Genomic DNA, 55,229 nt, shown 5'->3' on the forward strand with positions numbered 1-55,229 from the left:
CGAATACCCGACCATCGGGGACTTCCTTGCCTATCAGTTTGTCACCGATGTCAATTACAGCGAGGTGACCGACTTTTCGGAAATGGACTTCGTGATCCCGGGGCCCGGCGCCCGCGACGGGCTTCGCAAATGTTTCGCCGATACTGGCGGGCTGAGCGATGCTGAGCTCATCCGTTTGATGGCTGACCGACAGGAGCAGGAATGCGCACGGCTGGGCCTGGAATTCCCTTCGCTCTGGGGACGGCCGTTGCAGCTGATCGACTGCCAGAACCTGTTCTGCGAAGTCGATAAATATGCCCGGGTGGCCCATCCAGAAGCGGCAGGTCTGACGGGCCGCACCCGCATCAAGCAGAAATTTGCAGCACAGGCACAGCCCATCGAATTCTGGTATCCTCCGAAATGGGGCATCAATGACCGTATTGCAGCAGGTGCGGTGCCTAACGAAGCTTTTGAGGCGTCTCGGCCTGGCGCTGCGAATGCACAAGATGATAGCGCCTAGGCCGGGAGCGTATCGATGGATCTAAATACATATCAGACGCAGGCGTTACTCACCGATCAGGTGCCGGGAACGAGCGATGATGAAACCGCCGCTGCCTTGATTGTACCTATGCTTGGTCTGGCTGGCGAAACCGGGCAACTTCTTAGCGAATACAAGAAACATCTGCGCGACGGCGCGGCCCACCGGCTGTTCAAGGATCGCGTCAGTGAAGAGCTTGGTGATCTCCTGTGGTACATCGCCAATGTCGCGAGCAAGTTCGGGCTAGATCTCGACCAGGTCGCCGAGCAGAATCTCTACAAGGTGCGTGCGCGCTTTGCGCCGACAAGTGCACAGGCGCCGGAAAGGGATTCCGAGTTTCCGGATGTGGAAAGATTACCGCGGCAGATGACAATTCGATTGGCCGAAGAGCCTGGGTCAGGCCCGCGGCCAAAGGTCCGGATGACGATCAATGGCGAAGGTATTGGGGCGCTTCTTGGCGACAATGCCTATGATCCGGACGGATATCGTTTTCATGACGTGTTCCACTTGGCCTATGCGGCGATCCTCGGCTGGTCGCCGAACCTGCGCGCGTTCTTGAAGCGCAAGCGCAAGAGTCGGCCGCTGCTTGATGAGGTCGAGGATGGCGGTCGTGCCCGGATCATCGAAGAGGGCGTATCGGCATTGGCATTCGACTATGCGCGTAAGCATAGCTTCCTCGAAGGCATCAGTGAGGTTGACTATGGGCTGTTGCGGACGATCCAAAGCATGACCTCGCACCTCGAGGTCGGCGAAGCCACCGCCGCAGATTGGGAGCGCGCAATCCTCGAAGGTTTCGCGGTCTGGCGTCAGGTTCTCGCCAACGGCGGCGGCGAGATCTTGGTGGATCTCGACGCGCGGGCGATCAGCTATCTCGGGGCACCCTGATCGGCGAGGCCGATCACGCTGGCGATTGCCATATTCCCTTCATGGGATGTACTGATCAGCCAGGAACTGATGCCGAGCGCTTCGGCACGCATTTGCGCTTCGCCATGCAAAATGATCGTCGGTGCGCCCGACGGCAGCGTGACAATCTCGATGCTGAGAAACCCGATGCCAGCTGAAAAGCCCGTGCCAAGCGCCTTCATGACCGCCTCCTTGGCAGCGAGGCGGCCAGACAGCCGCGCTGCGCGATCGGTGCCGGTCCGGACCGCTTCCTGTTCTTGCAGCGTGAAGCATCGGTTCAGGAGTTGATCGGTCGGGTCGGCAAGTAACCGTGCGGTGTGGGCGATATCGACCAGATCTATGCCGTGCGCGATGATCACGCTGCGGGCTCGTTCAACGCGCGCTGGAGTGCGTCGACAGTTTCAAGGACAGCGTTGAAATCTGGCACATTGCCGAAGATCATGCCAGCCATGGCGCCGTAGTCGCGGCGGAGGTCCGCAATCATCGCATCGGTTGGCATCAGAGAGAAGCCACCAGGCTCAGCATGGGCAAGATCGAGGTCGCGGCTATTGAAGAACATTCGGGCATGCGCGACGCAATCCTTGCCGAGCGCGGGATTGGCGAGAGCGGCGGCGCCTGTTCCGGCGGTCATCAGTTGGTGCACGTCATAATAGTGGCGTGAAACGCGCTGGCCTCCGGCGCGCAGAACCTCGCGCGCGTCGAACCATCGCCGCAGGCCGTGCAGAATAACAACCTTATCCCAGAAGGTCCGTTCCGCATCGACGATGGTCACATTTGGGACTGTCAGATCGAGGTCGGGCAGGTCGTCGGCGAGATAAGGAGTGACGCTGTGGCGAGCGTGGGGATCGAGGGCTGATTTTGCTCCGGATTCGATTTTAACGGCTTTGCGGATGTAGCCATCGGATTGGGCGGTCACGCTTGGATACCAGAGAAGAAGGCTTTGTGCGCTTTCATCGTCCGGATCGTGTTCGACCTTTGCGCCGCGCATGTCTTCGCCCGCAGCGCTTGCGAGTGTCGCTGAGAGCTGAGCCAGCAGTTCTCCGCCTATAAAGGTCTGGCATGCCGCTTTGATGGCATCGAGCTTGGCTTGCCGCTTCTTGCCCGACATTTCTTCCAGCGCCTCGACGCTTGCGTCTTCACCGATGTCTTCTCGAAATACGGTAATGTCGATGTCTTCGGAGAAGCGCTGTATCAGGCCGAAGCCCTTTGACAGGGACGTGCCGCCTTTGAAAAGGAAGCGTGGGCCATGGGACGCCGGGCCATTGAATAGCGCGTCGAGCGTCCAGCAGACCCAGAAATCCTTCTCGATATTCTGGGGCGCTGTGCCGAGCCGTTGGCTGGCACCGATAAACACGTCCCTTCGATCGGCCGCATTGGCCGCCAGAACCTGAGAATAGGCGGGGTTCATTGTCATGCTCGCTTGGCTTTTTGGCCGTCGGCCGCCGGCGCCGGTGGCATCGTATTGCGCAGGATATGCTGCATCCAGAGTGGAAGCGTCAGCATGTCGGCGCGAAGGTCATCGACTATGTCGGCACCATGATCGGGATCGGCGAAGATGGTGCGCAGGCGTTTGGCGACGGCCGGATCAGTATCGCCCCCGGCGTCATGCAACCAATGCAGGGCCTGGACGACCCGCATGGCTGGTCGTCCGGCCCAATGAAGCCGGCTTGGCGCAGTGGTTTTGAAATCGATCTGCAGGTTCCCGAGCGTGACAGGCTTCAGCCTTGCATCGGTATGGACGATGATGCGGGCCGGCACGGCATCGGAGAGCCCCAGATCATTGGCGGCGGTCCCGCCATCGACGAGGATGCGGGCTTGATCGCGCCGCGCCAGCGCGTCGACGACGGCGCGCGGGTCGGGGTTGGTGGGTTTTCCCGTAAGGCGGTTCAAAGTCGGCTTGTCGTATAAACCTCGGGTGATGCGACGGATGTGTCCGTTGCGCGTAAGGCGATGGAGCACCTGATCGACGGCATCGCGAGAGCCGAGGTCGAGAAAGTCCTGCGGCGTCCAGACGGATGGCACGCTTCCGGAAGCCAGTCGGTCCGATATGGCGCCTTTGAGATCGAGGCCGGGTCCGCGCATGCTGGTTCCTTTGTCAGAAGCGTGTATACGTATTTCTGACAACCGTAAAGCGACTTTGTCAGATTAGTGCAGCATATTTCTGACAAATCAAATGGGGGAAAGCATAGTGTCGGCAGGATTCTGGAGCGGAGAAACCCTCAAGGACCGCCTCAAGACGCTGATCACGCCGTTCGATCCCGATCGCGTCGATTGCTCAGCCTATACGCTCACAATGGGGCGCGAAATTTACGTGTCGCCCAATGACGCGATGCAGGACCCGCTGAACGTCACGATCCGCCAGCTCAGCGACGGTGAGGGCTTCACGATCCCGCCGGGACAATTCGCCTTCCTCCTGACCGAGGAGAAGATCGAGGTTCCCAACGACGCGCTCGCGCTGATCTCGATCAAGGCGAAAATCAAATGGCGCGGCCTCATCAATGTCTCCGCTTTCATGTCGATCCGGGCTTCCGCGGCCGGTTCATTTTCTCTGTATACAATGCCGGTCCGGTGACGGTGCACCTTCGTCAGGGGCAACCGATGTTCCTGATCTGGTTTGCCAACCTCGACAAACCAACGGCGCTCGCGCGCAATCAGCCCGTGCAAGAGTCTTTCCCGCCTGATCTAATTTCCGGGATCTCGGGCGAACTGCAGTCGTTCGCCGGCATCAACAAGAAAATCAAGGACCTCGACAAGAACCTCACTGACCGCGTTCATTCGCTTGAGCGGGAGCAAACCTACTATCGATTGATCGGGGCCATCGCCCTGGCGGTCTTAATCGCCATGACCGTCTCATGGATCCGTGATGGAGGGCCGAGCCGCCTTGTCTCACCACCCGCAGCACTTTCGCCGTCGGTGGCAACGCCCGCGTCCATGGCTGCGCCTCACAAACCTGCAAAGGCGGCGCACCAGAAGGCTGCAGGCGGATCACCCCCGCATCCCTAGCGGCATGGCTGCACTCTCTAAGGGCTGCAGACGCCAGGTAAAGGATCGCCCAGTTCATCGCGTTGAATGATATCGGCGTTGATGAACGGCCCTGCAAACAGGGGGGCCACACGAGTTGCATAAAGGGTCGATTTGTCGGCGCCGTTCGGTCCTGCAAGGACAATCAAGGTCAGCGTCACGCCTCGCCTGTGAGCTTCTCGCGCACGAGGTTCCCGGCGGCATCGAGACCGACACCGACATCAAGCTGTCGCCGACGGGCGAACCAAGCTTCCTCATCAGGACCGGGCTGCCCCATCCTCTCGACGAAGCGGTGGAGCCAGATTTCTTTCTCCCCGGTGGCGAGTTCGGTGGTCTCTATTGGCCCGGCAAGGGCCGCCGTAATCCGGGCATGGTCGAAATATCCGGATTTCTCGACTGCGTGGCCGATGCATATCCAATGGGCGACCTGTCCCGCAACCGAACGGCTCTGCAGTACGGCTTCCCGCCGCACGACCATCATGATGTCGTCGGCGAGCTTGACGGATTGGACCATGTGTCACCTCTGCATTGAGAGGTAAGCATTTTGTCACCCGCGCTTCAAGCGCGCTACGAAATTCCAGAACTTCTGCCACCTCATGACGGCGGCGTTTTTCGAGTAGAATTGGTAGCTAAAGTCAGAAGTCCCAAGGTACGATATCTGAGGATTATCGGTGGAGTCGAACGTCGTCTAACTCGCAACGCTCCGTCCCAAAAACGCCAACTGGGACCAAAAAATTCCCACGGAACATTGTTGCCTGGGGCGTTGGTATCAAAAAATCATCGATCACATTATCTATTTATATCAGATATATACTAGTCGATTCATGTTCCTCTTCTGGCACCATTTCCTTTCTAAGTTGTTGAAAACTTAGAATAGTGCTGAAAAACAACAACTTGCAGACGCTTCGACGGTACAAGAGCCGGTACAAAGGGGCGCGGCATGGGAGCAAGTGTGGACTACCTCCAGAAGGACCCGAAGACGGGCCGTCTGAGCTATCGCCGGGCGTATCCGCCTGATCTGCGGCCCTATATTCCCGGCAAAACGGCATCGGCCCCCGCGAATTGAAGCGGTCGCTGGGGCTCCCACCCTCACGGCGGGCGCATGGGCCAAGTTTCGCTCGGCTGAAGCGGAGTTCGAGCTTATCGAGCGCCGAGCCCGCCAGTTGGCTTCAGGTGCCTTTCACCCCATCGATGCTGTCCTGAGAGGGCCTGGCTTGGTCCATCCGGCGGGCGGGACCATCATGTTTCCGCCCGCCGGAAGCCGAAAATCAGTTCTTTCAGGCCATCAGGCCTCGCGCGGCATATGCAGCCCTTGCAGCGCGTCGCCCAGCATGTCTGCGCGGGCGATTCCGGCTGCTGTCAGCAGCGGGCGTGGCAGGGCGAAATAGGCGCTGGGGTTCATCCCCATGTGCGCCCTGAACTCGCGCACGAAGTGGGATTGATCCGTGTAGCGCCCGTCCATGCTGGAGGTGAAGTTCTGCCCCGGGTTGCGTTGCAGCGTGTCCAGCGAGCGCAGGAAGCGTTGTCGGCGCAGCAATTGTTTGGGTGGGAAGCCGAACAGGCGCGGGCACAGCCGTTCGAGCGTGCGTTCGGAGACGCAGAGCTCGGATGCAAAGGCAGGCACGGTGGAGATATTGCCGGTGACCAGCGCGCGTTGCAGACGTTCGACGATGGGGGCGGCTGGCTTCACCCCCACCAGCCCGGCCAGAAGCCAGCGCTCCAGCATTGCCAGCTGGCTGTCCGGATCGGTTGCGCCTGCCAGTTGGGCGCACAGATCATCGGTGCCCGCCATATGGCTCGCCAGCGGCACGGCCTTGTTCGCCAGCGTTCTGGCCGGTTGCCGCACCAGTTGCGCCCAGCCCAGCGGCGTGAGCCCGATGCCGATCACGCGGCTGTGGGCGGAGCCGGTGAAGCGGGCCGCCCGCGCAGTGGGGCCGAACAGCGTGGCGGCGGGTGTAATCTGTTCCGCTCCGGCAAGGCCATCGGGGGACCATGTCCAGTCCCCGGCAAGCGCGAAGCGGATGTTCCCCCATTCGGGGTGCAGCCAGTCATCCACGCCCTCCTCGCCGCAATCGACGAAGTAAACGGATGTCACATGCCCCGCGAGGGCCACTTGCGGAATGCGGAAGCGGATGGACAGAGACTGCTGCATGACCCCAAGCCCAATCTAGGACGAAGATGTCCTTTTCAACCAGCTAAAGCGCTGAAAAAGGGGTAAACGGGCCCGGAACGGAGCATTCATCATGAAACTGATCATCACCAACCGCCGTTATTCCAGCTGGTCGCTGAGGGGCTGGCTCGCCGCGAAGCAATCGGGCCTTCCCTTCGATGAGGAATATGTGGACATCTACGCCCCGGATTGGGCCGGGTTGCGCGCCACCGGGGCTTTCGCCGAAGCAAACGGCAAGGTGCCGATCCTGATCGACGGCGACTCGGTGATCTGGAACGCGCTTGGGATCATCGATTGGCTGGACCGCAAATCCGGCGGCACCCGCTTCTGGCCGCAGACCGGCCGCCCTCGCGCCTTCGCCGTTTCCGCCGCCGTCGAAATGCAGGCCGGGTTCAACGCCCTGCGCCAGCATTGCCCCATGAACTGCATGCGCCACTACCCAGGCTGGGCCATCGACACGCAAGCGTTGCCCGATATCGCCCGCGTGGATCAGCTGTGGTCCATCGGCCTTTCCCGCTTTGGCGGCCCCTGGCTGGCCGGTGAGCAATGGAGCGGCGCGGACATCCTGTTCGCCCCCGTCGCCAGCCGTCTGACCACCTATGACGCGCCACTCAGCCCGGAAGCAGACGCCTATCGCCAGCGCGTGATGGCCCACCCGCATGTGGCGGAATGGGTGGCGGAAGCGGCAAAGGAGACGGTGTTGCGGGAGGCTTATGAGCATTGAGCTGAGGGAAGAACCGCAGCATTCACTCCCTCCCGCTACTTATACAGCGCGTCCAGCCGCTTGCCGTACACCTTGCGCAGCACGTGGCGGCGGATTTTCAGGCTGGGGGTCATCTGTTCATTCTCCACCGTGAAGGGCTCGTCGGCGAGGATGACGCGGCGGACTTTTTCGATGACGGAAAGCTGGGTGCTCACCCTGTCTACGGCGGACTGGATGGCGCGTTGGAAGGCAGGGTTTTCTTTTAGCGTTTTCGGGTCTGCGCCATGTTCGGCGGCCCATTCCATCTGGAACTCGGCGTCTGGCACCACCACGCCGACGAGGTAGGGGCGTTGATCCCCCTGCACCATCGCCTGCGCGATTTCCGGTTGCAGGGTGAGCAGTCCTTCCACCCGTTGCGGGGCGATATTGTCGCCCTTGTCGTTGACGATGATATCTTTCTTGCGATCGGTGATGACGATGTGGCCGTCTTCATCGATCAGGCCGATGTCGCCTGTCATCAGCCAGCCGTCTTCCGTCAGGACTTTGGCGGTGTCGGCCGGGTTGTTCCAATAGCCCTTCATCACCAGTTCGCCGCCGACCAGGATTTCGCCGTCTTCGGCGATCATCACTTCGGTATCGCGGAGGGCGGGGCCGACGGAGTGCATCTTGATCTTCGCCGCCGGGCGGTTGCAGCTGATGATGGGGCCGGTTTCCGTCTGCCCATAGCCCTGCAGCAGGTTCAGGCCGATGGCGTCGAAGAAGAAGCCGACTTCCGGGCTGAGCGGCGCGCCGCCCGACACCAACGCCTTCAGCCGCCCGCCGAAGCGTTGGCGCACCTTTTTCCGCAGCGTGCGGTCGATCAGGAAATCCAGTGGCTTGTCCAGCAGGCCGATCTTGCCGCTGTCATAGCGTTTGCGGCCGATGCGTTCGGCCTGCGCCAGCAGGCGCGGGGCGAGGCCGCCTTCCTTCTGCACCGTTTTCAGCATGCGGGCGCGCAGCACTTCGAACAGGCGCGGCACGACGATGATGATGGAGGGGTGGGTTTCCTCGATATTGGCGGCGAGCTTTTCCAGCCCTTCAGCGTAATAGATTTCGCCGCCCAGCCCGATGGGGAAGAATTGCCCGGCGGTATGTTCATAGGCGTGCGAGGTGGGCAGGAATGACAGGAAGGTTTCCCGGCGGCCGTCCTGCGGAAAATCGCCGCGGATGATATCGGTGCATCCCGCCACATTGTGCAGGATCGCGCCATGGTGCTGCATCACCCCGCGCGGCGTGCCGCCTGTGCCAGAGGTGTAGATCAGGCAGGCGGTTTCCGAACGGCCGATGCGCAGCGCGGCGGTTGAGGCGGCGCCGACATCGCCGGGCTGTCCGGCCGTCAGGTCCGCCATGTCGTGCAGGTCCAGCTTGCCGGAGGCCTGGCCCAGCTTCAGCGGCTCGATGCCGATGATGAAGCGGCAGTCCGCCGCCTGATAGGCCGCCTCCATCAACGTGCGCGCCAGTTTGGGGGTGGAGACGATGGCACCGATGGCGCCGGAGTTTTCAAGGATGTGCAGATGATCGCGCGCAGTGTTGGTGGTGTAGGTGGGCACGGTGACGGCCCCGGCCGACATGATGGCGAGATCCCACAGGCAGAATTCGGGGCGGTTTTCCGACACGAGGACGACCCGGTCGCCCTTGTTGATGCCAAGCCCTTTCAGCGCCTCTGCCAGCCGGGCGACCTGCTTCGCCGCCTCCCCCCAGCTGATCGCCTGCCAGTTGCCCTCTGTCTTGCGCCAGAGGAAGGCGGCGTCTTTCAGCCGCTCGGCCTGCCCGAAGAACATGTGGACGAGGTTTTTCCACTGCTCCACGCCGGTTTCGGCGACGGCGCGTTCGGCTTCGCGCAGGCGTTCGGCGCGTTCGATGTCGGCGCGACTCATGGTTGTTCATTCCCCCCGGTGGCTATTGCCTGACCCTCGCTTCGCGGGTCCGCCGCGCCGCGCCAGCCGCCGGGCACGCGGGCAAGCCCGTTCCCTTTCAGCGGCAGCATGGCGGCACGGACATTCTGATGCCCCAGCGCCTTCAGGCCTGCGGCCTGTTCCTCCAGCCGGGTGCCGGCTTCGTAGCGCAGGCCTGAACGGTCCGCGATGATCTGCGGCGCGGCCAGCGCATCCTCCACGCTGAGGCCCCAATCCAGATGCGCGATCACCGCCTTGGCGACCTGCGCGATGATGGTGGCCCCGCCGGCCGCCCCGAAGGCGGCCAGCGGCTTGCCCCGGCGATCAAAAACGATCACGGGCGCCATGGAGCTGCGCGGGCGCTTGCCCGGTTGCACGGCGTTGAAGGCGGGCTCGCCATCGGCCCGCACCGGCGCGAAATCGAAATCCGTCAGCTGATTGTTCAGCACGATCCCGGCCGCCACCAGCCCCGAGCCATAGGGGCCTTCGATGGTGGAGGTGAGCGTCGCCACATTCCCCGCCCGATCCGCCGCCGCCAGATGGCTGGTGGACGGCACGTCCGCCAGCCGCTGCGGCTTGCGCTTGGGCAGGCCCTTCGGCGTGCCCGCCGGAGCCTCCGCCATGGCGCGTTCGATGTGGATCAGCGCGCTGCGCGCCTTGATATAGCCGGGGGACAGCAGCCCCTCCACCGGCACCGGCGCGAAATCGGCATCCGCGCCATAAGCCTCCCGATCCGCATAGGCGAGGCGCTGGCTTTCGGCGAACAGATGCTGAGACAACAGATTGTCTGCGCCCAGTGATTTCAGATCGAACCGCTCCAGCTGGAGCAGAATCTGCAGCACCGCGATCCCGCCGGAGGATGGCGGCCCCATGGTGCACACCCGCCACTGCCGATAGGGGCGGCAGAGCGGCTTGCGATCCCCCACCCGATAGGCCGCCAAGTCCGCCGCCGTCAGCGCGGCCGGGTTGGAGAAGGCGTTGCCGACAGCAGTGGTCACAGCCGCGCCGACAGGCCCCTTGTAGAAGGCGTCCGGCCCTTGCGCTGCCAGCAGCTCCAGCGTTTCGGCAAGTTCCGGCTGGCGCAGGATATGCCCGGCGGGCCATGGCTCGCCCGCGGGATCGAGGAAAATGCGCGCCGCCGCCGGGTCTGCCCGCAGCATCGCTTTGCGGCTCTCCGTGAAGCGGTTCAGCCGGGGCGACACCACAAACCCCTCCCGCGCGGCCTTGATGGCGGGCGCGAACAGCTCTGCCCATGGCCGCTGGCCCCAGCGCTTGTGGGTTTCCGCGATCAGCGCGATCGCGCCCGGCACGCCGACCGAATAACCGCCGGGCACCGCCTGCATGAATGACATCGGCGTGCCATCCGGCTTTAAGAAGCGTGTCGGGCCAGCCGCCGCCGGGGCTTTCTCCCGCCCGTCCAGCGTGAAGGTGCGGCCCGTTGCGGCATCATACCAGACGAGAAAGCCGCCGCCGCCCAGACCCGAAGACTGAGGCTCCACCACGCCGAGCGTGATCACCATCGCCGCCGCCGCATCCGCCGCGGAGCCGCCCGCATCCAGCAGAGCCCGCCCCGCCGCCGCCGCCAGCGGATCCGCCGCCGTGACCACCGCCGGTCCAGTCGCCGCCGTGCTGGCAGGCGCGCGGCGGTTGTCCTCCGCGCCGGAGAGGTAAAAACCCGACGTCGCCGCAGCAGGCGGCGCAGCGGTCTGAACAGACTGCGCGTGAGCAGCCGCAGACAAAGGCGGCAAGGCGATCAGCAAGGCTGCCGTCAGTGACGTGCGAAACATTGCCTACCCCTACGGAAGGGGCGGCGCATGCTCAACCCTTCTCAACACGTGGGTGGGGGTTTTCGGTGGGCGGGGTGTGTTGGCCGCGGGGAGAGGCTTTTGGGGGAGAGGCTTTTGCCTCCGGCGGGCAGGGAAATGATTTCCCTGCACCCTCGAAATTGGCGTTGTGGTCCCACTTCAACGCCGTAGACGTAATCAGATTCGATTGCCTGCGGCGCAACGGAGGCTCTCTCTCCCCGCTGGGGAGAGAGGTGGAGAGAGGGGAGCAACGCCGGGCCTAACCCACCAGCCCTTCCACCCGCTCAGCCTGAGCCTGTCGAAGGCCCCTGAACAAACCCACCAACCTCCCCATCCCCACAACCGTCACCCCGGACTTGATCCGGGGTCCAGCTGGTCTTCGGCAAAGTTGTGAGTGGAAAGCTGGACCCCGGATCAAGTCCGGGGTGACGTGTGGAGAGGCGGGTTGGCAGCCCTCAAAGCGCCGCAGGCAATAATTTCCACCCTCGCGCCAAGCGGATGGCCCCCACCCCGACCCCTCCCCTGCAGGGGAGGGGCTACACAAAAGTCTGGGGGTGCAGGGGCAGAGCCCCTTCAGTCTTCCCCATCAGCGCTTCACATCCACCCCAACCGCCTCGCCAACGGAACGGAAGCCATCGCGGCGGAGCAGGATGGAAAGCCCCGCGGCGATGCGGGCCGGGAGGCGGGGGCCTTGATAGACCATGGCGGTGTAGAGTTGCACGGCCGACGCCCCCGCGCGGATTTTGGCATAGGCCTGTTCGGCGCTGCCGACGCCGCCTGCGCCGATCAGCGGCAGCCTGCCCCTGAGGCGGGTGGCGAATTCGCGCAGCACCGCCGTGGAGGGCTCGAACAGTGGCTGGCCGGAAAGGCCGCCGGTTTCACCGCTGTGGGGACCATGCAGGCCGGGCGGGCGGGCGATGGTGGTGTTGGAGACGATCAGCCCGGACAGGCGGCTGGCGAGGGCTGCGTCGACGATGGCGTCGATCTGTTGCGCGTCGAGATCGGGCGCGACTTTCAGGAACAGCGGCGGCCCGCCTTTTCCCCCAGCCTCGGCAGCGGCTGCGAGCAGTTCGGGCAGGGCATCGCCCTGCAGGCCGCGCAGGCCCGGCGTGTTGGGGGAGGAGATGTTAAGGGTGATCCACGCGGCGCTGTCGCGCACGGCGCGCACGCCGGCGGCGTAATCGGCGATTCGATCGGGCGAATCCTTGTTGGCGCCCACGTTGACGCCGAGGCGTCCGTGCTGGGCGAGGCGGGGGAGCGCCGCTTCCAGCCCGCCATTGTTGAAGCCCAGCCGGTTGATGACGGCTTCGTCTTGCGCGATGCGGAAGATGCGGGGGCGCGGGTTGCCTGCCTGCGGCTTGGGGGTGATGGTGCCGACTTCCACGAAGCCGAAGCCCAGCGCCAGCATCTGCCGCCAGACGCGGGCATCCTTGTCGAATCCGGCGGCGAGGCCGACGGGATTTGGGAAGGCCAGCCCGGCGAATCGGGTTTCCAGCAGCGGATCGTTGGACGGCCCGGGACCGGACGGCATCCAGTCCAGCGCTTTCAGCGTGACGCTGTGCGCGGTCTCTGCATCCAGCCGGAACAGCAGCGGGCGGAAGGCCTTGAACATAGGGCTTGTTTAACCGTCCACCCGGCAAGCGCAAGCGGTCGGATGGCCTGTTTCCGGGCATCCATTTTTATGTCGCATCTGTCCAAGACAGCCCGCGCGAAGGACGGATATCAACAAGCTGCGACCCAAAGGATGGTCATTCCCGCACAGGCGGCTGGGGCAGAGTTTATTCCGAGCCCCCGTTTTTCTGTGTGGCCACCATCCTCACTTTTCCACCCTGGGGCCTTGTGCCCCAGGGTGCCTTTTGCCTTGAAAAGGGTGAGGGTTGATTTTGACAGTGATTCGCGAGACAATTAATCGTTTCCCGGCCGGCCCGGGCGGCGCTCGTATGCCTGCGTTGGCATGCATTGCCCGCAATTCGGGTTGCTGCATCATCGGGTTGACGTTTGATCGCTTCGTTTCGTGATCGGGCGGCTTCAGGATCTTGGCAGGCGCGTCTGGCGGGGTTTGGCTCTATCCCGGGCCTGATCGGAACAGGTGGTCGCATGCGGTTTGCACAATCGGTATTGCCTGTGCCGGGGCGTTTGGCCCGGTGAGGGCGCCGCATTTCTCGTTGCGCTATTTTTCCCCCGCGGCACCGCTGCGGGCATGGGTTTCCAGCTATTATGTGTTCGAAGCGGATGTGCCGGCGCTGACCGATACACTGCGCGCTGAACTGCCGCAGGTGCGCTTCATGTATGCCGGGTCCGGCACGTTCAATTATGGCGACGGCCCGACGGTGCAGATGCCGCAGGCGGCGCTGTGCGGGCCGACGAACATCGCCGTGCACTTCCGCGCCAACGGGCCGCTCAGGATCTTCGGCGCGGGGCTGCTGCCTGCCGGCTGGGCGGCGCTGGTGGGCGCGGGGGCGAGCGAGTTTTCCGACCAGTTGATCGATCTGGAAGATGTCGCAGGCTCCGTGGCGCGCCGCGCGCTGCATCGCATGGGCGAAGCGCGCAGCCACCGGGAAGTGGTGGCTGCGGCCGATGCCTTCTTCCTGCTGCTTTCGATGCAGGCGAAGCCGCCGCCCATCTGGTTCACCCGCGCGGCGGATGAGTGGCTGGCGAATTCCATCAACCCGGATGTGAATGATCTGGTGAAGATGACGGGCATGTCCTCCCGCCAGATCGAGCGGCTGGCACTGCGGGTGTATGGGGCCAGCCCGAAGATGCTGTCGCGCAAATACAGGGCGCTGCAGGCGGCTGTGCGGCTGGGGCTGGACCCGGAGGCCGGGTGGGAGCAGGCGGCTGCCGGGGCCTTTTATGATCAATCGCATTTCATCCGCGATTTCAAGACGTTCGTGGGGATGACGCCCAACCAGTTCGCAGACAAGGACAGCCCGTGGATCACCCGGCTGACGATTGCGAAGCGGCAGAATCTGGTGACGATGCCGAAGCTTAACCTCGTGAGTTGAGGCTGAAGCCGGCTGCGATTAAGGCCAAGCCTTAATTCGCAGACTCGGCGCAAGCCCGGCCGGCTGAGACGGCGATCTCTATCGCCGGCCAGTCCGACGAGTCCGGCTTTGCCGGACTTCTTTCTTAGCCCCTCAAACGCCGGGCGCTTCGCTTGGCTTTCCTCGCATTGGCTCGGGCGCGCAGTCGCGCTTGCGGCACTGCGCGCCGAGATCGCCGTGAGCGGACTCGCAGGCTTTGCCTGCGGCCGCGCCCCCCGCACCAAAGTCCCCCTTGAACCCATCCACTCCAAGCCTTAGCTTCCCAACAATTCCGGGCCCCTCTGGCCGCGCGGGCGCGCGCGGTGATGTCGGAAGCGCAGATGAGAATCGGCGCTGACGCGGCGCATGTGATGACCAGAGGGGACGACCATGGAATTTCTGACAGCCGCATGGCTGGGCACGCCGATATGGCTGTGGTTCAGCTTCTTCGGGATTGTGATCGCGCTGCTGGCGCTGGATCTGGGTGTGCTGAACCGGCACGATCATGAGATCGGCGTGGCGGAAAGCCTGAAGCTTTCGGCCTTCTACATCACGCTGGGGCTGGCCTTTGGCGGCTTCGTCTGGTGGCAACTGGGGCAGCAGGCCGCGATCGAATATGTAACCGGCTTCGTGGTGGAAAAGAGCCTGGCGATGGACAATGTGTTCGTTATTGCCATGATCTTCTCTTATTTCGCAATTCCAAGGCTTTACCAGCACCGCGTGCTGTTCTGGGGCATTTTGGGGGTGATCCTGCTGCGCGGCCTGATGATCGGCTTCGGCGCGGCGATCATCAACCAATGGGCCTGGGTGCTCTATATCTTCGCCGCCTTCCTGATCTTCACGGGCATTCAGATGTGGCGCAACGCCGAACAGGACTATGACGTCGGCAATTCGCGCGTGCTGAAATGGGTGCGTCATCACCTGCCGGTGACAGACGATCTGCACGGCAATCACTTCTTCGTGAAGCAGCCCGACGCCAACGGAAAGCTCAGCACCTTCGTCACGCCGCTGTTCCTCGCGCTGGTGATGGTGGAATTTGTGGACGTGGTGTTCGCGCTGGATTCAGTGCCCGCGATTTTCGCCATCACCACCGATCCGTTCATCGTCTACACCTCCAACATCTTCGCGATCCTGGGGCTGCGCGCGCTCTATTTCGCGCTGGCGGCGATGGTGCACCGCTTCCACTATCTGAAATATGCGCTGGCCGTGCTGCTGGTGTTCATCGGCTCGAAAATCTTCCTTGCGGACATGCTGGGACTGGCCGGCGGCAAGGTGCCGCCCAGCGTGAGCCTTGGCGTGACCTTTGCCATTCTGGCGAGCGGCGTGGGATACTCGCTGTGGAAAACGCGCGGCGATGGAGAGGTGGCCGGGCGGTGAGGAGGCTCGGGGCGTCGCCGGATGGTGGCAGACGAGGTTTGAAGGGGCTCTGCCCCTTCACCCCGGCAGGGGCGTGACGCCCCTGCACCCCCTTAGTTTTTAGCCCGCTGCAAGGGAGTGGTTGGGGCCATCTGCTTGGCGCGAGGTTGCGGTTTGATTGCCTGCGGCGCTTTTGGGGGGGGCACTTTGCCTCTCCACGCCTCACCCCGGATCAAGTCGGGGGTGACGGTTGTGGTTCGTGGGGAGGGTGGAGGGTTTGTTCAGGGGCCTTCGACCCTTCGACAAGCTCAGAACTCAGGCTGAGCGGGTGGGTAGGTTGGGGAGTTTGGTGGATCAGGCCCGGCGTTGCTCCCCTCTCTCCACCTCTCTCCCCGGCGGGGAGAGAGAGCCACCTTGCGCCGCAGGCAATCGAATCTGATCACACCAACGGCACTGGAGTTTAGGCGCAACGCCAACTTTGAGGGTGCAGGGAAATCATTTCCCTGCCGGGTCCGGGCAGAGCCCGGCCGCCGGAGGCAAACAAAGCGGAGGGCCGAAGTGAAGCCCCCCTCAAACGCCGATCAATAAGGCCCCGGCCACACGTTCCGGCTGTTTTCGAACCCGAAGGTGGCCCAGCCCTTGTCGCCCAGCGGGACGGAGGTGACGCCGTAGATGCCGCGCGCGCCGCCGGTGCCGACCATGACGCCGACTTCGCCATGCGGGCGGCGGTCGATCAGGCGCGGGGAGTCTGTGGGGCTGGCGAGGTCGTCGGCGGTGTTTCCGGCGATCAGCGCCTCTTTCTGCGCGTCCGTCAGCGAGAGGGTGACGGGTTCGGCCTGCGCGGGAAGCGCGGCTGCCAGCAGCAGGGCCAAGAGCGGGGTTCGCATGAGGGCTGTTTCGAGGATCACGGCTGAAGTCTGGATGAACCGGGGGCGGCCTGCAAGATGCGCATTTCGATGGAGAGCGTCTGGCCGGGGGCCAGCAGGTCCATGCCCTCGCGGTTGATGGCGTCTGGCAAATGGGTGACGGGTTCGGCGCAGAAGAAGTCTTCGCCGGGCGGGATATAGAGGTGGAGGCCGTCCGCGCCGGTGGCGCTGAGCAGGGTGGAGAGGCCGCCGCCGCCGCTGATGCGGGCCGGGCCGGTCCAGCCTTCGTGCGCGTTATCGACAAGGCTGGGGCGGGTGAGGCTGTCGCCTTCGGCCCAGTTGCCGAAATGATCGGCGGGCACGCGGGCAAGCGGCAGTTGCGTGGCGTCGGCTGTCCATGCGGCGCTGAGGTTCGCCTGCAACCGGCTGTCCGGGAAGCGTGGGAAATAGGGGTGGAAGCCGAGGCCTGCGGGCACCGGCTCGTCTGCGAGGTTGCGGATGGAGAGCGAGGCGGATAGCCCGTCCGGCAGCAGGGCGAAACGTTGTTCGGCGTGGAAGGGCCATGGCCAGCCGTTGCCGCCGGGGTGCTTCAGGCTGAGGGTGGCGCTGGCGGCGGTGGCGTGGGTGACCTCCCACGCACGATGCCAGCCGACGCCGTGCAGGCTGTGCGGATGATCGCCGAAATTGGCGGACAGCAGCCAGCGGCGGCCGCCGAAGTTGAAGCTGCGCTGCGCGATGCGGTTCACATAGGGCAGCAGCGGAAAGCAGGCCGTTTGCAGCGGGTCTGTCGCGCCCGGTGGCGTGGGGCGCAGGATATCCCGGCCCTTGTGGCTAAGGCTGCCGATGCTGCCGCCAAGTTCGGGAAGCAGGGTCAGCTCCCATCCGTCGGCGGCGAGCGGGCGCATCAGGCCAGCCGGACGCCCGGTGTGGGCAGGCCGGGCACATCGACCCGGAAGCTGAACAGATTGCCCGCCAGCGGTTCGCGCGCGCGGCCCTCCGCATCCAGATGCTTGGCGGCGGTGGTGGCAAAGGCGGTGCGCATGTCCGGGCCGCCCAGCGCGACCTTGGTGATAGAGCTGACGGGGAAGGTCACCGTTTCCACCAACCTGCCGTCCGGCGCGTAGCGGCGGGCGCAGCCGCCGAAGAACAGGCCGACCCACAGATGGCCCTCGCTGTCGATGCTGGGGCCGTCCGGATAGCCTTCGGCCGGGTCGATATGCACGAACAGCCGGGAGGGACCGAGGCTGCCGTCGGCCAGAATGTCAGCGGCGAAGATGTCGCCGCCCAGCGTGTCCACATGATAAAGGATGCGCCCGTCCGGGCTGACGGCGGGGCCGTTGGTGATGGGGATGGGGCCGGAGACGAGGTGCGTGCCGGAGCCATCATAGCGATAGAAATGGCCGGTGGCGGATTGCTCCACATTGTCCATCGTGCCGAACCACAGGCGGCCCTGCGGGTCCACCGTGGCGTCGTTCAGGCGGTTGGTTGGCAGGTGCGGTTCCGGATCTGCCAGCGGGGTGAAGCTGCCGTCTGCCGGATCGAACAGGTGCAGCCCGCCTTGCAGGCCCGCCACAAATGTTTTGGCACCCTCCACCGGCACGATGAAGCCGATTTCTTGCGGCGCGGGCCAGCTGGCCCGCGCGCCGGTGGCCGGATCGAGCCGGTAGACCGCCTGTGTCTTGATGCAGACGAACCACAAAGCCTGATTGGCCGGATGCCATAGCGGGCCTTCCAGCAGCGGCGCGTTCAGCGCCCAGATGCTTTGCGGTTCACTTGCCGTCATCAGCGCCACCCTGCATCCACGAAATAGCTGTGGCCGGTTATCAGCCGGGCGTCGTCAGAGGCAAGGAACAGCACCATGGCGGCGATATCGTCCGGCACCAGACGCCCCTTCAGGCATTGCGCGGCGACGATTTCGGCCTCGCCTTCGGGCGTGTACCATTTCAGTTGGCGCGGGGTGCGGACATTGCCGGGAATCACGCAGGTGGCGCGGATGCCGTCTGGCCCGAGTTCGCGCGCGAGGCTGCGAGTGAGGCCTTCGATCCCGGCCTTGCAGGTCTGGTAGAGCGTCAGTTCCTCCAGCCCCAGATGCCATGAGATGGAGCCGAGGTTGATGATCGCGCCTGCGCCCTTTGCGCGCATCGCCGGGATCACCGCCTGTGCGCAGAAGAACATATGCTTCAGATTCACCGCGATGCGGTTGTCCCAATAGGCTTCGTCGACATCGCCGATGCTGTGGCGGTCATCGTTGGCGGCATTGTTCACCAATATGTCGAAGCCGCCCTGTTGCTGCAGGCGGGCGATGGCGGCCTGCAGCGCGGCGATATCGGTGAGATCCAGCTGCTCGAAGCGAGGCTTGCCACCCAGTTGCCGCACCAGCGCTTCGGAGTCTTCCCGGGCGATGTCGAAGAAGGTCACGTCCGCGCCCTGCGCCATAAAGCCTTCCACCAGCCCCGCGCCGATGCCGGAACCGCCGCCGGTGATCAGCACCCGCTTGCCAGACAAGCTGGGATAGACGGCCCGGCTCATGCGCGCGCGCCTTGCGGAAGCTGCGCCATGAAGGCGCGAATGCCGATCGTCCACGGCGGCGCGTCGGCGCTTGTCACCACCCGGTTGCGAAGCAGGCCCAGCTTCGGCGAGCGGATTTCCACGATGTCCCCTACCTTGTGCGTAAAGCCGCGGCCGGGATCGTCACGATCCTGCACGGGCGCAAACAGGGTGCCGAGGAACAGTGCAAAACCATCGGGATATTGATGCTCAGACAGCGTCTGCTTCACCAGATCCAGCGGATCGCGGCTGATCTGCCGCATGGAGCTATGCCCTTCCAGCCGATAGCCTTCCGGGCCTTCGATCAGCAGGTCCAGTTCGGCGGCGCGCACATCGTCCATGCCGAAGCCCGCATCGAACAGGCGGATGAAGGGGCCGATTGCGCAGGAGGCGTTGTTGTCTTTCGCCTTGCCCAGCAACAGGGCGCTGCGGCCTTCGAAATCGCGCAAATTCACATCATTGCCCAGCGTCGCGCCCACGGTTTCGCCGCGCGCGTTCACCGCCAGCACCACTTCGGGTTCCGGGTTGTTCCACGACGAATCCGAGCGGATGCCGATATCCGCGCCCCAGCCGACGGTGGAGAGCACCGGGGCCTTGGTGAACACCTCTGCATCCGGGCCGATGGCGACCTCCAGATATTGCGACCACATGCCCGCTTCGATCAGCGCCTCTTTCAGGCGGCGGGCCGGTTCGGTGCCGGGCACCACAGAGCGGATGCCGTCGCCCACCTGATCTTCCAGCCCGGCACGGATTTCGGCGGCGCGGGCATAATCGCCGCGCGCCCGTTCCTCGATCACCCGCTCGATGGCGGACAGGGCGAAGGTGACGCCGCAGGCCTTCACGCATTGGAGATCGAAGGGGGAGAGCAGGCGAGGGCCGGGGCCGTCGCCCACGATCAGCTCCTCCACAGCGCAAAGGCGCGGACCCTGGGCCGTGGCAGGCGACTCGAGATCGAGCAGATCCGACATGGTGGGCGCGGTCGCGGATACATCGAAGACCTGCCCGTCGCGCACCAGCACGGGGACCGGCCCGGACGCCAGCGCGACACGGCCCGCCAATGTGGCCTGCGCATGATCCTCCGGCAGCGCCGATGGCGCGAACGGGATGCTCACCTTATTATTCCTCCCTCAATTATTGATAGCGCTACCATCGACTGTCTCGATCCGCAAGGGCGCGCGGGTTTGCTGGCGGCTGTGGACAGGAAAATCCGCCGGGTTGCCCGGATGGGGCCAGATGGGGGGTTGGCGCGCGCGTTTGTCCGTGCCAATGTTAGCGCAACCATTCGCGCAGGAGCAAACCATCCGCGCGAATCCGGTTGGGGAGAGACTTGAATGAACATGCGTCACGGGGTGGTTGCCGCCCTTCTGTTGTCGAGCGCGGTTGCCGCTTTTGCTGCCGATGGCGCGGCCCCTGCGGATGCGAAAGCCCCCGCCGCCGATGGAACCGGCTCGGTGAACCCGGCCATCTGGCCTTCGCCCAAATGGCCCTTCCCGGCCGATCCGGCGATGGAGGCGCGCATCAAGGCGCTGATGGCACGCATGACCATCGAGGAAAAGGTCGGCCAGATCGTGCAGGCGGATATCGCCAGCGTGACCCCGGCGGACGTGAAAACATATCACCTCGGCTCGGTGCTGAACGGCGGCAACAGCGCGCCCGGCGGCAACGAGGAAGCCCCGCCCATCGAGTGGCTGAAGCTGGCGGACGCCTTTTACGACGCTTCGGTGGACAAATCCGGCGGTGGCGTGGGCATCCCCGTGATCTGGGGCACGGATGCCGTGCATGGCCACAGCAATATCGTGGGCGCCACGCTGTTCCCCCACAATATCGGCTTGGGGGCCGCGCGTGATCCGGAGCTGATCCGACGCATCGGCGCGGCGACCGCAATCGAAATCCGCACCACGGGGCAGGAATGGACCTTCGCCCCCACCATCACCGTGCCGCAGGATTTCCGCTGGGGGCGGGCGTATGAAGGCTATTCCTCCGATCCGAAGCTGGTGTCCTCCTATGTCGGCGCGATGATCCGGGGCTTGCAGGGCGAGCCGAATTCCGGCGCGATCCTGAAAGGCCCGCATGTCATTGCCAGCACCAAGCATTTTCTGGCTGACGGCGGCACCTATGAAGGCCGAGATCAGGGTGATGCGCGGATCGACGAAGTGACGCTGCGCGACATTCACGGCATGCCTTATGTGGCCGCCATCGAGGCGGGCGTGGAAACGGTGATGACCAGCTTTTCCAGCTGGAACGGAATCAAGATCGCCGGGCATCGCGGGCTGGTGACGGAAATCCTGAAAGAGCGGATGAACTTCGGCGGCTTCGTGGTGACGGACTGGAATGCCCATGGGCAGGTGGCCGGCTGCACCAACGCCAGCTGCCCGCAATCGCTGCTGGCCGGGATCGACATGTTCATGGCCCCGGACACGTGGAAAGACCTCTACGCTTCGCTGGTGAAACAGGCGAAGGACGGCACCGTGCCGATGGCGCGGCTGGATGATGCCGTGGCCCGCGTGTTGCGGGTGAAGATGCGCATGGGCCTGTTCGAGGCTGGTCGGCCGTCGTCCCGGCCGCTGTCGGGCAAGTTCCAGATGCTGGGCGCGCCCGAGCATCGGGCGGTCGCGCGGGAAGCGGTTCGCAAATCACTGGTGCTGTTGAAGAACAGCGGCTCCGTGCTGCCCATCAAACCCGGCGCGAAGCTGCTGGTGGCCGGGGACGGCGCGGACGATATCGCCCGCCAGTCCGGCGGCTGGACGATCACATGGCAGGGCACCGGCATCGACAACAGCGCCTTCCCCGGCGCGACCTCTTTGTGGAAGGGCCTGTCCGACGCGGTGACGGCGGCGGGCGGCAGGGCGCAGCTGTCTCCGGATGGCAGCTTCACGCAGAAGCCCGATGTCGCCATCGTGGTGTTCGGCGAAACGCCCTATGCGGAATTTCAGGGCGACCTCAAGACGTTGCGCCTGCGGACCGAGCTGGAAAAGCCGTTCGAGACGATGCGCAAGCTGAAGGCGCAGGGCATCCCTGTGGTGGCGCTGATGATCACCGGGCGGCCGCTGTTCGTGAACCCGGCGATCAACGCCTCCGACGCATTCGTTGTGGCGTGGCTGCCGGGTTCGGAAGGCGGCGGTGTCGCCGATGTGCTGGTGGCCGGGCGCAATGGCAAGACGGTGGCGGGTTTCACCGGCAAGCTGCCAGTGGCATGGCCGGTGAATGCGAAGGTGGATGGCCCCACGCTGTTCCCCTTCGGCTTCGGGCTGACGCTGGCGGATCAAACGCCCGCCGGGCAGAAACTGCCGGAAGATCCGGGCGTGGAAGACGCCGGGGCCGCGGGCGTGTTCATGGATCGCGGCCAGCCGCAGCCGCTCTGGTCGCTTTATGTGCAGCAGACGGAAGCCGACCGCACCCGCATCACCACCGTGCCTGCCAAGGCTGCGAGCGGCCGGGTGACGGTGACGCCGACGGACCATGTGGTGCAGGAAGGCGCGCGCCGCTTCGCCATCGAATCCGGGGCGTCGCGCATCGAAGTCTCGTCGCATGCCCCGGTGGATATCAGCCGCGAGAGCAACGGCGATGTCGCGCTGGTCGTGTCACTGCGGCGTGACACGGCGCTGACGGGGCCGATCTCGCTGGCGATGCAGGGCGGCGGCAAGATGGGCAGTCTGGATGCGGCCGCCATCGGCCAGCTGCCGCAGGGCGAGTGGGTGCGGCTGGGCGTGCCGCTGAAATGCTTCGCAGCGGCAGGCGTGGACATGAGCAGCGTGCAGATTCCCTTCGCGCTGTCTTTGGGCGGGCGCGGCGCGCTTTCCATTTCCCGCGTGGCGCTGGGGACGGACTCCGACAAGCTGCTGGAGTGCCGGAAATAGGCAACCTCTACCCGGCCCAGCCCCTGAACCACTCCACGAAGCGGGGAATGCCGCTGTCGATGGGGGTGGTGGGGGCGAAGCCATGGTCCGCCGCGATGGCCGAGATATCGGCATAGGTATCCGGCACGTCGCCCGGCTGCATGGGTTGATGATCCAGCAACAGCGGCTTGCCGCAGGCCTGTTCGATCACCTCCACCAGGCGGGAGAGGATTTCGGAGCGGCTGTTGCCGATGTTGTAGATGGCGTGCGGCGCGTGGCTGCCGCCCGGTTTCGGCAGCCCGTTGTCGGCAGGCGGGCTTCCCACGCAGGCGAGGATTCCGGCGATGATGTCATCGATATAGGTGAAATCCCGCCGCATCGCGCCGCCGTTGTAATAGGGCACTGATTGCCCGTTCAGGCAGGCTTCGGTGAACTTCCACACCGCCATGTCCGGCCGCCCCCATGGGCCATAGACGGTGAAGAAGCGCAGGCCCGTGAGGGGGATGCGATAGAGATGGGCATAAGTCTCGCTCATCAGCTCGGCGGATTTCTTGGTCGCGGCGTAGAGCGAGATGGGGTGATCCACCCGATCTTCCACGGCAAAGGGCAGCTTGCTGTTCGCGCCATAGACCGACGAGGAGGAAGCATAAACCATCGGCACCTGCCGTCGGCGCGCGATTTCCAGCAGGTTCAGATGGCCCACAAGGTTGCAATGGCCATAATCGAGCGGATGATCGATGGACCAGCGCACGCCGGGCTGCGCGCCCAGATGCACGATAGAGCTGATCCGGTGCGGCGCCAGCGCGGCTTCCAGCCCGGGCATGTCGGCGAAATCCTGCCGGAGCAGCGTGAAGCCGGGGCTTTCAAGCGCGGCCACCCGCGCCTCCTTCAGATCGAGCCGGTAATAGGGAAGGAAGCAATCCACCCCGATCACCTGTTCGCCGCGCGCAAGAAGCGCCTGCGCGCAGTGAAAGCCGATGAAGCCGGCGACGCCCGTAACAAGGATAGCCATCGCCCCGGGCGATGCCGCAAATTCCGGGGCGGGGCAAGGCGGGGAACCGTCGCCGATCGTGGTGGGGTCTGACGGGCGGAGTGACGGCCTTATCCCGCCTTGAGCAATGCACGGCTCTCAAGTAGAGACCGGCGCATGTCTGGGGCAACTGGATTGAGCACAAGTGATGGGGCAGGAAGGGCCGTTCGATGACGGCCAAGGTTGATCGCCTGCATCATGTAGATGCGCTGCGCTGTTTCTGCATGTTGTTCGGGCTGCTGGTGCATGGGGCGACCATCGGTCCTTCACCCTTCTTCTTCGCCATCAGCCAAGTGTCAGACCATTTCCGCATGGCGACCTTCTTCCTCGTCTCGGGCTATTTCACCGCCATGGTCTATGGGCGCAGCGATTTTCGCAGCTTCCTGATCAACCGGGGGCGGCTGATCCTGCTGCCCTTCCTGTCTGGCCTGATCCTGCTGAACCCGGTGACGCTGTGGCTGATCCAGCTCTATCACGGCGGCGGAGAGACGTTTGTGAGCTTCTTCAGCGGCGGCTGGCGGTTGCCGCTGCCGGGGCCGATGGTGTGGCACCTGCATTTGTGGTTCCTGATCTCTTTGTTCATCTATGCCATGCTGACCCCGGCGCTGGCGGCGCTGGCGGGATCGGCTCCGGTTTCGCATGCGGTGCGCCGGCTCACCGGCCTGCCCGCGCTGGCGGGGCTGATGATCCTTGCGCTGCTGGCGGGGATTTCCGTGATGTTGCTGCGCGGGCTGAACGACACGCTGATCACCCCGCTGCTGTTCCGGCCTGGCGCGTTCCTGCCGATGGCGACGATGAATTATCTCACCTATTTCGCCATCGGCGTGCTGGCTTTCCGCCACCGCGACCTGTTCGATCTGATGCATCGGCTGTTCTGGCCGGGGCTGCTGCTGTTTGGCGGGGCCTATCTGCTGCACCCCATGCTGGCGGACGAACTGCCGCGCTCTCTGGAACGGATCACCTACTGGATCGCGCGGGCGGGGCTGATCTTCCTGATTGTCTGCGCGCTGCTGGCGATCGCGCGCAGCCTTGTGACGCGGGGCAGCCCGATGCTCACCCGGATCACCAACGGGGTTTACAGCTTCTACATTTTCCACTTTCTGGTGATCTACATCATCGCCAACCTGATGCATGAGGTGACGAATAACCTGTACCTCACCTTTGCGGTGATCGTGCTGGCGGGCTTCCCGATCCTGTTCCAGATCCATGAGAAGCTGATCGCCCCCAGCCCGCTGCTGACGCTGCTGTTCAACGGCAAGACGACGAAGCGCGCGAAGCCCTGAGTCAGCGGCCGTCCGGCCCTTCAAGGTTCGCAGGCAGCAGGATCAGCCGCGCGCCTCTGCGGGGGCGGGTTGCAGCAGGGGCAGCTTCTTCTCCTGCCGCCAGTGCCAGCCCGCCACGGCCAGTGCGCCGAGCAGGGCGATGCCGAGCAAAATTCGCGCAAGCATGGGCAGCTGGAGCCTGCGTTTCCGGGCGGCTTTGTCGGGCAGGCGGCACGCAGTTGCAACTGTGTGGGCCGCAGCCGTTGCGGGGAGGGCAGGCATCCGCTAGGCGCGTCGCAACATAAGGGGTGAAGACCAGATGAAACTGCTTGCCGGCAACAGCAATCCGACGCTCGCGGCCGAAGTCGCCCGCTATCTGGAGATTCCGCTGACCAAGGCCTCTGTGCGGCGCTTCGCCGACGAGGAGATTTTCGTGGAGATCCACGAGAATGTGCGCGGCGAGGATGTGTTCGTGCTGCAATCCACCTGTGCGCCCGCGAACGACAATCTGATGGAGCTGCTGATCTGCATCGACGCGCTGCGCCGCTCCAGCGCGAAGCGGATCACCGCGGTAATTCCCTATTTCGGCTATGCCCGGCAGGATCGCAAACCCGGGCCGCGCACGCCGATTTCGGCGAAGCTGGTGGCCAACCTCATCACCGTGGCCGGGGCCTCGCGGGTGCTTTCCGTCGATCTGCACGCCGGGCAGATTCAGGGCTTCTTCGATATCCCGACAGACAATCTCTATGCCGCGCCGGTGATGTCGGCCGACATTCAGGCGCGTTACCCGGATTATGCGGGCACGATGACGGTGGTGTCGCCCGACGTCGGCGGGGTGGTGCGCGCCCGCGCGCTGGCGCGGCGGCTGGGCAATGCGCCGCTGGCCATCGTGGACAAGCGGCGGGAACGCGCGGGCGAATCCGAAGTGATGAACATCATCGGTGACGTTTCCGGCCGCTTCTGCATCCTGATCGACGATATCGTCGATTCGGCAGGCACGCTGTGCAACGCGGCGCAGGCGCTGATGGATGCGGGCGCGGCGGGCGTGATCGCCTATGTGACGCACGGCGTGCTCTCTGGCGGGGCGGTGGCGCGGGTGGAAGGCTCGGCACTGACGGAGCTGGTGATCACCGATTCCATCGGCGCGACGCCGCCGGTGGCAGAGGCGAAGAAGATCCGGCTGCTGACGATCGCACCGTTGCTGGGCGAGGCGATCCGCCGCATTTCGGACGAAAGCTCCGTCTCCTCGCTGTTCGATTGAGGCCGCGATGAAGGCCTTCTGCATGAACCTCGACCGGCGGCCAGACCGCTGGGCGCATATGCGGCGCGAGGCTGCGCAAGCGGGGTTCGAGCTGGAGCGGATCGCCTCGGTGGATGCGCAGAAGCCCGACGTTGCCGCCGCCGCCGCTGAGGTGCCGCCAATGGCGAATGGCCACCGCATGAGCGCGGGCGCGTTCGGCTGCTTCAACAGCCACCGCGCGGCGTGGACGGCCATCGTGGAGAGCGGCGAACCCCATGGCATGGTGCTGGAGGATGACATGATCCTAGCCCCCGGCTTCGGCGCGCTGGTGAACGGCACGGCCTGGATTCCAGCCGACGCGGACGTGGTGAAGCTGGAAACATGGGGCACCCGCGCGCATGTGGCGAAGGCGGGCAGTGCCGTGGGCGGGCGGCATCTGGGGCGGCTGCTCTCCAGCCATATCGGCGGCGGCTGCTATATCCTCTCCGCCGCGACGGCGAAGCGGCTGCTGGCGATGACAGCGCGTTTTTCCGATCCGGTGGACGAACTGCTGTTCAACGAGACGCTGGCATTCTTCCCCACCGCGCACATCTATCAGATGGTGCCCGCCCCCGCCGTGCAGGGCAAGCGCAGCGACAGCGGCATGGCCGAACCCGAATGGTCCGAAGGCTCCATCATGGCCCGCTTCGCCGATGGCGGGCCGACCGAGCCGGGGCGCGAGGGGAAGCTGGAACGACTGCTGCGGCGCACGCGCGAGGAACTGCGCAAGCTGCGCCTAGGCAGCCGCTATGATGTGATCCGCTTCGGCTGAACCCGCGTCAGTCGCTGTCGCGCCAGACGATGCCACGCCCGTCCGTGCCGACATAGACTCGTCCGAACTGCCTGGGATCGCCGGAAATCACCCGAAACCGCCTGCCCCATTGATGCGCATCGTCATTCAGGCGAAGCCAGTTGCGGCCTTCGTCTGCTGAGCGCCAGATGCCATACACGCCCCCCAGCGTGCCGATGACGAACAGGGTGGCCGGATCGGTATCCGCACGGGGGCGGCCCAGCCCGAACTGCTGCACCTTCATCGCGCCGGAGGCCTTGCGGAAGCGCCTGCCACCATCCGGGCTGTGCCAGATTTCCTCGCCCAGCCGCAGCCACAGGTCGCCCACGCGCAGCGGGTTGGCGACGAGGGTGCGTGGGGCTTCGCGGTTGGTGGTGCGCGCCTTCCACAGCTCCGGTGGCAGCCCCACGGCGGGCAGGCGCCTGAAGCTCTGGCCGCCATCCGTGCTGGCGACAATCTGGTTGGCGTTGAAGCGCAGGGCATAGAAGCGCTGCGGGTCCCGCTTGTCGCCTACGGGGCAGTCATCCTGCGCCACGCCCTTCATCGGCCCCCAGTTCTGCCCGCGATCCGCGGTGCGCAGCGGGACGGGGGTGCAGACGATGAACACCCCGCCGTCGGCCGAGACATGGATGGGGGCGCTGCCTTCCAGATCGTCGCGCTTGCCGTTTGCCGCGGGCGGCACCTTCAGCGGCTGCCAGTTGAAGCCGCCATCGTCTGACCATGCCAGAGTCGCGTCGCGCGGGCGGCCTTCCCAGAGGCTGCCGGAGCGGACCCAGATGTTCGCCTGCCGTCCGGCATAATCGAGATTGTTGGTGTTGGAGAGGAAAGGGTTGAAGAAGCTGGGCTGCGGCGAGACGAGCAGGCCACTGTGCACGAAGCCGGCGATGTCGCCGAAGCCGGACAGCAGCGGCGGCCCCGCGGTGGGGCTGGCCAGCGTGATGATCGCCGTCTGCTCGATGCCCTCCACCCATGGCTTCCACAGCAATTCCCCGGCGGCGCGGGCATCGTTCGTGGCATAGATGGTGGCCCCCGTGACATAGGCGAGGCGGCCGGGCCGGGCCGGATCGAGCAGGACGCCCGCGATCCAGTGGCCGAATTCCGGGCCGGGATCGCCGCTGGCGGGCGGCTGGCCCTTCAGGAAGGGCACGGCCGACACGTCCCGGCGGGAGCGGGGGGCGAGATCGTCCCAATCGTTCCCGCCGTTGCGCGACAGCCAGACGGTGTCGTCCGGTTGCCAGCGGCCGATGGTGCCGACGGCCACCAGCCCATGCCCGGCGGACAGGCCCATATAGCCCGCACCGCCATGTCTCTGTGGGGTGACATCCGCCCATTCTGCGCCGTCCGACCGCCAGATCGCACCGCGCGTGATCCCACTGGGGCCGATCTGGTCGCTATAGGCGATGAACAGGCGGCCGCGTTCGTCCGCCACTGCCTTCACCGGCAGCAGGTCCGCCGGGGGGCCGCCTGCGACGGCCTGCCAGCTTTGCCCGCCATCGGTGGAGCGCAGCAGGCGCGGCGCACCCGGATCGGTGACGCCCGCATAGATGGCCGCGCCTGCGAACAGCACGAAGCTGACGCCGCCATGGGTCTGCCCCTTGGCGGGTTGGCCCAGACCCTTCCAAGGAAAGCCCTCCACCCGCGCCCAGCTTGTACCTGCGTCGTCGGAGCGCCAGAGGCCGTCATGGCGGGAGCCGAAGAACAGCCTGTCCGGGTTGGCCGGGTCTGCCGCCAGCCGTTCCCCCATGCCGCGCCCGGCCTCGTTGCCGCCCATGCGGAAGGGCGTTTCGATCACCTCCCAGCTTTGCCCCCGGTTGGCGGAGCGGAAGATGGCGGCGGGCAAGTGCGCGTTCATACCCGCCGCAAGCCAGACCCGATCCGGGTTCTTCGGGTCTGCTGCGATGCTTTCGATGCCCATATAGCTGGACACCGGGTTCGCATCCTGCAGCGGCACCCACTGATCGCTGCCGGGGTCCAGCCGATAGGCCCCGCCCATATCGGTGCGGAGGTAGAACAGCCCCGGCAGCACCGGGCTGGCGATGATGTTGGGCGCGAAGCCCCCGCCGCCGACCTTCACATTGTGCCACCCATCATCCGCCGCTGCGCCGGGCACCGCGAGAGCCATTGCCGCGAGAATTAAGGCCGGGAGTTTGAGCTTTCGTGTCATGGCTGAAATAGGTATGACAATTGAGCCGGAGAGAAAAGAGCGGGAGACAGGGATGATCGGGCGGCGGCAGCTGCTGATGGGCGCGGCGGCGCTGCCCTTTGCAAAGGCCGCGCTGGCTGCCAGCCCGATGGGGGTCGCCCCCGGGCCGATCGAGGCGAGTTGGTCGTCTCTGGCGGCGCATTACCGGGTGCCGGACTGGTTCCGCGATGCGAAATTCGGGATCTGGGCGCATTGGGGGCCGCAATCCGTGCCCGCGCAGGGCGACTGGTATGGCCGCTTCATGTATATGCAGGGCCACCCCATGTATGCGCATCATCTGCGCGCCTATGGCCACCCGGCGGACAGCGGCTTTATGGAAATCCTGAACCGCTGGAAGGGGGAACTCTGGAACCCTGAGGCGCTGGTGCAGCGCTACAAGGCGGCGGGTGCGCGCTATTTCATGGCGCTGGGCTGCCACCACGACAATCTGGATTGCTATGACAGCCGATACCATCCGTGGAACAGCCTGCGCGTCGGGCCGAAGCGCGATGTGGTAGGCGAATTCGCGCAGGCCGCGCGGGCGGCGGGGCTGAAATTCGGCGTTTCCAACCACGCCTCCCACGCGTGGCACTGGTTCCAGACGGCCTATGGCTATGATCCGGAAGGCCCGCGCCAGGGCGAGCGCTATGACGCGTTCCGGCTGACGAAGGCGGACGGCAAGGGCAAATGGTGGGACGGGCTGGACCCGCAATTGCTCTACACCGGGCCGCATATCGTGCCGCCGCCGGGGCTGGACAGCATCGTCGCCATGAACCGCTTCCATGATGAGACCAGCGGGCAATGGGTGGAACATGGCCCGCCGATGGACGCCGGATATGCCGCGCGCTGGCTGCTGCGGCAGGTGGACATGGTGGCGAAATACCGGCCCGACATCGTTTACATGGACAATTACGCACTGCCCTTCGGCCCCATCGGGCTGGAAGCGGCGGCCGATTACTACAATCGCGCGGTGGACTGGCACGGCGCGACCGACGTGGTGCTGACGGCGAAAAAGCTGCTGCCGCACCAGTCGGCGGGCCTTGTGGACGATGTGGAGCGCGGCTTTGTTTCCGAAATCCGCGAGCAGCCATGGCAGACCTGCACCTGCATCGGTGACTGGTTCTACAACGAAGCCCGGCTGCGCGACCGCAGCTATGTGCCCGCCGAACTGGTGATCCAGCGGCTGGCCGATGTCGTTTCGAAGAATGGCAACCTGCTGCTGTCTGTGCCGCAGCCGGGCGATGGCTCGCTGGATGCCGAAGCCGCGCGGATCGTCGATGCCATCGGCCAATGGAACGCCGCGAACGGCGAGGCCATCTTCGGCTCGCGCCCATGGCGGCGCTTCGGCGAAGGCCCGACCGTGCCGGAGGCGGGGATGCAGAATGAAGGCGCGGCAAAGCCCTTCACCGCGCAGGACGTGCGTTACACCCGCAACGGCGGTCGCCTCTATGCGCTGTTCCTGAAAGCGCCGGACGGCCCGGCGACGCTGACCGCGCTGCCCCCCGCCGCTGGCCGGGTGGAGCGCGCCACCCTGATGGACGGCAGGCCGCTGAGCTTCCGGCAAGACGCCATCGGGTTGCGGCTGGAGCTGCCGCCGGGGCTGGGCGTGGTGCCGGTGGTGCGGCTGGACGGGCGCGGACTGGCTTAAAACGCGGTCGGCGCGGGGCTGACGGTGGTGAACCCGCCCTGCCCCACCTGCTGCACCTCCAGCCCGCGTTCGGCGATATTGCCCTTGAAGCGGAAGATGCCGTCTACGCCCGCAAAACCCTGCGGATCGTCCAGCAACTGTTGCGGGAAGGCGGTGCCCAGTTTCCATTGCCCGCCCGCCGAACTGATGGCGAGGAGCATGGCGTCGTAAGACAGGCTGGAAAGGCGCGACGGCGTGCCGCCGAAACGGGCCTGATAACGGCGTGACATCGATTGGAAGCGTTGATCCGGCACGGCGGCGAACACCGCGCCGCGCAGCGCGGGGGATGCGCCGAGGCCGGGTTCGGTGTTCCACAATTCCGTGCCCATCATCAGGTAACTGCCGGGCTGCGCGCCGAACTTGGCGAGATGGGGGGAAAAGGCGGCGGCAATCGCCCCCGAATCGGCGACCAGCAGCGCTTCGAAAGCGACCGGCGGGGTGGTGCGGGTGGCGGTGGCGATGGTGCCGTCCGGCCGCTTGGTCGTGGTGGTGGTGGCGGATTGCTTCAGCCGCGCATCATAGTCGGTCACCTTGCGGGCGGCGACTGGCAGCGCGGCTTGCGTGCGGGCGAAACTGGTGAGGGCCACCACCTGCGCGTCATGCGCGGCGACGGCGCGGGTGAAGGCAACCGAGGTGCGCTGGCCATACACGCCTTCGGGCACCAGCGCGGCGAATTTCTTCGTCCCGCGCGAAGCCGCGAAATCCACCACCCGGCTGACGGACTGCGCGGGCTGGAAGCCCAGCACATACAGGCGCCCGCCCGCGATCGCCGCATCGTTGGAGAAGCTGAGCATGGTGATGCCCTTCGCTTCGGCGGCGGATTTCACGGCTGCGGCATCCGCCGCGAGCAGCGGCCCCAGAATCAGCTGCGCGCCATCGGCCAGCGCGCGGTTGGCGGCCCCGGCCGCGCCCAGCGCCGCCGTGTCATAACTCGTCAGCCGCACACCCTGCTTGTTGGTATCCACCAGCGCCAGCGTGGCGGCGTTGGCGAGGCTGATGCCGACGGGCGCGTTGGGGCCAGTGAGCGGCACCAGAATCGCCACGCGATGCACCTCGCCGGGCTTCACTTCGGCGGGTTTTTCCACCGGCGGCGGCGGCGCGACGGGGGCGATGGGGGCCTTCTGGCGCGGGGCGCAGGCCGCCAGCATCGCCAGCGACACCAACATTCCCGTGCCTGCCGCACGCCGCCAGCTTGCCGCTTCGTTCGCTCTCGCCCAGATTGCCCGCATGCGTGCTGCTCCGCCTACCATTGAATCATCTGCCGAAACCCCCGAGGACCGGCTTGCGCCCGGGCTGTATATCGTGGCTGGCCCGATCGGCAACCTTGAGGATCTGTCGCCAAGGGCAGCCCGCATTCTTCGCACGGCGGATGTCGTGGCCTGCGAGGATACGCGGGTGACGGCGAAGCTGTTGCGGGCGGCCGGAAGTGAGCGGCCGATGCTGCCCTATCACGAACATTCCGGGCCGGACGTGGAGGCAAAGCTGCTGGAGCGGCTGGGGCGCGAATCGGTGGCACTGGTGTCTGACGCGGGGACTCCGCTGATTTCCGACCCCGGCTATTCGCTGGTGCGCGAGGCCCGCGCGCGCGGGCTGGCCGTCAGCACCGCGCCGGGGCCGTCAGCGGCGATTACCGCGCTGTCCATCAGCGGTTTGCCTTCCGATCGCTTCCTGTTCGCGGGCTTTCTGCCGGCCAAGGCGGTGGCGCGGGAGAAGGCGATTTCGGCGGTGGTGGGGATTCCGGCGACGCTGATCTTCTATGAGACCGGGCCGCGTCTGGCGGCTTCGCTGGCGGCGCTGGCCGCCGCGCTGGGCGGGCGCGATGCAGCTGTCGCGCGGGAGCTGACCAAGCGGCACGAGGAGTTGGTGGCGGGCACCCTGCCGGAACTGGCCGCGCGCTATCGGGGGCAGGAACCGAAGGGCGAGATCGTGCTGCTGGTGGGGCCGCCCGGCGAGGAGATGAGCAGCGAGCAGGCGCTGGATGAGGCGCTGCTGACGGCGCTGAAAACCATGCCGCCCGGCAAGGCGGCGGCCAGCGTCTCCGCCGCGCTGCGGTTGCCGCGTGGGGAGGTTTACGCCCGCGTGATGGCGCTGAAAGACGGCGGATGACTCGCGCAGATGCCGAAAAGCGCGGCCGTCGGGCGGAACAACTGGCCGCGCTGCTGCTGATGGCCAAGGGCTGGCGAATCGTCGCACGCCGCCGCCGCATGCCGATGATCGAAGTCGATCTCGTCGCCCGGCGCGGCCAGCTGCTGGCGGTGGTGGAGGTGAAACAGCGCGCCACGCTGGATGCCGCCACCTGCGCCCTCACCCCATGGGCCGCCGAACGGCTGCGCTCCGCAGCGCGCCAACTCGCCGCCGAAGCCGGGCCGGGTGTGTCTGCGCGGGTCGATCTGATCGCACTGGCGCCCGGGCGCTGGCCAAGGCATATTCCCGGAGTCGGATAGGAGAGCAGGTATGGATGCACTCGCGGCCATCGGATGCCAGGACGATGCGGACATCCGCCTCGACGAGGCCGCCCTGCACCTTGCCGCCGCGGACCGTACCCGCGCAGACCTCGCCCCTACGCTGGAATGGCTCGCCGAACTCGCCACCCAACTGCCTGCCACCCTGCCAACCGCGCGGGACCGGGCAGAAGCGTTGTCGAACCTGCTGGCGAAACAGGAAGGCTTCACCGGCGACCACGACGAATATGACGCGCCCCGCAACGCCGACATGCTCTCCGTACTGGCGCGGCGGCGCGGCCTGCCCGTCTCGCTCGCCATCCTCTATGTCGCCATCGCCCGCCGCGCCGGATGGGAGGCGCGGGTGATGGGCCTGCCCGGCCATGTCGTCGTCGCCATCGAAGGCAGCGAGGCTGTGGTGCTGATCGACGCCTTCACCGATGGCCGGGTGCTGGAACCCGCCGAGCTCGCCGGGCTGGCCACCAGCCTTGCCCGCGGCCGCCCCTTGCGCCCCGGCGATTCCGCCCTGCTGAACAATCGGGAAACGCTGGTGCGGCTGCTGATGAATCAAGCCAGCCGCGCCCGCCAGTCCGGGGACGACGCCCGCGCCCTCACCCTCTATCGCCGCCTGACGCTGATCGCCCCCGCCATGCCCGCCCTGTGGTGGGAACGCGCCCGGCTGGAGCGCGAAGCCGGCGACACCGCCGCCGCCCGCCGCAGCCTCGCCGCCATGCGCGAAACGACGATGGACCCGGAGCTGAACGATCGGATCCGGCAGGCTTATGAGGCTTTGACGCGGTAGGGGTGGCCACTGTAGGTGGCTCTGGTGGCCCGGCCATCAGGGGAATGATCTCGCTGTATTTTCGGCTATCGGCGGCATGTGAGTATTTGTAGAAAGTTTGGCGTAATGAGTTTTGGTCCCGCTTGCCCGAATTGCAAAAAATGGATTCCATTTCTCAAGTCGCAATGGGGCATTGGCAAATCCTTTGATTGCCGGGGTTGTGGAGCGTCAATCGCCTTGTCGAAATTTCGTTCGACACAACTCGCAATTGGCATGCTTATGCTTTTTATCCTGATGAAGCCGTCATATCCGGAAGCATCGGATCAGTTTTTGCTTTTTCTGGCTTTCCTCGCTGTCGGGGCACCGCTGACCTATTTGCTCAGCAGTGTTTCGCTCAGTCAGCCAGCGTCGGGCGATTGAGCGCCGCAGGCGTTCGACCAAGCTGTCAGCGCACCCGGGGTGACGGTTGTGGTTGGAGAGAGAGGTTATGACCTGCGGCACTTTCCACTGTACGTGTTTTGATGGAGTGGATCAGGCCCGGCGGTGACACCCCCTCTCCAACTCTCCCCCTCGCAGGGGGAGAGGGCTTTGTAGCGCCGCAGGCAATTGAAGCTGATCACTCGCACGATGTGGACCTTGGGCCGCGACGCAAATTTTGAGGGTGCAGGGAAATCATTTCCCTGCCCGCCGGAGGCAAAAAAGCGCCGTGAGAAAAACCCCCGCCGCTCCCCTTCATCAGACAGGTTTCGCAACCGCCCGCGAGCGCTTATCCTCCCGCGCAAATGGGAGATTGAGGGAACCGCGTCATGAATGTTGCTGCCAATGCCATTGCCCGGGACACGGCCGCCATGCAGTTGTTGCTGGAGCGTCAGCGGGCTGCGTTCACGGCTGAATTGCCGGTGGGGGCTGCTGTGCGGAAGGACCGGTTGCAGCGGGCGTTGCGGCTGGTGATGGAGCATAAGGACGGCTTCGTGAAGGCGTTGTCCGATGATTTCGGGCATCGTTCGACGGAGATGTCTTTGATCACGGACATCATGGCTTCGGTGAAGCCGTTGAAGCACAGCCTGAAGCATGTGGACCAGTGGATGCGGCCGGAGAAGCGCAAGCTGGATTTCCCGTTGGGGCTGCTGGGCGCGAAGGCCGAGGTGCAGTGGCAGCCCAAGGGGGTGGTCGGGATCATTTCGCCGTGGAATTTCCCGGTGAACCTGACGTTCGCGCCGCTGGCCAATATTTTGGCGGCGGGGAACCGGGCGATGATCAAGCCTTCGGAATTCACGCCCGCGACCTCGGAATTGATGGCGAAGGCGTTCGCGCAATATTTCGACGAGACGGAGGTGGCGACGATCGTGGGCGGGCCGGAGATCGGCAAGGCGTTCAGCGAACTGCCGTTCGATCATATCATCTTCACCGGCGCGACATCTGTTGCCCGGCATGTGATGGCGGCGGCGGCGAAAAATCTGGTGCCGCTGACGCTGGAACTGGGCGGCAAATCGCCGACGATCCTGTCGCGTTCGGCTGACATTGCCGCTTCGACGGAGCGGGTGGCGATGGGCAAGCTGATGAATGCGGGGCAGATCTGCCTTGCGCCGGATTATATGCTGGTGCCGCAGGAACTGGAGCCGCAGGTGGTGGAGGGGCTGAAGGCCGCGACCGCGAAAATGTATCCGTCTTTGCTGGCAAATGACGATTACACCTCGGTGATCTCGCGCCGCCACCGTGACCGGCTGGAGGCGCATATCGCCGACGCGCGGGCCAAGGGCGCGGAGATCGTGGAGGTGAACCCCGCGAACGAGGATTTCTCGAAGCAGAACACCAACAAGATGCCGCTGACGCTGATCCGCAACCCGACGGACGAGATGACGGTGATGCAGGAGGAGATTTTCGGGCCGGTGCTGCCGATCAAGAGCTACAAGGGGATCGACGAGGCGATCGACTATGTGAACCGCCGCGACCGGCCGCTGGGGCTTTACTGGTTCGGGACGGACGGCGCGGAGGAGCGCACCGTGCTGGACCGCACGGTGTCCGGCGGGGTGACGGTGAACGACGTGATCTTCCATGTCGCGGCGGAAGATTTGCCGTTCGGCGGAATCGGCCCGGCGGGCATGGGCAATTATCACGGCCATGACGGGTTCAAGGAATTCAGCCACCCGAAATCCATCTACCGGCAGCCGAAGATGGACCTGGCGGGGCTGGCGGGCTTCAAGCCGCCTTATGGCGAGAAGACGCGGAAGGCGCTGGCGCGGGAACTGAAGTAAAGCAGACCCGGGCCGAGAGGCCGCCCAGCGGCGAATCCCCCAGCCGCAATTCCCCGCCATAGTTGCGGATAAGGTCTGCCGTGGCGGCGAGGCCGAGGCCGGTGCCGGGCTTGCTCGGGTCCAGCCTTGTGCCCACCGTCATCACCAGTTCGCGCTTGTCGGCGGGGATGCCATCGCCATCGTCCTGCACCTCGATGCAATCCGGGCCGCCCCGGATCAGCACGCGGTGGCGCGCCCATTTGCAGGCATTGTCGATCAGGTTGGAGAGGATTTCCGCCAGATCGCCGCCGTCGCAGGGCAGCCGCAGGCCGGGGGGCAGGTCTGTTTCGATCTTGAGTTCGCGCGCGGCGTGCAGGCGTTTCATGGCGTCGACGATCTGCTCCACCAGCCCGGCGACTTCGGTGAGGGTGCCAGCGCCGCGCGTGCCTGCGGCGGCGGCGCGGGTGAGGTGGTAATCGATCTGTCGCTGCATCAGGGCGCAGCGTTCCAGCAGGAAATCGGCGCTGTCGGCCTGCCCGGCCCAGCGCAACTGTTCCGCCTCGTTGGTAATGAGGGCGAGCGGGGTGCGCAGATCATGGGCGAGATTCCCCGCCTGAGTGCGGGCGCGGGTGATCAGCTGGGCCTGCCCGTCCAGCAGGGCGTTCAGCCGCTCCACCACGGGGGAGAATTCGGCGGGCACGTCCGGATCCAGCTGTGTCACCTCCCCGTGACGCAGCCGATCCACTTCCTCGCCCAGCCGCTGCACCGGGGCGAGGCCGAAGCGTACCAGCAGCACCGCGCCCGCGATCAGCAGCAGGGCGACGATGGCCATGGAGATGGCGAGGTCGCTCCAGAATTCGGCGATCTGCGCGTCGAGCAGGCGGTTGTCCGAACTGATGATCGCGATGATCGGATGCCCGCCGATGTGGGTGCGGACGCTGCGCTGATGCAGCAGCAAGTTGCCGGAGCGACCGGTTTCCCAGTCTGCGCTGCCAAGGGTGGGGGAGAGGCTGCGCGACCCGAGCGACGGGGAGCGGGCGATGCGCCCGTCGCCCGCGTCCAGCTGCCAGTAGAGGCCGGACCCTTCGACGTTGAATTCCGGGTCTGACAGCTTCTGGGACACGCGCGGCGTGCCGCCGGAATCGATGCTCGTCATGGCGATCAGCTCGGACAGATGATGGTCCAGCTCGGTTTCGAAACGGTCGGTGATGTGGATGCGATAGAGGTTGGCGATGAACAGCGCCGCCAACAGCGTGGCCAGCATCACCGCCAGCGCGCTGCCCATGATCAGCCGCAGCCTGAGGCTTCCACGCAGCGGAACTTTCATGCCGCCAGCCGATAGCCGAGGCCGCGCACCGTGGCGATGCGATCCGGCCCGACCTTGCGACGCAACCGCCCCACCAGAACTTCGACGGCATTGCCGTGCCGCTCGCTGTTCAAACTGTAGAGTTGATCGAGGATCATTTCCCGGCTGAGCGTGCGTCCAACGTTGTAGATCAGCAGCCGCAGCAGACGGAATTCCCCGGCCGTCAGCGCCAGCGGCTGGTCGTCCAGCCAGGCTTCGCCGCTGGCGGTGTCGATGGAGAGCGGCCCGGCCGACAGGCGGGTGGCGCTGTGCCCGGCGGCGCGGCGCGCCAGCGCATGCAGGCGGGCCACCAGTTCCTCCGTGCGCACGGGCTTCACGATGAAATCGTCCGCGCCCGCGTTCAGCCCTTCCACCTTTTCCTGCCAGCTGCTGCGCGCGGTAAGGATCAGGATCGGCGTGGCGATGGACCGCGCCCTGAGCGCGCGCACCAGTTCGATGCCAGACATGCCGGGCAAGCCGATATCGATCACCAGCACGGTGAAGCCGTCGGCGGCGAAGGCCAGCGCGTCATCCGCGTTCGCCAGCCATTCGCAAGTGAGGCCGTGGCGCGTGAGATTCGCCGCCACCCGCTGCGCCAGTTCGGTCTCGTCTTCTACCAGCAGGATTCGCATCGGCAGGTTTCTGACAGGATTTTGTCAGCTTGCGAAGTTAGATGCTGCGCCTGCGAACAGACAATCGAGGGTTGCAGACATGTCCGACGTCCGCTGGTTGCCGATGCTTGCCCTGTTGGGCGCGCTTGCCGCCTGCAATGACGCGGGCGCGGACAAGGAGGCGGCGGCCGAGGCTGCGCCTTCCGTACCCGCCGGGGTTCTGCCCCTTTCCGCAGACGAGATCGCCCGCGTGGGGATTGGCTTTGCCCCGGTGCAGGCCGCCACGGAGATGCCGCTGGCCACCGTTCCCGCCACGCTGGCACCGCCGCCCAACGCGCGGGTCGCCGTGCCCGCCACCATTCCCGGAGTCGTCACCCGCACGCTGGTGGTGGAGGGGGACAGCGTAAGGCAGGGGCAGCCGCTGGCGGTGGTGGCGTCGCGCGAACTTTACACGCTGGGCGCCGGGATCGAGCAGGCGGCGGCGCGGGTGGAACTGGCCCGCGCGCATGACCGCCGGCTGGGCCAGCTGGCGCAGGAAGGCGTGATCGCCGCCGCCCGCGCAGACGAGGCGCGCGCCGCCCTGCGCGAGGCGCAGGCCGAACTGGATGAGCAGCGCCGCATCGTGCGGCTGGTGAACGGCGCGCCGGGGCAGGGCAGCTACACGCTGACCGCGCCGATCTCCGGCCGGATCGCCGCCGCCCGGATCGAGACGGGCAGCCCGGTGACAGAGGCGACCGCCGCCTATGTGATCGACGCGGTGAGCCGCTATGAACTGACGGCACAACTGCCCGAGCGGCTGCTGGGGCAGGTGAAGCCCGGCATGGCGGTGCGCCTGCCCGGCGATGTGCGCGGCACCATCACCAGCGTGGGCGGGGTGATCGACCCCGAGACCCGATCCGCGACGATGCGCGCGCGGGTGCCCGCCGCGCCGGGTGTCGTCTCCGGCCGTGCGGTGCCCGCCACATTGCTGGCCCCCGCGCCTGAGGGGGCCGTGCTGGTGCCTGCCGCCGCCATCGTCGAGCTGAACGGCAAGCCGGGCCTGTTCGTGCGCGTGGATAAAGGCGTGGAGGCGCGCGCCGTCACCGTGGGCGAGCAGGCCGACGGGCAGATTCCGGTTCGATCCGGGCTGAAGCCGGGCGAGCAGGTCGCGGTGCGCGGCGTCAGCGAACTCAAGGCCATCGCGGGGCAGAACTGATGCTGCGCGCGCTGGTCGCATGGTCGCTTTCCTACCGGCTGCTGGTGCTGGCGCTGACCTTCGTCGTCGCCGGGCTGGGGGTGTGGGCCTATTCCACCCTGCCGGTGGATGCCTATCCGAACATCGCGCAGACGCAGGTGAAGATCATCCTGAAGGCCCCGGGGATGACGCCGGAGGAAGTCGAGACGCGGGTGATCGCCCCCATAGAGCTGGAGATGCTGGGCCTGCCCAACCAGGCGATCCTGCGCTCCACCGCGAAATATGCCATCGCCGACATCACCATCGATTTCATCGACGGCACCGACCTCTACTGGGCGCGCCAGCAGGTGGGGGAGCGGCTGGCCGGGGTGATGGGCGATATGCCGGATGGCGTGGGCGGCGGCATGGCCCCCATTTCCACCCCGCTGTCCGACGTGCTGATGTTCACCATCGAGGGGCCGCTTTCGCTGGCGGAAAAGCGCGAACTGCTGGACTGGACGATCCGGCCGGCGCTGCGCACCGTGCCCGGCGTGGCGGATGTGAACGCGCTGGGCGGGCATGTGCGCACTTATGAAATCCGGCCCGATCATGCGGCGCTGGCGCACGCGCGCCTGTCTGTCGACGATCTGAAGGCCGCCATCGAACGCGGCAACCGCAACGATGGCGCGGGGCGGCTGGCGATGGGCGAGGAGGCGCTGATCGTCCGCGCGGTGGGCGCGGTTCAGAGCGCCGCCGATATCGAGGCGATGGCCGTCGTCACCCGCAATGGCGCGGTGGTGCGGATCGGCGACGTCGCCAGCGTGGGGGCGGGATCGCTCACCCGCTATGGCGGGGTTTCCGCGCACGGCAAGGGCGAGGCGGTGCAGGGGCTGGTGATCGCCCTGCGCGGCGCGGACGCCCGGCGCGTGGTGGAGGGTGTGGAAACGCGGCTGACGGAACTGGAGCAATCGCTGCCGCCCGGCACCAGCGTCAAGATCTTCTACAACCGGTCCGACCTGATCAGCCGCGCGGTGGGCACGGTGCAGAAGGCGCTGATCGAAGCGACGGTTCTGGTGATCATCCTGCTGATCCTGTTCCTTGGCAACTGGCGCGCGGCGGCCATCGTGGCGACGACCCTGCCGATGGCGGCGCTGACGACCTTCCTGTTCATGCGCGGCATGGGCCTGTCCGCCAATCTGATGAGCCTTGGCGGCCTTGCCATCGCCATCGGCATGCTGGTGGACGGTGCCGTGGTGGTGGTGGAAAATATCGTCGAGCGGCTGAACCGGGCGAAGGACGAAAGCGTCCCACGGCTGAACATCGTGTTCCGCGCCACGTCGGAAGTGGTGGTGCCGGTGTCGGCGGGGCTGCTGATCATCGGGCTGGTGTTCCTGCCGCTGCTGTCGCTGGAAGGGCTGGAAGGCAAGCTGTTCGGGCCGGTGGCGCTGACGATCATGTTCGCGCTGGCCGGATCGCTGCTGCTCGCGCTCACGCTGGTGCCGGTGCTGGCCTCCTATGCGCTGAAGCCGGGCCATCATGACGAGCCGTGGATCATGCGCAAGCTCTCTCCGCGCTATCAAAGCCTGCTGGCCGGGGCCTTTGATCGCAAGAAGCTTGTGTATGCGCTGGCGGCCGTGGGCCTTGCGCTGGCGGCGCTGGCCTATGGCGCGGTGGGCAAGACCTTCATGCCGACGATGGACGAAGGATCGGTGGTGATTCAGGTCGCCAAGCTGCCGACCGTGGGGCTGGACCGCTCCATGGAGCTGACCACCCGGATCGAGGCGGAGCTGATGGCCAATGTGCCGGAAGTGACGGGGGTGATTTCCCGCACCGGCACAGACGAGCTGGGGCTGGACCCGATGGGCCTGAACGAAACGGACATGTTCGTGACTCTGAAGCCTGCGTCCGAATGGCGCGGCGACCGCGACTTTGTGGTGGGTGAACTGCGCAAGGTGCTGGAAGGCATGCCCGGCTTCGACCCCAGCTTTACCCAGCCCATCGAGATGCGGGTGGCGGAAATGCTGACAGGCGCGCGCGGCGATCTGGCGGTGAAGATCTTCGGCCCGGATCTGGAGACGCTGGCCCAGCTGGCGGGCCGGATTCAGCACGTCCTGCAGGAAACGCCCGGCGCGGCGGAAGTGCTGACCGTCGCGAACGACAGCGTGGGCTATCTGCAACTGGATATCGACCGCGCGGCGGCGGGACGGGCCGGAATGCCGGTGGACATGTTGCAGGATACGCTGCGCGCGCAACTGGAAGGGCTGCCTGCGGGTATCGTCGCCGAGGGGCAGAAGCGTGTGCCGATCATGATCCGGGGCGAGGAAGATGTCCGCCGCGATCCGGCGCGCTTCGCCGATCTGCAAATGACGACTCCGTCGGGCGAACTGGCGCGGGTGAGCGATCTGGCCAATGTACGGCAGACGGAGGGGCCAATCCGGCTCGATCATGAAAATGGCTCCCGCTACGCGCTGGTGCAGGCGTTCGTGTCGGGCCGGGATCTGGTCGGCTATGTCGATGAAGCCAAGGCGAAGGTGGCCGAGCAGGTGCCGCTGCCCGCCGGATACCGGCTGGTGTGGGGCGGCCAGTTCGAGAATCAGCAGCGGGCCTCTGCCCGGCTGATGCTGGTGATTCCGGTGGCGCTGCTGCTGATCTTCTTCGTGCTCTATGCCACGCTGAAATCGGTGCGCGGATCACTGTTGATCCTCGCCAACATCCCCTTCGCGGCGGTGGGTGGCATCATCGCGCTCTGGATTACCGGCGAATATCTGTCTGTTCCGGCCTCTGTGGGGTTCATCGCCCTGTTGGGGATCGCCGTGCTGAACGGGCTGGTTCTGGTGGCCTATTTCCGCCAGCTGAGGGACGAGGGGCTGCCGATGCACATGGCGGTGCGGACGGGGGCCGAGCGGCGGCTGCGGCCGGTGATGATGACGGCCACGATCACCGCCTTCGGGCTGGTGCCGCTGCTGTTCGCGACGGGGCCGGGTTCGGAAATCCAGCGGCCGCTGGCCATCGTGGTGATCGGCGGGCTGCTGACTTCCACCATGCTGACACTGGTGCTGCTGCCCATATTGTATGAGCGCTTCGGCGAAAGCGCGGCGGAGGCACGGGCATGAGCCGGAGCGTGTTGACCATCTTCTGCGCGGCGCAGGACGCTGAGGCGATTGCGGCCGCGCTGCGGGCCTGCACCCATGTGCCGATCCATGTGCGGCGTGAGGATTGCTGGGCCGCGACTTCGACGATGCGCGCACGGGCGAGCGGGTGACGGGATCGCTGGCGCGCGTGGCGGTGGAACTGGAACTGCCGACGGAGCAGGTCGCGGATGCCGTGTTGGCAGCCGCGGCGGCGCGGCGGCGCTTGCCCTTCCGCTGGCGCAGCACCGCCGTTCAGGATGGAGGACGGGTGGCATGAAATGGGCCTTGCTGTTGCTGGCAGGCGTGTCGCTGCCCGCCTTCGCGGGGGACTTGCCCTCGCCAGAACTGGCGGCGCGGGCACTGCTGGCGCATCCCACGGTTGCAGCCGCCACGGCGCGGGTGGATGCGGCGCGGGCTGAAGGCGATGCGCTGAGGGCCGGGCCGCATGAATTCACGGCCGGGGGCAATATTTCCCGCCGGGATATCGACGCGGACGGCCGCTATACCGAATATGACGCGTCGCTCAGCCGCGCCTTCCGCCTGCCGGGCAAGGCCGCGCTGGACCGGCGGGCCGGGGAACTGGGTGTCGATGTGGTGCAGAACCGGATGGAGGATTCGCGCCATCAGGCGGCGCTGGAACTGGGCGCTCTCTGGTATGACTGGCTGCTGGCGGCAGAGCTGTATCGCAATGCGGGCAGGCTGGTGGACAATCAGCAGGCGCTGGTGCGGGCGACCGAATCGCGGTTGAAGCAGCGCGACGCCGCCCGGCTGGAACTGGAACAGGCGCATGCGGCGCACGCCTTTGCCATGGCGCAGCAGGCGGATGCGGCGGCGGCGCGAGATCGCGCCCGCACCCTGCTGGCCAGCCGCTTTCCGGACCTGCCCCTGCCGGTGGAACCGCCGCCCATCCAGCCGCCCAGCGTGCCTGACGAAGGGCTGGATGGGCTGCAGCGGCTGATATTCGAGCGCAGCCACGAGATCGCCGCCGCCGGGGGCGAGGCGGAGCGGCAATCCGTGCTCGCAAGGCGCGCGGCGGCGGAGCGGATGGCGGACCCGTCGCTGGGTGTGCGCCTGTTCAGCGAGCGCGGTGGCGAGGAAAAGGGCGCGGGGCTGACGATGTCCCTGCCGTTGGGCGGCGGCCACCGCCGGGCGCTGGCCCGGCAGGCGGTGGCCGAAGCGCGGGCGGCAGAGTCCGATTTTCAGGAGGTGAAGCGCGGTGTGACGGGCAACGCCGCCGCCGATGTTGCCGAATATCGCGCCCGCGAATCCGCATGGGCGGCCAGCCGCGAAGCCGTCACCCGCGCACAGCAAAGCGCAACGCTGGCTGCGCGCGGCCAGCAGATGGGCGCGATCGACCTGTCGGACAGGCTCTATGCGGAACGGCAGGCCAACGAGGCCCGTGCGCAGGAACTGGCCGCCCGCGCCGCCGCCGCCCGGCTGATCCTGAAACTGCGGATCGACGCCCACACATTGTGGATCGACTGACCGGCACCGACTGTTTCGGCAGGGGGCGGATTTGCCGGACGGCAGGCGGCCGATCCCGCTTGCCCCGTGCCGTGCAAGCTGTCAGCAGGGCGGGCATGGAACCCGTTGCACTTGCTCAGGCGCTGATCCGCTGCCCTTCCGTTACGCCGGCTGATGCGGGGGCGCTGGACGTGCTGGCGTCTGCGTTGGGCGGGCTGGGGTTCGATTGCACGTTGCTCAGCTTCGGGCAGGCGCCCGATGGGCCGATCCGCAACCTGTTCGCGACGATCGGCTCAGGCGGGCCGCATTTTGCCTTTGCCGGGCATACGGACGTGGTGCCGGAAGGGGCTGGCTGGTCGGTCGATCCTTATGCCGGGCAGATTCGCGACGGGCTGCTGTTCGGCCGGGGCGCGGCGGACATGAAGGGGGCGATAGCCGCCATGGTGTCCGCGGCAGCGGCGCATGTGGCGCGGGGTGCGCCGGGGACGCTGAGTTTCCTGATCACCGGGGACGAGGAAGGCCCTGCGACGCACGGCACGGATGAACTGCTGCGCTGGATGGAGAGCCACGGGCACCGCCCGGACATGTGCCTTGTGGGGGAACCCAGTTCCGCGCACGACCTTGGCGACATGATGAAGATCGGCCGGCGCGGCAGCCTGAACGCATGGATTGCGGTGAAGGGCGCGCAGGGGCATGTCGCCTATCCGGACCGGGCTGACAATCCGATCCGCCGCCTGCTGCCGATCCTGACGGACTTGCAGGCGCGGCATCTCGATTCCGGGACGGACTGGTTCACGCCGTCCAATCTGGAGATCACCGATCTGGAGGTGGGCAATCCCGCCACAAACGTGATCCCGGCTGAGGCGAAGGCGCGGCTCAACATCCGCTTCAACGACAGCCATCGTGGCGAGGATCTGGCGAACTGGATTCGCGAGACGGTGGCGAAACATGCGCCATCGGCCGAGGTGACGATCCGCATCTCCGGCGAGGCCTTCCTGACGGAGCCGGGCGCGCTGTCCACGCTGATCGCGGACGCGGTGCAGGCGGAAACCGGCCGCACGCCGGAACTCAGCACCACGGGCGGCACGTCCGACGCGCGCTTCATCCGCCGCATCTGCCCGGTGGTGGAGTTCGGCCTGCCGGGGCAATCCATGCACAAGGTGGATGAACTGGCCTCTGTCGCCGACATTGAGGCGCTGGCGCGAATCTATGACAGGCTGCTGCAATCGGTGTTTGCCCCAGCCTAGGCCAGCACACGCATTGCAGAGGTCTCGCGGCGCGGCATTGCCCTTAAGGAGGGGCGAAACCGCGCACAGGAGACCGCCGAGATGACCTACCCGCTTCCCAACGCCAGCACCGATCTTTCCGGGCAGGTGGCGCTCATCACGGGCGCGTCCTCCGGCCTTGGCGCGCGCTTCGCCCGCGTGCTGGCGGCCTCCGGCGCGAAAGTCGCCATCGCGGCGCGGCGGCTGGACAGGCTGGAGGAGCTCGCCGTCGAAATTCGGGCCGCCGGGGGCACCGCGCTGCCGATCCAGCTGGACGTGACAGACGCCGAGCAACTGATCGCCGCCGTCGCCAAGGCGGAAGCCGAACTGGGCACCGTCACCATCCTCGTGAACAACGCGGGCATCCCGGACGCGCAGCGCGCCCACAAGATGCCGCTGGAACTGATCGACCGCGTGTTGGACATCAACGTCCGCGCGCCGTTCATCCTGTCCGCCGAAGTCGCCCGCCGCCTGCTGGCCGCGAAATTGCCCGGCCGCATCATCAACATCGCCTCCATCGCCGCCTTCAACTACAGCGGCAACGGCGCGGCGCTCTACTCCGTTTCCAAAGCTGCCGTCGCCCGCATGACGGAAGCACTGGCCGTGGAATGGGCGGCCGCCGGGATCAATGTGAACGGCATCGCGCCGGGCGCCTTCGAATCCGAAATGATGGACGGCATGCTGAGCCGCATGGGCGACATCGCGCAATATTTCCCGCGCAAGCGCATCGCCAAAGCCGCGCAGATGGATTCCACCCTGCTGTTCCTCGCCTCCCCCGCAAGCGATGCGGTGACAGGCACGGTGATCAAGATCGACGACGGGCAGTCGCCGCGCTGAGGGGGGCCGGCGCTTTTTGGGGACGGGGGCGCAAAAGCCCCCGTCAGCCGTTCGCCTGCGTCGGCGTGTTCACCCCCATGGATTGCAGATATTTCCGCACGTTGCGCGCGGCCTGCCGCAGCCGTTGTTCATTTTCCACCATGGCGATGCGGACGAAGCCTTCGCCTTCTTCGCCATAGCCGACGCCCGGGGCCACTGCGACTCCGGCGTGGGTGAGCAGCTGCTTGGAAAATTCGAGGCTGCCGAGGTGGTTGAGCGCGGGCGGCAGCGGGGCCCATGCGAACATGGAGGCGCGCGGGGGCGGGATTTCCCAGCCGGCGCGGCCGAAGCTTTCCACCAGCACGTCGCGGCGCTTGTGGTATAGCTGGCGGTTGGCTTCGACGATATCCTGCGGGCCGTTCAAGGCGGCGCAGGCGGCGGCCTGAATCGGGGTGAAGGCCCCGTAATCAAGGTAGGATTTCACCCGTGTCATCGCCGCGATCAGCTTCTTGTTGCCCACCGCGAAACCGATGCGCCAACCGGCCATGGAATAGGTTTTGGACAGCGAGGTGAATTCGATGGCGACATCCTTCGCGCCCTTCACCTGCAGGATGGAGGGGGTGGGTTTGCCGTCGAAATACAGCTCTGAATAGGCGAGGTCGGAGAGGATCCAGACCTTGTTTTCCCGCGCCCATTCCACCAGCCGTTCATAGAAAGGCAGCTCCACCGTTTCGGCAGTGGGGTTGGACGGGTAGTTGACGACGAGGATCGACGGCCGGGGCACGGTGAACTTCATCGCCCTGTCAAGGCTTTCGAAATAGCGGTCATCCGGCGTGGTGGGCACGGCGCGGATGGTGGCCCCTGCGATGATGAAGCCGAAGGTGTGGATGGGGTAGCTGGGGTTGGGGGCCAGCACCACGTCTCCGGGCGCGGTGATGGCGGTGGCGAGGCTGGCGAGCCCCTCTTTTGAGCCCATCGTCACCACGACCTCGGTTTCCGGGTCCACCTCCACCCCGAAGCGGCGGCCGTAGTAATTGGCTTGCGCGCGGCGCAGGCCGGGGATGCCCTTGGATGCCGAATAGCCATGCGCATCGGGCTTCATCGCCACTTCGCACAGCTTCTCGATCACATGCGGCGGCGGCGGCAGATCGGGGTTGCCCATGCCAAGATCGATGATGTCCTCGCCGCGGGCGCGCGCCTGTGCGCGCATCCCGTTCACTTCCGCGATCACATAGGGCGGCAGGCGGCGCATGCGGTAGAAATCATCGTCCATGTTCATGTCCATCAGGAGGGGCTTGTGGGGTGCCATGAGCCCAAAAACGGAAAAAGGCGAGCCCGGTTTCCCCGGGGCCCGCCTTCATCCGTATCACAGACGCGGCAACCCGGGGCGAGCCGCCCCGGGGTGGAGCGGCTCAGCCTGCCTTGGCTGCGGCCTTCTTGATGTCGGACTTCTGGATGCAGCGATCCTTCACCTTGGCGCTGCAATAGGGAAGGCCGGTTGCCTCGTTGGTGGGCGGCGGCGTCTGCGCGGAGGCGGAAGCGGCAAATGCGAGTGCAGCGGCTGCGACAGCACCCATGGCGATCATCCTGCTCATCAACATGCTCCATCCAAAGCGCCGAATCCCGGCCCATGCGCGGGCGGCTGGAAACCGTTTACCTCAGAAAAAGTGATTTCGCAAAGCCGCTTTGCCGGATTGCGCAGCTTGCGCAAGCGCGCAGGCGGGGCCAAGTTGGCCCTTAAGGGACAAGCGGGCGCTGGAGAGGGACGAGAGATGGCGAAAGCGGGCGCAAAGGCCGGTGGCGACAGCCCCGACGCAGTCGCGCAGTTTGAGCGCGTGACAGAGGTGGCGGGCAAGGCCCAGCAGATGATGCTGGAGTTCTGGACAGGCGAAGGCGGCAAGCTGGCGGGCGAAGCGGGCGCGCCGGATTCGCTGGGCCGGCTGATCGACGTCTGGGGAGACTGGGCCAAGGCATGGGCCGGTGCAGACGCCACCCAGCTGGTGAAGCTGACGGGCGATTACTGGACGGATGCCATGAAGCTGTGGGCGGGCCTGTTTCTGGGCAAGCCGGACTCCGTGCCGGAGATCGTGCTGACGGAGGACAAGCGCTTCAAGAGCGACAGCTGGGATTCCGCCCCGGTGTTCGATCTGGTGCGCAAATCCTACCTGCTGGCCAGCCATTATCTGACGGAGGGGCTGGGCAGCTTTCAGGGCCTGAGCGACGAGGAGCGCAAGCGGCTGGCCTTTCAGGCGAAGCAGTTCGTCGATGCGATGAGCCCGGCCAATTTCGCCACGCTGAACCCCGACGTGATCGCCGCTGCGCAGGCAACCGATGGCGAAAGCCTGTTGAAGGGCCTGCGCCACCTGCTCGACGATCTGAAGCGCGGCAAGATGAGCATGACGGACGAAACCGCCTTCGAGGTGGGCCGCAATGTTGCCGCCACGCCGGGGCAGGTGATCTGGGAAGGGCGGCTGTTCCAGCTGATCCATTACGCTCCGCTGACAGAGCAGGTGTTTGAAATCCCGCTGCTGATCATCCCGCCGTGGATCAACAAATTCTATATTCTGGACCTGACCGCCGAGAAGAGCTTCATCCGCTGGGCCACCGAACAGGGGCTGTCCGTCTATGTCGTGTCATGGGCGCAAGGCTCGGAAGCGCTGCGCGACGTGGGGCTGGAGGATTATGCCGTGGAGGGCGAGCTTCAGGCCATCGATCTGGTGCTGAAAGCCTCCGGCGCGCCGGCCACGCATGTGATCGGCTATTGCGTGGCGGGCACCGTGCTGGCCGCCACGCTCGCTTATATGACGGCCACCGGGCAGGCGGAAAAGGTGCGCTCCGCCACCTTCTTCACGGCGCAGGTGGAGTTTTCCGAGGCCGGAGACCTGCTGAATTTCGTCACCCCGCCCATGCTGGAAACGGTCAATCAACTGGCCGCGAAAGACGGCTTTCTGGACGGCCGCTGGCTGGCCACCACCTTCAACATGCTGCGCCCCACAGACCTGCTGTGGAATTATGTGGTGAACAACTATCTGCAGGGAAAGGATTATAGCGCCTTCGACCTGCTCTATTGGAATTCCGATCCCACGAACGTGCCCGGCCGTTTCATGAACGAGTATCTGACGGGCCTCTATCGCGACAATTTGCTGATCCGTCCCGGCGAGATCAGCGTGAAGGGCGTGCCGATCGACCTGAAGACGGTGCAGACCCCGGCTTATATTCAAGCCGGGCGGGACGATCATATCGCGCCCTTGAAAAGCTGCTTCAAGCTGACCACCGCTTTCTCCGGCGAGCATCGCTTCATGCTGGCCGGCTCCGGCCATATCGCCGGCGTGGTGAACCCGCCCGTGGCACAGAAATACCAGCACTGGATCCTGCCCGAGGGCGTGCCCACGCCGGATACGGTGGAGGCGTTCCAGCAAGCCGCCGGCGAAGTGAAAGGCAGCTGGTGGCCGGACTGGATCGCGTGGATCGCGCCCCGCTCCGGCGCGAAGGTGAAGGCCCGCGTGCCCGGCAAGGCCAAGGGCTTCCCGGCCATCGAACCCGCCCCCGGCCGCTATGTGAAGCAGCGCATCGCTTGAGGATCGCGGGCGTTGCCACGGCGCTGCTGGTGGCAGCGCCGGTTCTGGCGCAGGAGGCAGACATATTGGTGCTGGGGCGCGGGCTGCCCGCAGGCCCCGGCGTGCCGGCCTATGGTTCGGTGCTGATCGACGCGGAGCGGCTGCGCGAGGCCGGGCGGCTGGAAACCGGCCTGCTGGATGTCGCCGGATTCCAGCAGTTCCGCCGTTCGGACAGCCGCTCCGCCAACCCCTCCGCACAAGGGGCGACGCTGCGCGCGCTGGGCGGCAACGCCGCCAGTCGCACGCTGGTCACGCTGGACGGCGTGCCCGTGGCAGACCCCTTCTTCGGCCATATCCCCTTCACCGCCCTGTCACCCGAACGGCTGGGGGCCGTGCGCGTCACGCGGGGCGGCGGCTCCGGCGCGTTCGCCGCCGGGGCGGTTGCGGGCACCATCGAGCTGATGAGCGCCACGCTCGGCCAGCTTCCAGATCTGGCGGCGCAGGCGGAGGGTGGCAGCCATGGCTCGACCGGTGTGCAGGCGGGGCTGACGGCCGATCTGGGCGGCGGCTACGTCAGTCTCTCCGGCCGATGGGACCGCTCCGACGGCTTCTGGACCACGCCCAAGGATCAGCGCGTGCCAGCTTCCGCCCGGGCGGCCAACGAAGGCTGGAGCCTTAGCGGCCGGGCTGTCGTGCCGTTGGGCGCCGCCGAACTTCAGGCGCGGGTGCTGCTGTTCCGCGACGAGCGGACCCTGCGTTTCAAAGGCGCTGATTCCGGCAGCGAAGGGCAGGACGCCAGCCTGCGGCTGATCGCGCGCGGGCCGTGGGAGGTGGAGGCGCTGGCCTATGTGCAGGCGCGCAACTTCCGCAACATCGTCATCTCCTCCACCACCTTCCGGCCCACGCTGGATCAGCGCAACACCCCCGCGACCGGGTTGGGCGGCAAGCTGGAACTGCGCCCGCCCATGGGCGGCGATCAGCTGCTGCGGCTGGGCGCAGACCTGCGCTGGGCGGACGGCACCATGTTCGAAACCGCGTTCAACGGTTCCACCGGCGCTATCACCGCACGGAGACAGGCGGGCGGGCAGCAGCTGTCCGCCGGGCTGTTCGCCGAGGACGATTGGACTCTGGGCGAGCTGGTGCTGACGGGCGGCGCGCGGCTGGACCATTGGGCGATCCGCGACGGCCATTATGAAAGCCACAACGCCGCAGGCGTGCCGACCCAATCCGAACAATTCGCCAACCGGCAGGATTGGCGGCTGAGCGGGCGCGCCGGGCTGCTGTGGCACGCGACCGGCGCGCTCAGCCTGCGCGCCGCCGCCTATAGCAACCACCGGCTGCCCACGCTGAACGAGCTCTATCGCCCGTTCGTGGTGTTCCCCGTCACCACGCAGGCCAACGCCGCGCTGAAGCCCGAGGTACTGCAGGGGATCGAAGCCGGGGTGGAATTTCAGCCGCTGCCCACAATGCGGCTGGCGCTGACCGCCTTCGACAACCGGCTGAAAGACGCCATCGCCAACGTCACCATCGCCCCCAATCTGCGCCAGCGGCGCAACGTGGAGGCGATCCACGCGCGCGGGCTGGAAGCCACCGGCACCCTGGCGTTCGGCGCGTTCGACCTCTCCGGCAGCCTCGCCCTCACCCACAGCCGCGTCCGCGCAGACGGCACGGCCATGGACGGCCTGCGCCCGGCGCAAACGCCGGAGCTGATGCTCTCCGCCACTGCGGGCTGGCGACCTGCCGAAGGCACAACCCTTTCCGCCACGCTGCGCCACACCGGGCGGCAATATGAAGACGATCTGCAAACCGACAGCCTGCCCGCCGCCACCACGCTGGACCTGTTCGGCCAGCTGCCCCTGACGACAGGCGTCTCGCTCTACGCCCGTGCGGAGAATTTGTTCGACGCGAACGTCTTCACCCGAAACGTCGGCGGCTCGCTGGATCTGGGCACCCCCCGCACCCTTTGGGTCGGGCTGCGGGTGGAGGCTTTGGGGCGGTAAGGCCGGAGGCACTGCCGTTGGGGCCCGTGCCGGGAAACTGATTGTCCCGCGCCCTTACGGCATCACGATCGTCCGCCCGCGCTAATCGGTCTTCCGGTTCTCCGCAGGTGCGGTCACGCCCAGCGATTTGAATACCCGTTCCAGAAAGCGCTGCTGATCCCACGCGGAGCGGTCCGGCTGGAAGCCAAGACGGACGATCACGGTGCGGGTTTCCGGTACGATCGTCACATATTGGCCTGCGAAACCCGCCAGCTCCAGCGTGCGGGCCTTCTGCCCCGGCACGCCGCCGCGGAACCATGTCTGGGTGGAGTAACGCCCCTCTGACAGCGCGGTGGGGGTGGACATGCGGGCGACCCAGTCCGCCGGCACGATCTGTTTGCCTTCGAACTGGCCGCCATCGGCCAGCATCAGCCCGAAGCGCGCCCAGTCCAGCGCGCCCATGAACAGGAAGGTGGAGCCGATGAAATCGCCGTTGGCGTCCTGTTCGAACAGGGCGGTGCGCAGGTTCATCGGTTCGAACAGGGCGGTGCGCGGGAAGCGGTCCCATGCATCGTCGGGCAGGCCGGATTTCAGCCGGGCCACCCGCATCAGGATGTTGGTGTCTCCACTGGAATAATACCAGCGGCTGCCGGGCGCGTCGCGCCGGGGCTTGGCGGCTGCAAACAGCGCGGCGCTGTTTTCGGCATAGAGCATGCGCGCCGGGTCTCCGCCCGGGCCATAATCCTCGTTGAAATCGAGGCCGGATTCCATGTTCAGCAGATTGTCGATGCTGATGGCGCGGCGCGGATCGGCGGAATTCTTGCGCCATTCGGGCAGCAGGTCCGTGTCTGCCGCAGTCAGCTTGCCTTCGGCTGCCAATATTCCCACCAGCGCGGCGGACACGGTTTTCGCCATAGAGGCGGAATATTGCGGAGTCAGATTGGTGAAGCCCCGCGCGCTGACGGCGCGCAGCAGCTTGCCCTGATGGATGATCACGATGGAGCGGGTGACCGGATCGACCGCCGGATTGCCATAGCTGCCCGGCCGAAAGGCATCGGCGATGGCAAGATCCAACCCCTTCGCATCCGGAATCGCGGGCGGCTTCGCGGACAGCGAATCGCCCTGCGGCCATGGCCGGGGATCGGGCGTGAGCTTCACCGGCTGTCCCGCGCCTTCGCCCGGGCGTGCCACCGCGCAGCCAAGGCCCGGCGTATGCCCGGCCGTCATGAAATTCATGCCGCCCGGCCCTGCCGTCACTTCGCCCTTTTCGCGATCCACCTCTGCCTTGAACATCTCCAGCTGCGGGCTGAGCGACGGGCCGAGTTCATAGGGGCGGACATCCTCTTCCGGACGGCCCTGCACGAAGATCGCGGTGCACAGCGTGCGCGCGACCAGCCCGGCGGCGACCGGCGCGGAATCGACGGCTTCCTCCACCTGCCCGCAGGCGGCGAGCGGGGCCATGGTGAAAACTGCGAGCAAGGGAAGAAGGCGCATGGGCATCCGTCTAGACCGCGCGCGTGGCCGATTCCAGCCGCCCCCTTGCATTTGGTCGATTTCATCCCCATCTGGGGCACATCGACGTCGCTGGGACGAAGCCGACGGACCGCCAACTCCCTTTTCGGGCCGCCTTTCAGGCCCCCCTATCCGGGTAAAGGGCACGGCGCTTCAGACTTCCTTTCATCGTTAATCGCAGCCGGGCCTGTCCGGGGGAGCCTGCTCCTTCGGCGCTGAGTCCCGCATTTGAAAGGGGCAAGGCCATGGCCAAGGAAGAACTTCTGCAACTCGATGGTGAAATCGAGGAAGTGCTGCCCGACGGCCGTTTTGCCGTCCGGCTGGAGAATGACCATCGGATCATCGCCTACACGGCGGGCAAGATGCGGAAATTCCGCATCCGATCCGTGGCCGGTGACAGGGTGATCGTGGAAATGACGCCCTACGACCTCGAGAAAGGCCGGATCATCTTCCGTGAGAAGACGGCCGGCGGCGGTGGCGGAGGCCCCAGAAAGGGCAATTTCCGCCGCTGATTTCAGTAACCAACAGAACAGGCGTGAAAAAGCGCCGCTTAAAGGATTTATGCATATCGAAACGATCCGCCCGGCCATCGCCGGGCCGCGCCTTGCACCGCCACTTGCCGCAAAGCGCACAGACCGACCTCTGCTCAGCCGCCGCGACCTGCGCCGGCTGGTTGCACAGATGGTCGATTGAACCAGCCGGGCCGGGGGGAAACCTCCGGCCCTTTTGGTTTTCAGGGGGCGGGGAGAACCCCGCCCAAATGGAAAGAGCCGATGCCCAAAGGCACCGGCTCTCCCTTCCCTCCCCGGAAGTAGGTGGTCAGGTCAGGCGAACTGGCCCGCCGCCTGACGAACGTCAGGCAAACTGACCCATGGTGTTGTGCACGCCGCCGGCCTTCAGCGCGGCTTCCCCGGCGAAATATTCCTTGTGATCGTCGCCGATGTCCGAGCCGGACATGTTCTGGTGCTTCACGCAGGCGATGCCCTGGCGGATTTCCGCGCGCTGCACGCCCTTCACATAGCCCAGCATGCCTTGCTCGCCGAAATATTCGCGGGCGAGGTTGTCCGTGCTCAGCGCGGCCGTGTGATAGGTGGGCAGCGTGATCAGGTGGTGGAAGATGCCGGCGCGCGCCGCCGCATCGCGCTGGAAGGTGCGAATCCGCTCGTCGGCTTCGGCGGCAAGGTCGGTCTGGTCGTAGATCACGCTCATCAGATTGGCGCGGTCATAGGCCGACACGTCCTTGCCCTCGGCGGCCCATGCGTCGAACACCTGCTGGCGGAAGTTCAGCGTCCAGTTGAAGCTGGGCGAGTTGTTGTAGACCAGCTTGGCGTTGGGGATCACTTCGCGGATGCGGTCCACCATCGAAGCGATCTGCTCGATGTGGGGCTTTTCCGTTTCGATCCACAGCAGGTCCGCGCCGTTTTGCAGGCTGTTGATGCAGTCCAGCACGCAGCGGTCTGCACCCGTGCCTTCGCGGAACTGGAACAGGTTGGAGGGCAGGCGCTTCGGGCGCAGCAGCTTGCCGTTGCGGTTCAGCACCACGTCGCCGTTGCGGGCGGTCGCCGGGTCGATCTCTTCGCAATCGAGGAAGCTGTTATACTGGTCGCCGATGTCGCCCGGTTCTTTGGAATAGGCGATCTGCTTCGTCAGCCCCGCGCCCAGCGAATCGGTGCGGGTGACAACGACGCCGTCTTCGATGCCGAGTTCGAGGAAGGCGTAGCGGCAGGCGCGCACCTTGGCGAGGAAGTCCTCGTGCGGCACCGTCACCTTGCCGTCCTGGTGGCCGCACTGCTTTTCATCGGACACCTGATTTTCGATCTGCAGCGCGCAGGCACCCGCTTCGATCATCTTCTTCGCCAGCAGATAGGTCGCTTCCGCGTTGCCGAACCCGGCGTCGATGTCGGCGATGATCGGCACCACATGGGTTTCATAATTGTCGATGGCGTCCAGCAGCACCTTTTCTTTGGCCGTGTCGCCGGCGGCGCGGGCCTTGTCCAGATCGCGGAACATCATGCCCAGTTCGCGCGCG

Annotated in this window: 52 protein-coding genes (2 of these 52 running past the window's edge); 28 read left to right on the plus strand and 24 right to left on the minus strand. The window is 65.9% G+C overall.

Annotation, left to right across the window (positions count from 1 at the left end; all coding sequences use genetic code 11):
• Both FJQ54_RS05435 and FJQ54_RS05440 read left to right on the plus strand, forming a co-directional pair.
• Positions 1-499, plus strand: the end of a protein-coding gene (locus tag FJQ54_RS05435) for a nucleotide kinase domain-containing protein (protein ID WP_235890325.1). Its footprint begins 602 nt before the window's first position; the window shows 499 of its 1,101 coding nt (coding positions 603-1,101); the start codon falls outside the window, past its left edge; it ends in the stop codon at positions 497-499.
• Between the two features lie 15 nt (positions 500-514).
• Positions 515-1,402, plus strand: coding sequence for a nucleoside triphosphate pyrophosphohydrolase family protein (locus FJQ54_RS05440; protein ID WP_140927404.1), 888 nt, complete (start codon positions 515-517; stop codon positions 1,400-1,402).
• Here FJQ54_RS05440 and acpS read toward each other — a convergent pair.
• The 3 genes from acpS to FJQ54_RS05455 are packed head-to-tail and all read right to left on the minus strand — an operon-like array spanning position 1,384 to position 3,502.
• Complete coding sequence (gene acpS / locus FJQ54_RS05445) at positions 1,384-1,779, minus strand: holo-ACP synthase (RefSeq protein ID WP_140927405.1); 396 nt, start codon at positions 1,777-1,779, stop codon at positions 1,384-1,386. The two genes, FJQ54_RS05440 and acpS, sit on opposite strands and share 19 nt — an antisense overlap.
• Positions 1,776-2,828 carry a nucleotidyl transferase AbiEii/AbiGii toxin family protein gene (locus tag FJQ54_RS05450; RefSeq protein ID WP_140927479.1) on the minus strand — a complete coding sequence of 351 codons (1,053 nt, stop codon included), beginning with the start codon at positions 2,826-2,828 and terminating at the stop codon, positions 1,776-1,778. Before FJQ54_RS05450 ends, acpS begins: the two co-directional genes overlap by 4 nt.
• A gap of 2 nt (positions 2,829-2,830) precedes the next feature.
• Complete coding sequence (locus FJQ54_RS05455) at positions 2,831-3,502, minus strand: DUF6088 family protein (protein ID WP_140927406.1); 672 nt, start codon at positions 3,500-3,502, stop codon at positions 2,831-2,833.
• A gap of 106 nt (positions 3,503-3,608) precedes the next feature.
• Here FJQ54_RS05455 and FJQ54_RS05460 point away from each other — a divergent pair, with 106 nt between their 5' ends.
• Both FJQ54_RS05460 and FJQ54_RS05465 read left to right on the plus strand, forming a co-directional pair.
• The gene (locus FJQ54_RS05460; RefSeq protein WP_140927407.1) at positions 3,609-3,992 is read left to right on the plus strand and encodes a dCTP deaminase domain-containing protein; all 384 of its coding nucleotides are present in this window, start codon (positions 3,609-3,611) and stop codon (positions 3,990-3,992) included.
• 26 nt (positions 3,993-4,018) lie between these two features.
• Positions 4,019-4,423: a hypothetical protein gene (locus FJQ54_RS05465; protein WP_140927408.1), complete on the plus strand. Its 405-nt coding sequence runs from the start codon at positions 4,019-4,021 to the stop codon at positions 4,421-4,423.
• Positions 4,424-4,440: 17 nt separating this feature from the next.
• Here FJQ54_RS05465 and FJQ54_RS17430 read toward each other — a convergent pair whose 3' ends face one another.
• The 3 genes from FJQ54_RS17430 to FJQ54_RS05475 form a co-directional block, all read right to left on the minus strand.
• Complete coding sequence (locus FJQ54_RS17430; RefSeq protein ID WP_181160001.1) at positions 4,441-4,602, minus strand: hypothetical protein; 162 nt, start codon at positions 4,600-4,602, stop codon at positions 4,441-4,443.
• Positions 4,599-4,955, minus strand: coding sequence for a TA system antitoxin ParD family protein (locus FJQ54_RS05470; protein WP_140927409.1), 357 nt, complete (start codon positions 4,953-4,955; stop codon positions 4,599-4,601). Before FJQ54_RS05470 ends, FJQ54_RS17430 begins: the two co-directional genes overlap by 4 nt.
• 771 nt (positions 4,956-5,726) lie before the next feature.
• On the minus strand, positions 5,727-6,593 hold the full coding sequence (locus FJQ54_RS05475; RefSeq protein WP_140927410.1) for an AraC family transcriptional regulator: 867 nt from the start codon (positions 6,591-6,593) through the stop codon (positions 5,727-5,729).
• Positions 6,594-6,684: 91 nt separating this feature from the next.
• Here FJQ54_RS05475 and FJQ54_RS05480 point away from each other — a divergent pair, with 91 nt between their 5' ends.
• Complete coding sequence (locus FJQ54_RS05480; RefSeq protein ID WP_140927411.1) at positions 6,685-7,335, plus strand: glutathione S-transferase; 651 nt, start codon at positions 6,685-6,687, stop codon at positions 7,333-7,335.
• Between the two features lie 35 nt (positions 7,336-7,370).
• Here FJQ54_RS05480 and FJQ54_RS05485 read toward each other — a convergent pair whose 3' ends face one another.
• The 3 genes from FJQ54_RS05485 to FJQ54_RS05495 all read right to left on the minus strand — a co-directional run bounded on the left by FJQ54_RS05485 (position 7,371) and on the right by FJQ54_RS05495 (position 12,665).
• Positions 7,371-9,134, minus strand: a complete 1,764-nt coding sequence (locus FJQ54_RS05485; protein WP_235890333.1) for an AMP-dependent synthetase/ligase — start codon at positions 9,132-9,134, stop codon at positions 7,371-7,373.
• A 92-nt stretch (positions 9,135-9,226) separates the two neighbouring features.
• Positions 9,227-11,035: a gamma-glutamyltransferase gene (gene ggt / locus FJQ54_RS05490; protein ID WP_140927413.1), complete on the minus strand. Its 1,809-nt coding sequence runs from the start codon at positions 11,033-11,035 to the stop codon at positions 9,227-9,229.
• A gap of 604 nt (positions 11,036-11,639) precedes the next feature.
• Positions 11,640-12,665 (minus strand): quinone-dependent dihydroorotate dehydrogenase, encoded by a 1,026-nt coding sequence (locus tag FJQ54_RS05495; RefSeq protein WP_140927414.1) that lies wholly within the window; start codon positions 12,663-12,665, stop codon positions 11,640-11,642.
• Between the two features lie 532 nt (positions 12,666-13,197).
• Here FJQ54_RS05495 and FJQ54_RS17435 point away from each other — a divergent pair.
• On the plus strand, positions 13,198-14,058 hold the full coding sequence (locus tag FJQ54_RS17435; RefSeq protein WP_181159988.1) for a helix-turn-helix domain-containing protein: 861 nt from the start codon (positions 13,198-13,200) through the stop codon (positions 14,056-14,058).
• A gap of 408 nt (positions 14,059-14,466) precedes the next feature.
• Positions 14,467-15,453 (plus strand): TerC family protein, encoded by a 987-nt coding sequence (locus FJQ54_RS05510; RefSeq protein WP_140927417.1) that lies wholly within the window; start codon positions 14,467-14,469, stop codon positions 15,451-15,453.
• 560 nt (positions 15,454-16,013) lie between these two features.
• Here FJQ54_RS05510 and FJQ54_RS05515 read toward each other — a convergent pair.
• Genes FJQ54_RS05515 through FJQ54_RS05535 form a run of 5 tightly spaced genes read right to left on the minus strand, consistent with a single transcriptional unit; the run spans position 16,014 to position 19,957 of the window.
• Complete coding sequence (locus tag FJQ54_RS05515; protein ID WP_140927418.1) at positions 16,014-16,340, minus strand: hypothetical protein; 327 nt, start codon at positions 16,338-16,340, stop codon at positions 16,014-16,016.
• Positions 16,337-17,203, minus strand: coding sequence for an aldose 1-epimerase (locus FJQ54_RS05520; protein ID WP_140927419.1), 867 nt, complete (start codon positions 17,201-17,203; stop codon positions 16,337-16,339). Before FJQ54_RS05520 ends, FJQ54_RS05515 begins: the two co-directional genes overlap by 4 nt.
• Entirely contained in the window at positions 17,203-18,081 is an 879-nt protein-coding gene (locus FJQ54_RS05525; protein WP_140927420.1) for an SMP-30/gluconolactonase/LRE family protein, read from the minus strand. Before FJQ54_RS05525 ends, FJQ54_RS05520 begins: the two co-directional genes overlap by 1 nt.
• Positions 18,081-18,827 (minus strand): SDR family NAD(P)-dependent oxidoreductase, encoded by a 747-nt coding sequence (locus FJQ54_RS05530; protein ID WP_140927421.1) that lies wholly within the window; start codon positions 18,825-18,827, stop codon positions 18,081-18,083. The genes FJQ54_RS05525 and FJQ54_RS05530 overlap by 1 nt, the downstream gene beginning before the upstream one ends.
• Positions 18,824-19,957, minus strand: coding sequence for a fumarylacetoacetate hydrolase family protein (locus FJQ54_RS05535; RefSeq protein WP_235890326.1), 1,134 nt, complete (start codon positions 19,955-19,957; stop codon positions 18,824-18,826). The genes FJQ54_RS05530 and FJQ54_RS05535 overlap by 4 nt, the downstream gene beginning before the upstream one ends.
• A gap of 219 nt (positions 19,958-20,176) precedes the next feature.
• Here FJQ54_RS05535 and FJQ54_RS05540 point away from each other — a divergent pair, with 219 nt between their 5' ends.
• Positions 20,177-22,702: a glycoside hydrolase family 3 protein gene (locus tag FJQ54_RS05540; RefSeq protein WP_140927422.1), complete on the plus strand. Its 2,526-nt coding sequence runs from the start codon at positions 20,177-20,179 to the stop codon at positions 22,700-22,702.
• A gap of 7 nt (positions 22,703-22,709) precedes the next feature.
• On the opposite strand, the gene FJQ54_RS05545 is transcribed toward FJQ54_RS05540, so the two are convergent.
• Complete coding sequence (locus FJQ54_RS05545) at positions 22,710-23,693, minus strand: NAD-dependent epimerase/dehydratase family protein (RefSeq protein ID WP_140927423.1); 984 nt, start codon at positions 23,691-23,693, stop codon at positions 22,710-22,712.
• Positions 23,694-23,881: 188 nt separating this feature from the next.
• On the opposite strand from FJQ54_RS05545, the gene FJQ54_RS05550 reads away from it, so the two are divergent.
• A complete protein-coding gene (locus FJQ54_RS05550; protein ID WP_140927424.1) occupies positions 23,882-24,994 on the plus strand; it encodes an acyltransferase family protein in 1,113 nt (370 codons plus the stop codon).
• A gap of 42 nt (positions 24,995-25,036) precedes the next feature.
• On the opposite strand, the gene FJQ54_RS17915 is transcribed toward FJQ54_RS05550, so the two are convergent.
• Entirely contained in the window at positions 25,037-25,159 is a 123-nt protein-coding gene (locus FJQ54_RS17915; protein WP_268920560.1) for a hypothetical protein, read from the minus strand.
• A gap of 133 nt (positions 25,160-25,292) precedes the next feature.
• Between FJQ54_RS17915 and FJQ54_RS05555 the strand changes: the two genes are divergently transcribed.
• The gene (locus tag FJQ54_RS05555) at positions 25,293-26,234 is read left to right on the plus strand and encodes a ribose-phosphate pyrophosphokinase (RefSeq protein ID WP_140927425.1); all 942 of its coding nucleotides are present in this window, start codon (positions 25,293-25,295) and stop codon (positions 26,232-26,234) included.
• A 22-nt stretch (positions 26,235-26,256) separates the two neighbouring features.
• A complete protein-coding gene (locus tag FJQ54_RS05560) occupies positions 26,257-27,024 on the plus strand; it encodes a glycosyltransferase family 25 protein (RefSeq protein ID WP_181159989.1) in 768 nt (255 codons plus the stop codon).
• A gap of 7 nt (positions 27,025-27,031) precedes the next feature.
• On the opposite strand, the gene FJQ54_RS05565 is transcribed toward FJQ54_RS05560, so the two are convergent.
• Positions 27,032-29,206, minus strand: coding sequence for a beta propeller repeat protein (locus FJQ54_RS05565; protein ID WP_235890327.1), 2,175 nt, complete (start codon positions 29,204-29,206; stop codon positions 27,032-27,034).
• A gap of 52 nt (positions 29,207-29,258) precedes the next feature.
• Between FJQ54_RS05565 and FJQ54_RS05570 the strand changes: the two genes are divergently transcribed.
• Entirely contained in the window at positions 29,259-30,872 is a 1,614-nt protein-coding gene (locus tag FJQ54_RS05570; RefSeq protein ID WP_140927427.1) for an alpha-L-fucosidase, read from the plus strand.
• On the opposite strand, the gene FJQ54_RS05575 is transcribed toward FJQ54_RS05570, so the two are convergent.
• A complete protein-coding gene (locus tag FJQ54_RS05575; protein WP_181159990.1) occupies positions 30,869-32,077 on the minus strand; it encodes a penicillin-binding protein activator in 1,209 nt (402 codons plus the stop codon). The two genes, FJQ54_RS05570 and FJQ54_RS05575, sit on opposite strands and share 4 nt — an antisense overlap.
• 61 nt (positions 32,078-32,138) lie before the next feature.
• Between FJQ54_RS05575 and rsmI the strand changes: the two genes are divergently transcribed.
• The 5 genes from rsmI to FJQ54_RS05600 all read left to right on the plus strand — a co-directional run bounded on the left by rsmI (position 32,139) and on the right by FJQ54_RS05600 (position 36,388).
• Positions 32,139-33,017: a 16S rRNA (cytidine(1402)-2'-O)-methyltransferase gene (rsmI, locus tag FJQ54_RS05580; RefSeq protein ID WP_140927429.1), complete on the plus strand. Its 879-nt coding sequence runs from the start codon at positions 32,139-32,141 to the stop codon at positions 33,015-33,017.
• Complete coding sequence (locus tag FJQ54_RS05585; RefSeq protein ID WP_140927430.1) at positions 33,014-33,355, plus strand: YraN family protein; 342 nt, start codon at positions 33,014-33,016, stop codon at positions 33,353-33,355. Before rsmI ends, FJQ54_RS05585 begins: the two co-directional genes overlap by 4 nt.
• A 10-nt stretch (positions 33,356-33,365) precedes the next feature.
• Positions 33,366-34,154, plus strand: coding sequence for a SirB1 family protein (locus FJQ54_RS05590; RefSeq protein ID WP_140927431.1), 789 nt, complete (start codon positions 33,366-33,368; stop codon positions 34,152-34,154).
• 105 nt (positions 34,155-34,259) lie between these two features.
• Positions 34,260-34,553: a hypothetical protein gene (locus tag FJQ54_RS05595; protein ID WP_140927432.1), complete on the plus strand. Its 294-nt coding sequence runs from the start codon at positions 34,260-34,262 to the stop codon at positions 34,551-34,553.
• Positions 34,554-34,939: 386 nt separating this feature from the next.
• Positions 34,940-36,388, plus strand: coding sequence for a coniferyl aldehyde dehydrogenase (locus FJQ54_RS05600; protein WP_181159991.1), 1,449 nt, complete (start codon positions 34,940-34,942; stop codon positions 36,386-36,388).
• Here the strand turns inward: FJQ54_RS05600 and FJQ54_RS05605 are convergent.
• The gene (locus FJQ54_RS05605) at positions 36,333-37,694 is read right to left on the minus strand and encodes an ATP-binding protein (RefSeq protein ID WP_140927433.1); all 1,362 of its coding nucleotides are present in this window, start codon (positions 37,692-37,694) and stop codon (positions 36,333-36,335) included. The genes FJQ54_RS05600 and FJQ54_RS05605 overlap by 56 nt on opposite strands.
• Positions 37,691-38,344 carry a response regulator transcription factor gene (locus tag FJQ54_RS05610; protein WP_140927434.1) on the minus strand — a complete coding sequence of 218 codons (654 nt, stop codon included), beginning with the start codon at positions 38,342-38,344 and terminating at the stop codon, positions 37,691-37,693. The genes FJQ54_RS05605 and FJQ54_RS05610 overlap by 4 nt, the downstream gene beginning before the upstream one ends.
• A 79-nt stretch (positions 38,345-38,423) precedes the next feature.
• Here FJQ54_RS05610 and FJQ54_RS05615 point away from each other — a divergent pair, with 79 nt between their 5' ends.
• From FJQ54_RS05615 to FJQ54_RS05640, 7 genes are all read left to right on the plus strand, one after another.
• A complete protein-coding gene (locus tag FJQ54_RS05615; RefSeq protein ID WP_140927435.1) occupies positions 38,424-39,518 on the plus strand; it encodes an efflux RND transporter periplasmic adaptor subunit in 1,095 nt (364 codons plus the stop codon).
• Positions 39,518-42,589, plus strand: a complete 3,072-nt coding sequence (locus FJQ54_RS05620) for an efflux RND transporter permease subunit (RefSeq protein WP_140927436.1) — start codon at positions 39,518-39,520, stop codon at positions 42,587-42,589. The genes FJQ54_RS05615 and FJQ54_RS05620 overlap by 1 nt, the downstream gene beginning before the upstream one ends.
• Positions 42,586-42,738: a hypothetical protein gene (locus FJQ54_RS17440; protein WP_181159992.1), complete on the plus strand. Its 153-nt coding sequence runs from the start codon at positions 42,586-42,588 to the stop codon at positions 42,736-42,738. Before FJQ54_RS05620 ends, FJQ54_RS17440 begins: the two co-directional genes overlap by 4 nt.
• Positions 42,693-42,884: a hypothetical protein gene (locus FJQ54_RS05625; RefSeq protein ID WP_140927437.1), complete on the plus strand. Its 192-nt coding sequence runs from the start codon at positions 42,693-42,695 to the stop codon at positions 42,882-42,884. Before FJQ54_RS17440 ends, FJQ54_RS05625 begins: the two co-directional genes overlap by 46 nt.
• Positions 42,881-44,092, plus strand: coding sequence for a TolC family protein (locus FJQ54_RS05630; RefSeq protein ID WP_140927438.1), 1,212 nt, complete (start codon positions 42,881-42,883; stop codon positions 44,090-44,092). Before FJQ54_RS05625 ends, FJQ54_RS05630 begins: the two co-directional genes overlap by 4 nt.
• A 95-nt stretch (positions 44,093-44,187) precedes the next feature.
• Positions 44,188-45,318 carry a succinyl-diaminopimelate desuccinylase gene (gene dapE / locus FJQ54_RS05635; RefSeq protein WP_140927439.1) on the plus strand — a complete coding sequence of 377 codons (1,131 nt, stop codon included), beginning with the start codon at positions 44,188-44,190 and terminating at the stop codon, positions 45,316-45,318.
• A gap of 81 nt (positions 45,319-45,399) precedes the next feature.
• Entirely contained in the window at positions 45,400-46,173 is a 774-nt protein-coding gene (locus tag FJQ54_RS05640) for an SDR family NAD(P)-dependent oxidoreductase (RefSeq protein ID WP_140927440.1), read from the plus strand.
• A gap of 43 nt (positions 46,174-46,216) precedes the next feature.
• Here FJQ54_RS05640 and FJQ54_RS05645 read toward each other — a convergent pair whose 3' ends face one another.
• Together FJQ54_RS05645 and FJQ54_RS05650 are read right to left on the minus strand one after the other, a co-directional pair.
• Positions 46,217-47,425 (minus strand): LL-diaminopimelate aminotransferase, encoded by a 1,209-nt coding sequence (locus FJQ54_RS05645; RefSeq protein ID WP_140927483.1) that lies wholly within the window; start codon positions 47,423-47,425, stop codon positions 46,217-46,219.
• 139 nt (positions 47,426-47,564) lie between these two features.
• On the minus strand, positions 47,565-47,747 hold the full coding sequence (locus tag FJQ54_RS05650; protein ID WP_140927441.1) for a hypothetical protein: 183 nt from the start codon (positions 47,745-47,747) through the stop codon (positions 47,565-47,567).
• 177 nt (positions 47,748-47,924) lie between these two features.
• On the opposite strand from FJQ54_RS05650, the gene FJQ54_RS05655 reads away from it, so the two are divergent.
• Together FJQ54_RS05655 and FJQ54_RS05660 are read left to right on the plus strand one after the other, a co-directional pair.
• Positions 47,925-49,730: a PHA/PHB synthase family protein gene (locus tag FJQ54_RS05655; protein WP_140927442.1), complete on the plus strand. Its 1,806-nt coding sequence runs from the start codon at positions 47,925-47,927 to the stop codon at positions 49,728-49,730.
• Positions 49,727-51,709, plus strand: coding sequence for a TonB-dependent receptor (locus FJQ54_RS05660; RefSeq protein ID WP_140927443.1), 1,983 nt, complete (start codon positions 49,727-49,729; stop codon positions 51,707-51,709). Before FJQ54_RS05655 ends, FJQ54_RS05660 begins: the two co-directional genes overlap by 4 nt.
• An 81-nt stretch (positions 51,710-51,790) precedes the next feature.
• Here the strand turns inward: FJQ54_RS05660 and FJQ54_RS05665 are convergent, their stop codons facing one another.
• Positions 51,791-53,182, minus strand: a complete 1,392-nt coding sequence (locus FJQ54_RS05665) for a serine hydrolase domain-containing protein (RefSeq protein WP_181159993.1) — start codon at positions 53,180-53,182, stop codon at positions 51,791-51,793.
• A 263-nt stretch (positions 53,183-53,445) separates the two neighbouring features.
• Between FJQ54_RS05665 and infA the strand changes: the two genes are divergently transcribed.
• Together infA and FJQ54_RS17920 are read left to right on the plus strand one after the other, a co-directional pair.
• On the plus strand, positions 53,446-53,712 hold the full coding sequence (infA, locus tag FJQ54_RS05670; protein WP_140927445.1) for a translation initiation factor IF-1: 267 nt from the start codon (positions 53,446-53,448) through the stop codon (positions 53,710-53,712).
• Positions 53,713-53,761: 49 nt separating this feature from the next.
• The gene (locus FJQ54_RS17920; RefSeq protein ID WP_268920561.1) at positions 53,762-53,893 is read left to right on the plus strand and encodes a hypothetical protein; all 132 of its coding nucleotides are present in this window, start codon (positions 53,762-53,764) and stop codon (positions 53,891-53,893) included.
• 162 nt (positions 53,894-54,055) lie between these two features.
• Here FJQ54_RS17920 and FJQ54_RS05675 read toward each other — a convergent pair whose 3' ends face one another.
• A protein-coding gene (locus FJQ54_RS05675) for an isocitrate lyase (protein WP_140927446.1) crosses the window boundary here: on the minus strand, positions 54,056-55,229 show its 3' portion. Its footprint extends 422 nt past the window's final position; the window shows 1,174 of its 1,596 coding nt (coding positions 423-1,596); its start codon lies beyond the right edge, outside the window — the gene reads right to left on this strand; it ends in the stop codon at positions 54,056-54,058.

The sequence above is a fragment of the Sandaracinobacter neustonicus genome (genome assembly GCF_006385875.1).
GTDB lineage: Bacteria > Pseudomonadota > Alphaproteobacteria > Sphingomonadales > Sphingomonadaceae > Sandaracinobacteroides > Sandaracinobacteroides neustonicus.

Excerpts from the sequence above, each read along its gene's own strand:
- FJQ54_RS05650 (WP_140927441.1), bottom strand. The coding sequence starts at position 47,747 with ATGAGCAGGATGATCGCCATGGGTGCTGTCGCAGCCGCTGCACTCGCA.
- FJQ54_RS05665 (WP_181159993.1), bottom strand. The coding sequence starts at position 53,182 with ATGCGCCTTCTTCCCTTGCTCGCAGTTTTCACCATGGCCCCGCTCGCC.
- FJQ54_RS17920 (WP_268920561.1), top strand. The coding sequence starts at position 53,762 with ATGCATATCGAAACGATCCGCCCGGCCATCGCCGGGCCGCGCCTTGCA.
- FJQ54_RS05480 (WP_140927411.1), top strand. The coding sequence starts at position 6,685 with ATGAAACTGATCATCACCAACCGCCGTTATTCCAGCTGGTCGCTGAGG.
- FJQ54_RS05590 (WP_140927431.1), top strand. The coding sequence starts at position 33,366 with ATGGATGCACTCGCGGCCATCGGATGCCAGGACGATGCGGACATCCGC.
- FJQ54_RS05615 (WP_140927435.1), top strand. The coding sequence starts at position 38,424 with ATGTCCGACGTCCGCTGGTTGCCGATGCTTGCCCTGTTGGGCGCGCTT.
- FJQ54_RS05455 (WP_140927406.1), bottom strand. The coding sequence starts at position 3,502 with ATGCGCGGACCCGGCCTCGATCTCAAAGGCGCCATATCGGACCGACTG.
- FJQ54_RS05570 (WP_140927427.1), top strand. The coding sequence starts at position 29,259 with ATGATCGGGCGGCGGCAGCTGCTGATGGGCGCGGCGGCGCTGCCCTTT.
- FJQ54_RS17915 (WP_268920560.1), bottom strand. The coding sequence starts at position 25,159 with ATGCTTGCGCGAATTTTGCTCGGCATCGCCCTGCTCGGCGCACTGGCC.
- FJQ54_RS05465 (WP_140927408.1), top strand. The coding sequence starts at position 4,019 with ATGTTCCTGATCTGGTTTGCCAACCTCGACAAACCAACGGCGCTCGCG.
- FJQ54_RS05540 (WP_140927422.1), top strand. The coding sequence starts at position 20,177 with ATGAACATGCGTCACGGGGTGGTTGCCGCCCTTCTGTTGTCGAGCGCG.
- ggt (WP_140927413.1), bottom strand. The coding sequence starts at position 11,035 with ATGTTTCGCACGTCACTGACGGCAGCCTTGCTGATCGCCTTGCCGCCT.
- FJQ54_RS05610 (WP_140927434.1), bottom strand. The coding sequence starts at position 38,344 with ATGCGAATCCTGCTGGTAGAAGACGAGACCGAACTGGCGCAGCGGGTG.
- FJQ54_RS05510 (WP_140927417.1), top strand. The coding sequence starts at position 14,467 with ATGGAATTTCTGACAGCCGCATGGCTGGGCACGCCGATATGGCTGTGG.
- FJQ54_RS05485 (WP_235890333.1), bottom strand. The coding sequence starts at position 9,134 with ATGTTCTTCGGGCAGGCCGAGCGGCTGAAAGACGCCGCCTTCCTCTGG.
- FJQ54_RS05620 (WP_140927436.1), top strand. The coding sequence starts at position 39,518 with ATGCTGCGCGCGCTGGTCGCATGGTCGCTTTCCTACCGGCTGCTGGTG.
- rsmI (WP_140927429.1), top strand. The coding sequence starts at position 32,139 with ATGCGTGCTGCTCCGCCTACCATTGAATCATCTGCCGAAACCCCCGAG.
- FJQ54_RS05475 (WP_140927410.1), bottom strand. The coding sequence starts at position 6,593 with ATGCAGCAGTCTCTGTCCATCCGCTTCCGCATTCCGCAAGTGGCCCTC.
- FJQ54_RS05595 (WP_140927432.1), top strand. The coding sequence starts at position 34,260 with ATGAGTTTTGGTCCCGCTTGCCCGAATTGCAAAAAATGGATTCCATTT.
- FJQ54_RS05565 (WP_235890327.1), bottom strand. The coding sequence starts at position 29,206 with ATGACACGAAAGCTCAAACTCCCGGCCTTAATTCTCGCGGCAATGGCT.
- FJQ54_RS05545 (WP_140927423.1), bottom strand. The coding sequence starts at position 23,693 with ATGGCTATCCTTGTTACGGGCGTCGCCGGCTTCATCGGCTTTCACTGC.
- FJQ54_RS17440 (WP_181159992.1), top strand. The coding sequence starts at position 42,586 with ATGAGCCGGAGCGTGTTGACCATCTTCTGCGCGGCGCAGGACGCTGAG.
- FJQ54_RS05640 (WP_140927440.1), top strand. The coding sequence starts at position 45,400 with ATGACCTACCCGCTTCCCAACGCCAGCACCGATCTTTCCGGGCAGGTG.
- FJQ54_RS05470 (WP_140927409.1), bottom strand. The coding sequence starts at position 4,955 with ATGGTCCAATCCGTCAAGCTCGCCGACGACATCATGATGGTCGTGCGG.
- FJQ54_RS05655 (WP_140927442.1), top strand. The coding sequence starts at position 47,925 with ATGGCGAAAGCGGGCGCAAAGGCCGGTGGCGACAGCCCCGACGCAGTC.
- FJQ54_RS05550 (WP_140927424.1), top strand. The coding sequence starts at position 23,882 with ATGACGGCCAAGGTTGATCGCCTGCATCATGTAGATGCGCTGCGCTGT.
- FJQ54_RS05450 (WP_140927479.1), bottom strand. The coding sequence starts at position 2,828 with ATGAACCCCGCCTATTCTCAGGTTCTGGCGGCCAATGCGGCCGATCGA.
- FJQ54_RS05605 (WP_140927433.1), bottom strand. The coding sequence starts at position 37,694 with ATGAAAGTTCCGCTGCGTGGAAGCCTCAGGCTGCGGCTGATCATGGGC.
- FJQ54_RS05525 (WP_140927420.1), bottom strand. The coding sequence starts at position 18,081 with ATGACGGCAAGTGAACCGCAAAGCATCTGGGCGCTGAACGCGCCGCTG.
- FJQ54_RS05440 (WP_140927404.1), top strand. The coding sequence starts at position 515 with ATGGATCTAAATACATATCAGACGCAGGCGTTACTCACCGATCAGGTG.
- FJQ54_RS05520 (WP_140927419.1), bottom strand. The coding sequence starts at position 17,203 with ATGCGCCCGCTCGCCGCCGACGGATGGGAGCTGACCCTGCTTCCCGAA.
- FJQ54_RS05585 (WP_140927430.1), top strand. The coding sequence starts at position 33,014 with ATGACTCGCGCAGATGCCGAAAAGCGCGGCCGTCGGGCGGAACAACTG.
- infA (WP_140927445.1), top strand. The coding sequence starts at position 53,446 with ATGGCCAAGGAAGAACTTCTGCAACTCGATGGTGAAATCGAGGAAGTG.
- FJQ54_RS05645 (WP_140927483.1), bottom strand. The coding sequence starts at position 47,425 with ATGGACGATGATTTCTACCGCATGCGCCGCCTGCCGCCCTATGTGATC.
- FJQ54_RS05600 (WP_181159991.1), top strand. The coding sequence starts at position 34,940 with ATGAATGTTGCTGCCAATGCCATTGCCCGGGACACGGCCGCCATGCAG.
- FJQ54_RS05530 (WP_140927421.1), bottom strand. The coding sequence starts at position 18,827 with ATGAGCCGGGCCGTCTATCCCAGCTTGTCTGGCAAGCGGGTGCTGATC.
- dapE (WP_140927439.1), top strand. The coding sequence starts at position 44,188 with ATGGAACCCGTTGCACTTGCTCAGGCGCTGATCCGCTGCCCTTCCGTT.
- FJQ54_RS05555 (WP_140927425.1), top strand. The coding sequence starts at position 25,293 with ATGAAACTGCTTGCCGGCAACAGCAATCCGACGCTCGCGGCCGAAGTC.
- FJQ54_RS05560 (WP_181159989.1), top strand. The coding sequence starts at position 26,257 with ATGAACCTCGACCGGCGGCCAGACCGCTGGGCGCATATGCGGCGCGAG.
- FJQ54_RS05495 (WP_140927414.1), bottom strand. The coding sequence starts at position 12,665 with ATGTTCAAGGCCTTCCGCCCGCTGCTGTTCCGGCTGGATGCAGAGACC.
- FJQ54_RS05630 (WP_140927438.1), top strand. The coding sequence starts at position 42,881 with ATGAAATGGGCCTTGCTGTTGCTGGCAGGCGTGTCGCTGCCCGCCTTC.
- FJQ54_RS05575 (WP_181159990.1), bottom strand. The coding sequence starts at position 32,077 with ATGTTGGTGTCGCTGGCGATGCTGGCGGCCTGCGCCCCGCGCCAGAAG.